Source organism: Bacilli bacterium, assembly GCA_035326105.1.
GTDB lineage: Bacteria > Bacillota_I > Bacilli_A > RFN20 > CAG-826 > UBA7706.
The window spans coordinates 634385-692055 of the sequence record DAOKYO010000002.1 but is presented as its reverse complement, the minus strand read 5'-3'; the positions used below and the strand labels follow the sequence as shown (position 1 = coordinate 692055).

Sequence of the window (57671 nt, the reverse complement as noted above, 5' to 3'; positions counted from 1 at the left end):
ATTAATCCAAAAGTCAAGAATACAATTTCAGCGATAGGAATGATACTATTATTTGGGTTGATTATACTTATTACCGCGCGCGATATTTTGCGCCTATTCTAACTTTCATCCTAAGGAGGGGATAGCGATATGGATAAAACCATGAATCGGTTTTTAAATTCCCTCGGTTTAGATTCGGCCGAAGGCTTTGAGGACTTGAATTTTTTGAAAATAAATAAAGAAGCGGATGATTCATGGGTTTTTGTCATTGAAAAAACGGAGCCCTGGGATTATCTTCCTCTTCAGATTTTTATAAAAGGGTTAGTTAATATAAAATATAACTATCAGTTGGTTTTCAAATATCAAAATGAACCGACGCTGGATGAAGCAATTCAGCTTTTCTATGAGTGGTACGCGAGTATTTACCACGCATCCTGCTCCTTTAAAGTGGACAAGAGTTTTGACGGCATGATTGAATTCGTTTTTAATTCGCCGGCGGAGGAAGAGAACTATCGCTCTATATTAAGCGATTTTAAATCATTCCTCGCTTTCGTAAATTATGATTTTCCGGTTTTTACGCGCCTTTCCCCTGCGGAAAGCGAAGCAACTATAGAAAGCGAATCTGGCCCTGCAGACGCAAATTCACCTGCAGGCGAAGATGAGGAGGAAAAACTGGAAATCGCCGTCGATAATGACGATGCCGTCTTTCCTTCTGATGACGAGGAACCATTAGAGGATAAGTTCACCAGCATCCATAAATTGATTGCCGAAGAGCATGAGGCGGAACAAGCCGAATCCGAAAAAATTCTGCTTGAAGAGGCCAAAGCAAACAAGAAACGGATGGAGGAAGATCGCCGCCACGCCAGAAGTTTTCATCGGGGCGATTACCGGGTGATGAATATCGGCGATTTTGATTCCAATTCGCAGAATGTTGATTTTTCAGCGCATGTTTTCTCAGTTGAAACCCGGCAGATACGCAGCGGAAAAATGATGGCGGTAATCGGTGTCAACGATACCTTGGGCAAAGCCATATATGTCCGTTGCTTTGAAAATAAAGCTTTACTGCCTTTAGATAAAATTATGAGTTTAAAAAAGGGAGACAATGTTCGTATCCGAGGCGCGGTTGACATAGATAAATTTGACGGCTCACTCTATGTAATGGGTCACTTCATAGATCTATTACCTCCCGAAGAACCGCGGGTGGACAATGCCTTAACCAAACGAGTTGAACTTCATCTTCATACCAAATTATCAGCGATGGATGGCGTAAGCACAATCGATGATTACTGCAAGGTCGCGCATGATATGGGACATACCGCTATTTCAATTACTGACCACGGTTGTGTTCAGGGTTTTCCGGATGCCCAGAAAGCGGCTAAAAAGTATGGCTTAAAAATGCTCTATGGCGCTGAACTATACATGATTGATACCAAACTTGATTACATTATGAATCCCGCTCCAATTGAATTGACCGCCGCCACCTATGTGGTTTTTGACTTTGAAACAACGGGTTTATCTCCCCGATATGATCGGGCAATCGAGTTTGGCGCGGTAAAAGTTGAAAAAGGAATGCTTACCAAGCGAATCGATATTCTCATTAATCCGGGAAGCGACCATGCCTTAAGCGATAAAATTTCCAAAATCACCAACATTAAAAATTCCGATCTAGTCGGTAAACCAACTTTTAAGGAAGTGGCCTTAAAAATCATGGACTTTATCGGTGACGCCATTTTAGTGAGCCATAACGCCCAATTTGATATTTCCTTTCTTAACAGTGAATTGGAGCGGATTGGCAAACCTAAAATCACGAATCCGGTCATTGATACCCTACCGCTGTCACGATATCTTTTCCCCGATGCCCGGGCTCACCGCTTAGGAGCGCTGGCTTCCCGTTTAGAAGTTGACTATGACACGGTTCGGGCTCACCGGGCGGATTATGATGCGGAAGTTTTAAATAATGTTTGGCAGGCGATGATTGCCAAATTAACGGCTAATGATCGCTCGTTAGCCCATGAGGATTTAGCCCATCTGGAAACAAGGCCGGAACTTTATAAGCATTTACGGCCGGTACATGTCATTGCTTTAGCGAAAGATGAAATCGGCATGAAGGATCTTTTCAAACTTATTTCGCTATCGAATATCGAATTTTTAGCCGAAGTTCCGAAGATCCCGCGCGAAGTTTTGATGCAATACCGTGAGCATCTTTTGCTGGGCTCGGCTTGTTTTAATGGCGAAGTGTTCGATATGTCACGAACACGGAACGAAGAGGACTTGAAAAAGGCGGTTTCCTTTTACGATTACATTGAAATTCAGCCGCCGGAAAATTATTCCTATCTAATACACATGGGGGAACTCGCAAGCAAAAACGATCTGTTTACCTATCTCCATGACATTATTAAAGCGGCCAAAGAGATGGGGAAGATGGTCGTGGCAACCGGCGATTGCCATTATGCTAATCCAAGCGATAAAATCTATCGCGATGTTTATATTATGGCCAAAGGTGTCGGTGGGGTGAATCATCCTTTGGCGCCATACGATCGGGAGCGGATTCCTCCGTTTGAAAACCCTGATCAGCATTATCGCTCGACGGAGGAGATGCTCACCGAGTTTACAACGGATAATTTCATTTCCGAAGAGGAAGCGATTCAATACGTTGTTACCAATAGCAATCTTATTGCGAACAGCATAAAGAGTTTAAAACCGATTAAAGACAAACTTTATACTCCGACTATCGAACACTCGGAAGAGATGCTAAAGGACATTTGCTATAAGACTGCCCATGAGTGGTATGGGGACCCACTTCCCGAAATTGTTGCCACTCGCCTCAGCGCGGAGTTAAATGGTATTATTTCGAATGGTTATTCGGTTATTTACTATATTGCACATAAGATTATTAAAAAGGCAAATGACGATGGATTCATGGTCGGCAGTCGTGGAAGCGTTGGCTCCTCCTTTGTGGCTACAATGGCGCATATTACTGAAGTTAATCCGTTACCGCCCCACTATCGTTGCCCCCATTGTCAGCACAGTGAATTTGACCCCCAAGAAGCCAAAGGTGTTTTTTCAGGTTATGATCTTCCAAAGAAAAATTGCCCCATTTGCGGCACAAAAATGATCGGCGATGGTCAAAATATTCCTTTTGCTACATTCTTGGGTTTCAACGCCGATAAAGTACCGGATATTGATTTAAATTTTCCGGGTGACTACCAGGCGCAAGCACACGAATATACAAAAGAACTCCTCGGTGCGGATAATGTCTTCAAAGCCGGAACTATTGAAACGGTTGCCGAGAAGACCGCATTTGGTTATGTAAGAGGCTTCTTTGAGCGAATTGGCCGGGATTTGAATTTGGTTCCCAAGGCGGAGATAGCTTTCCTTGCCGCGGGTTGTCAAGATGTAAAAAGAACTACCGGTCAACACCCGGGTGGTATCGTCGTTATTCCTAAGGAATATGAGGTTTATGACTTCACTCCCATCCAATATCCGGCGGATAATATGGATGCCAGTTGGAAGACAACGCACTTCGATTTTCACTCCATCCATGACAATGTTTTGAAACTGGATTTATTGGGCCATGTTGATCCGATGGCTTTAAAAATGATGGGGGATTTAACCGGAATCAATCCGATTGATATCCCGATGAATGATTCAAAAACATTATCGATTTTTTCTTCGCCTGAAGCTTTAAATTTGCATAGCAATTATTTGCAGGTTAGCAACGGAGCTTTGGCCATACCCGAGTTTGGGACAAATTTCGTACGGGGGCTTTTAGACGCCACCAAACCCAAGACCTTTGCCGACTTATTAATTATTTCGGGTTTGTCGCACGGAACGGATGTCTGGGCCGGAAATGCGGAAAAACTTATCGCCGATGGTATCTGCGATCTGCGGGGAGTCATCGGCTGTCGGGATGATATTATGATGTATTTATCGTCAATGGGAGTGGAACCTTTGCTGGCTTTTAAAATTATGGAAGATGTTCGAAAAGGACGTAAAGTCAGCGCCGAGTATGAAAAAGTCATGAAGGAGCACAATGTTCCTCAATACTATATTGATTCTTGCAACAAGATTAAGTACATGTTCCCTAAAGCCCACGCGACGGCTTACGTGATGATGGCCATTCGGGTTGGATGGTACAAGGTTTACCGGCCACTCGAGTTTTATGCCACCTTCTTTACGGTCCGTAGCAAGCAATATGATTTACAGGCGATGATTGACGGCGAAAGTGCCATCATTTCTCGTTTAAAAGAATTTCAAGAACGGAAGGCAGGAAAAGGTGAGCCACTTTCTCCTAAAGAAGGCGAAATTGAAAAAACCTTAACCATCGCCTTAGAAATGGTTGAACGCGGATACCGGTGTGAGAATATCAGCCTATATGATTCTTTGGCCACCTCATTTAAAGTAAATCATGAACATAAGTCAATTATTCCTCCGTTTATTACGATTGACGGACTCGGGGAGGCGGCGGCGGAAACGGTTATTAGTGAAAGAGTGAAAAAACCGTTTTTATCGATAGAAGATTTAGTCAGTCGAACAAAACTCAACAGTCAAAACATTGAACGATTGAAAGAACTTGGCGTTTTAAGCGAATTACCGGAATCAAATCAAATTAATCTCTTTGATTTTTGCTAATGATTGATTATAATAAGTAAGCGTAATTTCCGCTTATCGGGACGTAGCACAGCTTGGTAGTGCGCTTGGTTCGGGACCAAGAGGTCGTGGGTTCGAATCCCATCGTTCCGACCATGTAAATATGAACTGACTCCAAAAAGTTAAAGATTATGGATAATTCTGATTTCCAATCTTAAACCAAGGAGTCTTTTTTATATGATGTTGGCATCCGAAGCTTGATTAAAGTTCTTTTAAGTTTGAAAGATTTTACTTTGAGTAAACACACAAAGTATCGGGCATGCTTAAGGAAGCCAAAAAGTGATGTCCATAGAACGGATCTATATTTAATTCCGGTTATTATATATTGCAATAAATTGCATAATAAGTTGATTTATTTGATATAAAAAGTAATATATTGCACATTACAATATAAAATTATATAATATCTCTAGGTGATAAAATGAAAATAAATGGATTTGAAACGAATGAAGTAATAATTGCAGAAATAGGCAAGAGGGTAAAAAGACGAAGAATAGCATTTTCCATGACGCAAAAAGAGTTAGCCTATGAGGCGGATATCTCTTTGAGGACTCTAAGCGGCTTTGAAAATGGGGAAAACATCTCTTTATCCAATCTGATATCAATCTTAAGAGTTTTAAGGCTTCTTCAAGAAATAAATCAATTGATTCCCGAAAATGAAGTCAGTCCAATTGATATTCTTAAATTAAGTCATAACCGAAAAAGAGTCAGTACCGTCAATAGAAAATCTAAATCCGCATGGAAGTGGGGAGATGAAGAATGATAACGGTGGCTGAGGTAAGACTATGGGGCAAAAGAGTCGGTGCCGTCTCGATAACTGAAGACTCACCCTATGCATATTTTCAATATGATGATGATTTTCTTAATAGCCATATACAACTATCGCCTATTGTTATGCCATTATCGAACATTGTTTTCCAATTCAGCGGCTTACCGTTGGATACTTTTAAAGGATTGCCGGGACTATTATCCGATTCATTGCCGGACAGATATGGAACTAAAATAATTGATGCCTGGTTGGATGCGCAGGGAAGATCAAGACAATCATTTACCGTTGTGGAAAGACTATGCTATGTAGGCACTAGAGGTATGGGAGCTTTAGAGTATTATCCCGCGAAACATAAAGAATACAACCGGGTGGAAGAGATAGAACTAAATGATTTAGTTAATTTAAGCAATGAAATAATCAATCAAAAAGCCAAGATAAAAGTTGATGAAAAAGCCGGCTTTGAGGAAATAATAAAAGTAGGAACTTCAGCCGGGGGAGCCAGGGCTAAAGCAATTATCGCTTATAACGAAAAAACCGGAATAATTAAGTCGGGTCAAATTGATGCAGGAGAAGGATTTACTTATTGGATAATAAAATTAGATGGCGTAAATCAAGGTGATGAAACGGCATTTACGCGTAGAGAGTATGCCTATTACTTGATGGCCAAAGAAGCTAAAATCGAAATGACGGAATCGCGATTATTAGAAAAAGATGGCTATTATCACTTTATGACCAGAAGATTCGATCGATATCTAAATTCAAAAAACAAAATGGAAAAACTGCATATGCAAACATTGGGAGCTCTAACGCATATAGACTACAACCAGCCGGGAAGTATGAGTTATGAAGAAACAGCGAATATAATGTATCGATTAGGAATTCAACCAAGTGCCAATAAGCAGCTTTTTAGGAGAATGGTTTTTAACGTGATGTCAAGAAATCATGACGACCATGTTAAAAATATATCTTTTTTAATGGACAAAGCGGGTAAATGGTCACTAGCACCAGCATATGATATTACTTATTCATATAATCCTGACGGGCAATGGACAAACAAACATCAAATGACTATCAATGCTAAAAGAGAAAATATAACGATAATAGATTTGCTTCAAGCGGCACAAAATATGAAGATAAAATCAGAGGATGCCCTTGCTATTATAAACGAAGTTAGAAGTGCTTTATTAAAATGGGAATCCTTTGCTAAAAAAGCTTTTCTAAAACAAACAGAAATCGATTTTATTAGAAACCAATTTATATTTTATAAATAGCAATATAATGCTTAATAAAGCAATATATCTAATATAATAAGCAATATAATACTTGTTATCTATAAGATAAAATAATGAAAAAATATGCTACAAATATGATTCGTGTTAGTAAAATCGCCGGCTTCGTGCTCAAGTTTTTTTACCTTGGCAGAGACTAAATCTATAATGGGATTACTTTTTATTCCTTTGGCCGGCGTTTTTGATGTCCCTAAATCTAATAATATCTTCTTCATTTTATTAATTATTATTGCTTTGCCATATATGGGTGGAAAACAAGTTTTAAACTAATACTATCTAAAAAAGCACCCAACGATTATTTCTTCATAAAATAAAGCGTTTGATAATTAATATGCTATATTATGAATAAATATGAAAGGATATGAATTAATGGGTGAAATTGAGTTTGATGCGGTTATTTTAGAGTGTAAGAGTCCAAAAACACTGAGTCGGTTTTATGCCGCTTTGCTGGATTACAAGCCCCGATATAACGAGGGTGAAGAATGGAGAGATATTATCTCTGGCGATGGAGTGATAAAACTGGCATTTCAATATAATGAAGACTATATTCCTCCTGTCTGGCCTGATCAAAAGGGAAAACCGCAGATGATGATGCATCTTGATTTTAAAGTTAAAAATCAAGATGCACTCAAACTGGCAGTTACTAAGGCATTATCACTGGGTGCTAAACTTACGGTTGAGCAATTTGGTGGCGATGATTGGGTAACCCTTCTCGATCCGGAGGGTCATCCGTTCTGTTTTGTTATTTGGTGATGACTAATAAAAAATGGTTCGCTATGAACCATTTTTATTTAGTAGACAACAAGTGATCAATCAATTCCTTGATGCCCCCTTCATTAACTGAAGGGACAATAATGTTGGCAACTTTTTTAACCGAAGAATCAGCGTTTTCGGGAGCCACCTTAAAGTAGGCGATATCAAACATCGGTAAATCGGCGACACCATCGCCGATGCACATCGCCCGTTCCAGGCAAATATTATTTTCTTCAGCAACTTCATATAGGGCGCGTCCTTTATTGACAAAGGGCGAAAGTAGTTCAAGAAAGTAAGGCTTTGATATAATAGAACCAAATTCCGGATAATTCTCACCGACATATGATTCAAGTTGTTGAATAGTCTCGGGTTTGGCTAGGAAAAGAAGTTTGATTATTGACTGAGAAGATAGTTCAAAGATATTACTAATTGGCTTGGCCTTTCCCTGGACGATTTCCTGCTCATTTATAACATATATATTATTCGGAGTTAACGTCAACCAGTCAGTACTCGTATAGATAATGAGTCCCACATCGGGATGATTGTAGGTCAACTCCGCCGCGACTTTTAATGCCAAAGCATTAGGCAGTACGGCTTCATGGAGTACATTCCCGTTTTGTTCAACGACGAGGGCTCCGTTAAGGGAAATCAGAGGAGTCGTGAGCTCAAGCTTTTCGCTGATTGGCCTTATCGCTCCGGGATAGCGACCACTGATAAGATAAAAGCGAACGTGATTTTTTATTTCTTTGAGGCGGTCAATTACCTCTAAAGGAATAACACCGTTTCCATCAGCAATCGTTCCATCAATGTCGCAAAAAATAGCGTCAATAGAAGATAAATTAACTGATTTTAAGGAACACGGTTTTCGAATTTTCATTTATATTACCATCCACACTTATTTTTATTATATAGAAAAATATTCGCATTCCAACAATAAAAATTATATTTTGACACATATTTAGACAAAGCGTTATAAATGACAAAAAATATTACTTTACTTTATATTTAGGATAGGAGGAAATAACAATATGGATTACTCAGTTTATGTCGGCAAGGAATTGTCGCAGGATGTCATTGATAATATTTATGATCATATACTTGAAGATGGAGCGGAAAGAATTATAAATGTGGTCGGACGGGATAAGTTTCATGAGGATACATTTCTCGATAATATGCTGCATGCTCTTTATCGTTATGAAAAAGCCCATTTTGATTTGGCCCTTACTTATGATGAATGGCGTGCAAACAATGGTGGTTGTTACAAAAAATAATTTGTCGTGGCATAAAGTGCTATTACGCGCTAGAATATTATCGCTAAGCGCCGATAGCTCAGCGGATAGAGCGACCGCCTCCTAAGCGGTAGGCCGAAGGTTCAATTCCCTCTCGGCGCGCCAATTTGAACGCTAAAAAGTGGCAGTACAAAACCACTTTTTTTCTTTTAAAAAACCCAGATTCTCTTTTAAAATCCTTATTTCAATAGAGTTGGTCAAGAAACAATTTATAAAAATATAAAAAAATAAGAGGCTTTTTATGACAATGCCTATTTCTTCATTTATACTATCAGTAAGTTAAATCAAGCCTATTTTTATTATTTGCAACCATAAGTTGCGGAAATTTCTAACTAAAGTTGGTAGTGCAACCGCCCTAAAACCATTTATTATGAACCTAGATAGAGGAGGCAAGATTATGAATATCGAGATTGCCAATCGCTTAGTAGACTTAAGAAAGAAAAATAACTTATCGCAGGAAGAATTAGCGGCTAAACTCGGCCTTTCCCGGCAAGCAGTAAGCAAATGGGAAAGAGCCGAAGCCTCTCCGGATACGGATAATTTAATTTGTCTAGCAAAAATATATGGAGTCTCACTCGATGAATTATTGAAAACTGATGCTAGTGAAGAAGAAATCGCCCAGGATGTTCGTACTCATCAGGAAGATAAAAGCGATGATGACAATACTGATGAAGAGGAGTCTTCAAGTGCATATGCTTATGCAAGTGTGGGTGGCAAAAGCAAAATGGTTCATGTCGATACATCGGGTAAATCGCTAAAAAGACGTTTGCGTTTTGGCAAAACATTTGCCATCATATCCTCAATCAATGTATTTGTAATTACCATTGCTTACATTGTTCTTGGATTCTTTTTGCCTCATGGAGAAGGCTGGCGCGTTTATTGGACATTATTTATTTTAATTCCAGTAATCGAGTCACTATTGAGCGCGATTAAAATGAAGAATGCCTCACATTTTGCCTACCCGGTTTTAATTGCATTCATCTATCTATTTATCGGTGTTAAATGGGATATTTGGCATCCAACCTGGGCGTTATTTATCACAATACCGATTTATTATTCGGTTGTCGGAATTGCTAGAACTTATAGCATAGATTAAGCCAATAGAAATATTGGCTTTTTCTTTTATTTAACGCGATTTTTAATTGACAAAAAACCATGTTTTGCATATCATAGTAAAGCAAACTTGTTTTGCAAAGAACCATTTTGGGGCTGTAGCTCATCTGGGAGAGCGCTTCCATGGCATGGAAGAGGTAGCGGGTTCGATCCCCGTCAGCTCCACCAAATTTATTCAAAGTTTCACTACGCTTGTTGCAGTATTATTAATCGACAGATGCGTGGCGTTAAAATAACGATTCGTAATTGCTGAAATAGATGACTTCGGTCATCTTTTTTTGTATTTACTTTATTCTTTCGAGCCATTTGCAAATAATGTGGTAATGGGTTTAGATGATTGTGTTGTTGATATTGAAACGACAAGACCATATAAAGATGGTGGCTATGATGGTATCGGTCAGTATCAATTATTTAAATCTTCCGAAAACAAAGTTCTTGTTGATTTCTTTATTCAAGCAAAATGCTATGCAGTTGATTCTGGGTTAGGCGTGCATGACACTTCTAGAGTTATATCAAGAATAAAAGATACGCAATTCGGGATTATTGTTACTACTTCATATATTGGTGAGGCTGCATTTAAAGAAATACTAGAAGATGGACATCCAATTGTAATGATAACTGGCAAAACAATAATTGATTATTTTAAGAAAGAACTGGAAATTTTTGATTCTGCCAAATTATTGGGATGGTTGAAGAAAAAGTATAATTGATTTAACATCAAGAATATTACTTTCAAGTCGCGGTTGTAGAATATCTTGTTGCCTATGATTGCATAGGAAATGCATGAGAAAGACTCTATTGAAAGCGCGATGATTAAATCATGTCATTGCTTGCAAAATACATCTTTAAGTTAATAATTGCGATTTAACCATTTAGAAAAAGTTAAAAATAGATTTTAATAACAATCAATAATTTTTGCATAAATTAAAAACGAAAAACTATTATTTTTTTAGTTTTCAAAAACAATTGAAGTCGGAAAAACTTTATTGATATTTATCTGTTCATTTCGCGACTTATTTGCATAGGAAATAATTTCGTCAACTGTAAATTCGATAATTTCCTCGTAATCAGCGGAAACACTATTGATCTTTTCGATAATTTGATAGTACTTATTTAAATTATCATAGCCAAAAATCATAATTTTTTCGTGATAATTAATTGTTTTTAAAGCTCGTTTAAGAATAATGGCAAGATAGTCACTAAAGCAGAAAACAAAGTCGTACTTATTAAGTTTTATCGTAGCCAATGAACTCTTGATAATCTCATCATCGCTTACGCCGGAAAAAGGGATAATATTAACGTTCTTCTTGTGATGGGCCAGAACATCGCTAAAACCACTATACCGGCGATAGCTGGTTTCACTAAAGGAATTGGTTAGGAAAAGACCTTTTTTGTAATTGTTTTTCACAAAGTACTCTCCAACCTGTTTCCCTCCTTCATAGTCATCGGTATAGATAGAATTAATCTGGGGACTGGGGCTATTGATTCCGACAAGAAAGAAAGGCAAATTCCGTTTCATCGTAAAGTCTGCCACCTCGTCAGTTGGTTCCACGAAAGAAAGAATAGAGATACATTTATTATTTAATATTTCATAAATGTCATCTAAGGCAACCAAGTGTTTATTGGTAAAAAAGAAATTCGCCTGGTAACCTTTAGCGTTAATTTTTTTAATCGCGATATCGCAGAGCGCGGCAAAGTACGGATTACGAAAATCATTGATTACAACCGCGATTGTCTTCGTGGTTCCACGCTTTAAAGACAATGCTAATCTATTAGGAACGTAGCCCAATTCGGCGGCTAATTTTTTAACCGCTTCTTTGGTTGGTTCACTGATATCTTCTGCATCGTTAAGTGCTTTTGATACTGCCGTGACGGATAAGCCGAGTTGCCGAGCTAAATCTTTTAATGAAACATTTGTCATATTGCCTTTATTTTAGCAAATAAATATTAAATAGATATAATTTCTTCAAAAGATTGAAAAAAGTTGCAAAAAAGCGCTTTACTTTAACGTTAAAGCGGTTTATTCTAAAAATGTAAAAGGACCGATCATGAAAACAAGAAAGCACGCTATTTTGGGAATACTATTGCTATTGGTGACCGCTTGTAGCAATAATTCACCCGCTACAACCAGCACGGAAAGCAGTGAATCTATGAGCAATAATTTAAATAAGGTTCAAGTCGTCATTTTAGCCGGACAATCCAATATGGAGGGTCAATCTTGGATTCGTTTTTTATCAAGACATTTTGGGGAAGACGTTGTTCAGCAATACATCAGCGGCTTTGATGGAGTTTTAATTAATTACGATAGCAATCGACATAGCAATCATTCCGGAGGCGAATTTGTTAAGACCAAAGTTGGTCAAGGAACCACAACCGAGCAATTTGGGCCGGAAGTCGGATTGGCGGAGCATTTAAACGGGTTAGCGCTTAATGACGGACCGGTCTATCTCGTGAAGTATGCCGTAGGCGCGACCTCACTGTATAACAACTGGGCTTCGCCTAGTTCCGGAAGAACAGGCGATTGCTACGCCGGCTTAGTAAGCCATGTCAATGCCAGTTTAACTAAACTTGAAAATCTAGATCTCTATCCAGAGATTAAGGCAATTTGCTTTATGCAAGGTGAGGACGACTCCAATAGCTCGCAAGCGGAAAATTATGGCGCAAATCTTCGTCATTTTATTAGTGATTTACGATCGGAATTTGGCTATTATGCTTCTAGCAAGGGAATTGGATTTATTGATGCAGGTATTAGTAATTCGTCAGCGTGGGCTCAATATCAAACAATTAATGCCCAAAAGCAAGAAGTTGCTAATGAAGACGAGAATAACGTTTATGTCGATACCATCGCCAACAAACTTGAATTTATGAATGAACCGACGATTGGTGGCGATATCTATCATTTCGATAGTGCAAGTGAAATAAAATTGGGGCACCTATTTGCTAGCGCATTACTAGATAGCGACTTTGTTCGATAACAAAAATAAGGAGCCATTATGAAATCTTTAAGTAAAATTCTCAGCACACTTTTACTAACTAATTTGCTTATCGGTTGTTCAACACCGACAGGCAGTTCGTCTTCAAGCAGCGAACCATCAAGCGATAGTGAAATAGTCAGCACAAACAATTTTTATGAGAATCCAATTTACCCTCTTTATAATGGTCAAAAAAAGGAAACCTATCTAGCCGATCCATATGTAATCCGAGATGAAAATACGCTTATGTATTATATGTATACCACGCAGTCGGATGTTTTTATCGATGGAACTATAGGGTCGGTTTTTAAACGCGGGCCAATTTATGAAAGCATCGATTTGGTTAATTGGACTTACAAAGCGGATTCGTTTGCCGACTACACACCGAATTGGGGAACAAGCGGAGCTGGAGTTTGGGCTCCGACCGTGGCGAAAATCGGAAATTACTACAACCTATACTATAGTTTATCAACCGGTGGCGATGGCAACCCCGGAATTGGCGTTGCCCGCAGCGAAACTCCTTATGGCCCCTTTACCCATTATGGAAAATTGTTTAACAGCGAAGAAATCGGCGTTACCAACTCGATTGACCCTCATGTGTTAGTTGACGATGGCAAAGTCTATATGGTGTTTGGCAGCTACGGAGGACTTATCTCACTTATAGAATTAACAAGCGATGGACTGGGGCTTCAAAATGGCGTCGAATATCAAAAAGAAAACAAAGTTGCTCTTGCTGGATACGAATTGTTTGAAATGAATAATTACGAAGCTTCATTGATTCTTAAGTACAATGGTTACTATTATTTATTTCTTTCCACGGGTACTTGCTGTAGCGGAGTCAATTCCACCTATAACGTTGTCATAGCAAAAAGTGACAAAATATCAGGACCATACCTTGATTCCAAAGGAAGAAATATGTTTGGCCCGAAAAGGGGAGATACAGTTGTAGCTCCCTCGATACAAGGCGCCATGGGAGTTGGACACAATGGTATCGCTATGGATGATGCCGGTGATTACTGGATGATATACCACGGATATGATACGCAGGGAACAAAACCAGATTGGCGGGTTACTTACCTTGATAAGTTATATATTGATCCGGTCACGGAGATGTTTTACGTCAAAAATCGCCGGGCGAGCAATGAGGAATTGCTCCCGGGACCATTCATCAATCAGCTTGAAGGAGTGAATTAGATATGAAAAAAAACGCTCTTTTACCTTGGACGCTGCTAAGTGTCTTAGTTCTGACCAGCTGTGGACTCGCCTCTTCTTCCCAAAGTGAATCGCAAAGCGAATCAAATACAACTTCGACAACCAGTGGCATCTCAACCAGTATCGATGAGAATATCTACAGCCGGACCCTCTATCAAAATCCTTTAAAAACTATCGATGAAAATGGAAATGAGTATTTTGTGGCGATCGCTGATCCAGATGTCATATATGGTGAAGACGGATATTGGTATTTATATCCAACCAATACTCCAGTCCACGACAACCAGGGCGATCAGTTCTTTGACTTAGGACCGATATTTCAATCCAAGGACTTAATTACTTGGAAATGGGTCGGAAGCGTATTTCGGGATTATCCCGAAGCCACCAATTGGGGAAGTGCCGGCGCCGGTGTTTGGGCTCCGAGTGTCATCAAAGTCAATAACACATACAATTATTTCTATTCTTTGTCGACATGGGGAGATGACAACCCGGGGATTGGGGTTGCGACATCGCCAACTCCCTATGGGCCGTGGACCCATCATGGACGTGTTTTAGATAGCGTCAGTTCCGGGGTTAAAAATTCTATCGATCCGCAGGCGATATATGATGGCGATGAGTTATATCTGCTATGGGGAAGTTTTTTTGGGATAGCGGCAATCCGTTTAACCGATGATGGCATTGAACCATTCTATGGCGCGGACTATAAGGATAATATCCGTTGGCTCATCGAAGATAATACGACCGGATCAATGGACATCAATATTAACTATGAAGGCAGTTATGTCTTTAAATACAACGGAAAATACTACTATACCGGTTCACAGGGCACCTGCTGCAGCGGCTCAAGCAGTACGTATCGAGTGAAAGTAGGCGTGAGCGATTCCCTATTTGGACCGTACAAAGCAAGCGGTGGCGAAGAATTGAGCAAGGAACCCTATGGTGACTTGGTAATTGGTCCCAGCGATGAAGTGGCAGGAACCGGGCACCATACAATCATTCAAGATTTTGCCGGGCAATACTGGATTATCTATCATGGCTTTGACATTAACGGCACGAATCCAAATGAAAGAATCCTTTTTATCGATCAACTGAAGTTCGATGAGAAAACCGGAATGCCATATGTTGAAAACTATACGGCTTCATATAAGACGAATAAATTAGGCCCAGTATTTTTAAAATAAATGGAGGATTTTATGAAAAAATCAAAGAGACTATTCACTGCCTTTTCACTTATCACACTCGCACTTACCAGTTGTGGAAATAACGGCAATTCTGCCCCGAGTCTTCCTTCTTCGCTTGACGACGGCGATATCGTCCGCGACGAACAAGGCAATATAGTATATGACAACGTTGATTTAACAATGTGGTCAGTTACGACAGGTGATGATGCTAAAACGCAAGATGATATTATCGCCGGTTTTAATGACATGTATTCCGGAATGATAAATGTCGAAACAAGGCATATTTCTCGTTATGATTTGGAAACTTTATTGCAATCGACAATGGAGTTTGATCGGACCAATGCCCCAGATATCCTTTTTACCCACGGAGCTCGCGCGGCGGAGTATGAAGATCGTGGCTGGTTGCAACCGCTCAATCCATATTATGAGAAGGCCGGTCTCGTATTGGATTTTGATGATTTTTCCGCGTCGTTAATTGATGCCACAACCGTGGACAACTACGTTTATGGATTACCGATTGATGTTCATTCGGCGATTTTGGAAATCCGCAGCGATATCTTGGAAAAAAACAATCTTCCCCTTCCGACAAATTTCTCGGAACTGATAAACGTTTCCCTTTCGGCGATAGAGTTGGCCAGTCAAGGCAATCTTTGGATTCGCGGCGAAAATCCCAATAATGTCCCGGCGGAAACTTGGCGCAAGGCCAGCAGTCAAAGTCAGTATTATCCCTTCCCATTCTCTTATGGAGATATGTGGGTACATGAGTTTCTAGGTTATACCGCAGCCGCTCAAAACGGCGGTAAAATCGTCGATGAAAATGGTCTTCCGGCTTGGGATGACGAAGGAACAATCACCGGTCTTACGATGCTAAAAAATCTTCTTTTCCCTTCAGAAACCGGAGCCAATAATTATGCCTTATCAAAAGCCTACGGCAGCGATTATGACGTGGGCGATGCTCCCTTCCGCAACGGAGAAGCTATATTCAAACTCAATGGTCCATGGGTATATGAAAATGACATGACGACCTTTGATCGCGACTTAAAAAATGACGGAGGTTCAATAAACATAACCACGCGAAATCTCGGAAATCTCTTTGCCGTTGATCCCAGCAATGACAGCGCCGGAGTTATCAAAGGAGAGGGGCATGCAATTATGCTTCTTGAGCAGGTAAGCAGTATGACAAAGAAAACGGCGGCGATGATATTTGCTGATTACATGGCTAATTATTCAGGTATTGAATGGGCCAAAAGGGGACATATCCCCGCATTACAGTCGGTTGCCGCCAGCAGTGAATATACCTCTGATCCGGCCTATGAACAATATATCAAATACTGGGGAACCAGCACTGACTATATTGTCGTCCCGGCAACCAAAAACTATTCCTACATTGATTCTTACTTCAAACAAGGCTTACAACAGGTTCTCTCCTCGCAATTTGTCGATACAAGTGTTGATTCGATTATTGATTCCATGTATCAAGACTGCGTCGATTACATTCAACTATATTCATAAGTAAAGGTTTCAAAATGAAAAGAAATGCAAGCATGATGTCTATCGCTCACGAAAGAAGAAAGCAATCGTTAAAGAAAGGGCTTGGAATAAGCGTCTTCCTCGGACCCTATCTTATCAGTTTCCTGATGTTTTTCCTTTTTCCTTTCATCTTTGGCATCATTATTTCTCTTTCTAAATTTGATGGAACCTCCTTCATGCCGTCAGGCTTTAATGGCCTCAATAACTTCATTATGCTTTTTACCAATCGGGTTCTGGTGAAAGATTTCTGGGGGAGCGTATGGACGACGATCAAGTTTGCCCTCATCATCGTTCCGTTGAGCATTGTGATTCCTTTTGGACTGGCGATGCTGATAAAAATTCATCCGCCCGGGTATAAGTTCTTCCGCGCGGCCATCTATGTACCCGGAATATTTCCGCTGACAGCGACGGGGCTTATCCTGCTAAAAATGTTCAGTTTTCAAAATGGTTTTATTAACAATTTCTTTAATATTTCGGTCGACTGGTTTGGAGAAACCAATCTCGCTTGGTTTATGGTTGGACTGTTCTGTATTTGGGGAGGCATCGGAGGAAATTTCATTATCCTTAATGCTGGTTTAGAGAACATCGACAATTCACTATATGAAGCCAGTCAAGTAGACGGAAGCAATAAGTGGCAACAATTCCGCTACATTACTCTTCCCGGGGTTCGCTATCAATTGCTTTTAACTTTGTTTACGACCTTCATCGGCTATATGAACCTTTACGGGCAACTCTTTATTCTGGCAAGCAACACCCCAGATCAGAATGCCATGAAAAGTGCAATCTATCGTATTCAGGATTTGTTGATGGGAAGCAGTCGTTCGTTTGGCTACGCCTCGGCGATGGGAATATGCCTAGGAGCGATTATCGGCTTTATCGCCGTTTTGCAGATGATAATGACCAAAGATCGGAAAGGAGGCAATAAGCATGCTAAAGCGTACTTGGATTGGCAGAAACAAAAGTAAGATTTTTGCCTTTGTCATCCTTCTTCTTGTCAGTGTGATCGCCCTTCTACCAATTTTATGGGGCGTGGTGGGAAGTTTTCGTCATTACAGCGATTTTAATCTCTATCCGGAGAAATTCTTCCCCTCAAATTGGAGTGCTTTTACGCTTGATGGCTATAAGGAGTTGTTCTCAAAAACGGAATATGTTCCTTCCAATGCCAACGAGTGGTTTCCAATCTGGAATTGGATTCTCAATTCGTTTGTGGTTAGTATCGGCGGTACACTTATCTACCTAGTTATTGCTTCATTTGCCGCCTACGCGTTTGTTTTTCTGGATTTCAAATACAGCAATCGCCTCTTTCACATTCTCCTTTTATCGATGACGATTCCAGGCATTGTGACGATGACCCCGCAGCTGATAAACATGAATTTGCTGGGGGCATATAAATCGCTTTTGGGATTGATTATTCCTTCATTTGGAGGCATTTATGGGGTTTTTCTTATCCGTCAGTTCTTTCTTGGGATTCCCAAAGATCTTGTGGAAAATGCCAAAATGGACGGAGCCAGCAATTTTCAAATATATCGTAAAGTGGTTCTTCCTTTGGGAAAGAGCGTCATGTATGTTCAGGGTTTATTTGGCTTTATGAATGCCTGGAACGATGTCCAATGGGCTCAGCTTATTATCGGCAATGCCCCCCGTTCAACTTGGACGCTGGCTTATGGGCTTAAGGTTATCAGCGATAACAGTGAGAGTTACCAAGCTATTACACTTGCGCTGGCAAGCGCAGTTATCGCGATGATTCCCATCTTTATTGTTTATCTAATTGCCCAGTCAAAAATAATCGAAGGCGTCGCTTTTACAGGCGTAAAGAGGTAAGAAATTATGAACCAAAGCAAAGATTTAAATTATCCATTGATCAGTGATAATGATAGTTTTATGGAACTGATTGATGTCGAAAAAGTATATCCTAACGGTGTTCAGGCGGTTTATAACTTTAACCTTGAAATTAAGCAAAACGACTTTGTGGCCTTGGTCGGTCCATCCGGCTGTGGCAAATCAACAACGCTAAGAATGATTGCCGGTCTAGAAGAGGTGTCGGCCGGGGCGCTTTATATAAAAAGAAAATTTAGCAATTACACGCCATCAAAAGATAGAAATATCGCAATGGTCTTCCAAAGTTACGCCCTTTATCCTCAACTCACGGTATTTGACAATATTGCCTTTGGATTAAGAATTCTTAAAGTTCCCAAGAAAGAGATTGAGGATCGGGTATTTGCGGCGGCTTCAATCCTTGACTTAGGAAAGTATCTTGATCGGCGACCAAAAGAATTGAGCGGCGGCCAAATGCAACGGGTGGCTTTGGGACGAGCGATAGTTCGCAAAGCGGATATTTTCCTTATGGATGAACCTTTGAGCAATCTTGATGCCAAACTCCGTTTGCAAATGCGCGCGGAAATAGTCCGTATTCATAAAGAGGCGCATGCGACAACCGTTTATGTTACTCATGATCAAACGGAAGCAATGACCATGGCCAATAAGATTGTAGTTATGAATAAGGGTTTTATTCAGCAGATTGATGCTCCGATGACAATCTATAATCACCCGAGCAATCTGTTCGTGGCCAATTTTATCGGAGCACCGGCGATGAACGTTATCGATACAACCTATTTTAACGGGCAATTAAAATTCAAAGATCAATGCACAATTCAATTAAGTGATGAAGTTAACGCGCAGATAAGGGCCTTCTTTATTCATCAAATTGACGAACTTAAACAAGTGATGCAAGACGAAAAGAGTATCGCCACTTTCCTCAGCCAATTAGATTCAAGACTTATAAAAGAAAATGAAAACCAGATAAATAAAGCGCCTAAAAAAGAAGATTTTATCCATAGAATTATTAATAAATTTAAGAAGACGGAAATTTCTAATTACGATTTTGATCGGGGCGATATAAAAGAAAAATTGCAAGATCTGCTCGCTACTTATCAGAATGCCCTTAAGCACCCATATGCTTTAAAATTTGGCATTCGGCCCGAGGACATAAAACTCGTTGATAACGATGAGAAACCCGCGTTTACAATTAAAACCAAAACAACGTTTGTTGAACCATTAGGATCGGAGTATATCGTCCATACCGAATGGAATGAAAGTGATCTTATCATCAAATTGGATGTGACGAGCGTTGTTGATAACGATCAAGAAGTCGTCTTGAAGTTGAACTTAGATAAGATTCATCTATTTGATCCCAATGATGGAAAGGCCATCTTCTAATCATTAGAAAATAACAAATTCCAAAGGAGGAAAAATCATGCGAATTGTTAAAAAGTTACAGGCTGTAGTCGTTGGTTTAGTAGCAATTCTTGCTGTCGCTGGTTGCAGCGGAAACGGAAGTTCCAATACGCTGGGGAACTCGGATAGTTCCATCACATCAACCAGTCCTTATTCATTACAAATCACCGTTATCGGCAGTAGTGAGATTAGCGTTTCTAAAACGGTGCAATTAAGAAGCACGGTTACGGGAACAACTCAGAAAGATGTCACTTGGAGTAGCGATGATGCGAGTATCGCTATAGTCAGTGATCGGGGACTCGTAACCGGAATTAAAGAAGGAAAGACAAATATTACCGCGACACTGTTAGATCCCAGCGTCAAAGCGACTATTGAAATAATTGTCGATGCCGCCGCCGCGCCAACCGCCATTACGATTGGCGGTGCCGTTTCGGGACTCGCTTGGATTGACGAGGATGTGAACCTTTCGGTAAGTGCCACCCCGACTGAAGCCAGCGCTCTAGTGACTTGGGAATCTTCAAATGAGGAGATTGCCACGGTCAGTCAAGAAGGGGCGGTTCATTTTCTTACACCGGGCAATGTCGTAATTATGGCCACCAGCACGGCCGATAACAGTGTCTCTGACTACTTGGAATTTGAAGTTAAATACGGAACTTTCTATAGCAACAAGGGAAGTTCCAATTGGGATATATCGCATCAAAGTGATGCCAGCAATGCCAAAATAACCCTTCCTACAGAAGGCAGTTCAGGCTATAACGCACTATATTTCAATCACTTTAAGGGTCAGCGCTTTTATGCCGAAGGCTTTTTCAAAACCGGCGATTTAACCGCGGATGCTTGGGCATGGCAAGGCATCGGCGTGGGGACAGGTCTTAGCGACAGTGACAGCCGTTTCTTTACCTTCTCGCCGTTTGCTCCGGGACAGGGAAATAATCACAACAAGACGATTGTTCGGGATTGGCCCACAACTTGGGGTGAACTCACGGACCGTTCACAGGTATGGGGCGAGAATGGACTTAATCAATTGGATAGCAAAGATGGCATTAAGATTGCGATGATCCGCGATTATAACGTCTATTACTACCTTATTAACGACAAACTTTTCTGGGTAGATGAAACCACAAAATATGCCGATACGGATACCTATCCGCTTTTCATCGGTTTTGATATTCCGGTCACGGTTACCAACTATGAATTAATCAGTGATGATTCGCAAATCGACTCCATTTTAGCGGGAAGTGCTTTTGATAAATCGTTCTTTACCACGGGGGACGTAACCTACATCGATGATAGTGATTTCACCTTTAATAGCACGACGACATTAAGCAAAGATCACAAAATTAGAAGTTTGGGCGACAAGACCAAACTATATGGCAATTTCGAAGTTTCCTTCGATGTCGACAGTATGACTTTCAATGGCGAAAAGGAATCTATTTTCCGCGGATTGAGCGTGAACTTTGTCCGCTATAACCAGGCGAATGTCAACGAATCGGTTCTGATTGGGCGAAGCGGACTTCAAGGCGGCAGCGATATTAAATCGCGGTATATGAGTTGGGACTACCAGAAGAGCATGGAAGATCCAACCTCAGTCATTAAGGATAATGAAACCACGAGTTCCGTGGCTTCGGGATCATCTATGATCCACGTCAAAATTCAACGTGTAGTCGATGAGGAATTTGCCGAATTTAAGGTCTATGTCAACGAGCAATTGGTGAGTTATGACTATAACAGTAATAAAACCGGCGTCTACTATACCGGAGCCTATCTACTTTGGGTAGGCGGGGAATATAGCGGCAGCCACGTAACTAACTTTGTCTACAATAATTTGGGAAATTAATCCAAACAAAAACGTTTGGTTAATGTAAAAAGATAAGGAGGAAAAATGAAAAAAACGAAGCTTTTTACAAATTTGTTTTCACTGTCGATGGTCTCATTGCTTTTGGCCGCTTGCGGCGGTCAAACGGGCAGCACGTCAAGCGAAGGTCTGACAAGTGAAAATCCGACGACAAGTGAAACCTCGGTTACAAGTGAAGAACCGACATCCACTTCCGTCAGTGAGTCTAGTTCGGAAGATTTAACGACGATTACGGTTACCAATACGGAAGAAGGGGCATGGGTAGGGGATACCCTCCAAATCACCTATGAGTCCAACAAGGCCCTTGGTGATCAGGATTTGTCTTTTGCCAGCAGTGATGAAGAAGTTGCGACTATCAGTGAATCGGGTTTAATAACCTTCTTAAAAGCGGGAAACGTTACTATTTCGGTAACGCTTAAGACGGATATAGCCGTCAGTGATAATTTTAGTTTGGCCGTTAAAGATGAAATGATAGATCAAGCCTATGGTTTTGGGAATCTCGATTTCACAAATATTCGGGCGGAGAATCCCAGTGTTGCGACCACGAAAACGAATGCTGACTGGCCATATGTCGAAGGCGTATTTAAAAATGTCTATGGTCAGAAGTACTATGCTTCAGCGACTTTTGCCATTACCGAAGTAAACTATGGTTGGACGTGGAATCGCGTGGCTATTGGCCATCGGGATCGGCCGGCGGTTGAAGGCGATCACGTTTGGCGGGGATACAACCTGTCCTATGGTGATTCCTCCGGTAATCAGAAAAAATCGGTGATGATGGAGACTCCCAACAATTGGGGAGAAACAACCGATCGTTCCCAAGTATGGGGACTCAATGGTTTGGCTCAATTATCATTCGGAGTTGATGCCGACAGCGTTAAATTGTCGACGATTCGCGACGGAAATGAATATTTCTACTTTGTTAACGATAAACTTGCTTGGCAAGAAAGATATGATCGACGGTTTTTGGATGTCGACACGATGCCGACGTTCGTTGTCGGCGATATGCATGCGACAATCAGTGACTTTGCGGTTGAAACCGACAGTGAAGCTATCGACGCAATGCTAAGCGGCGCCGAAGCCGGCCGTTTGCTATATCCGACTTATGCCAGTAATGTAAGCGTTGATGATGCCGCCAAAACGATAACTTTTGCTAACGCCGCGGCGAGTTGGCCATGGAATAACATTAAGGATAATGCGGCAAAATCGCTGGGTGATGCTTTTTCCCTTCCGGCAGCTGATGCTTCAGTATCATTTGATTTTGCCATCGCCAATTATGTTGATCCCGATAGTGCGGCTTTGACATTGACTCTCAATCAATGGGGAACCAACAGCGCGCAAAATGGGCCGAGTGAGGCGGTAACCTTTATGTTTGGCAAGGATAGCGCGGGTCTTACCGTGTGGAATAGCAACGGCGATTTACCGGTTACTCCTAATATGTCACTAGCCTATCCAACGGCTTTGCAAGCGACAAATTCGGTGACGATTACTAGGACGATTGTAGATGGAAACACCTATTTCACCTTAGAAATCAACGGGGAAACGGTTGACTTAAATTCCTGGTATTTTGGTGGATATGCCCTACCCTATACGATGTCGTTTGGTTCACGTCAGGTTAATGCCACTGTCAGTAACTATCAAGTGTCAATTTTAGATTAAAAAAACGAATTGGTCGCTAGGGGAATCACCCCTAGCGACATCAAAGAAATACGGTAATTATGATAAATTTTGATCCTCAACGCAAAATATTTTGTCTTCAAAATCGCTATTTGTCCTATTGGTTTTATATAAACGAGGCCAATATTCTTCAGCACCTTTTTTTAGGGAATCCGCTTGATGATATCAGCCTATCAGCATTTACGAATTTGGATACGGATTGGTCGCGAACATTTCTCGATAAGAATAGCAATCAGGAAAATAGTTATAAGGATGCTTTTTACGATGGGAAATCAATGCTTGAAATTCCAAGTTTTGGTTATGCGGACAAACGGGGAGCGAGTTTTATAATAGAGGACAGCGATGGGAGTATAGCGACCGATTTTCGTTATGTAAGCCACCGCATTTATCAGGGGAAGCCCCGTCTTAAACAAATGCCTTGCTTTCGCGACGAAGAAAATGTCCAAACGCTCGAGATTACACTGCAAGATTTAAAACGGAACATTACTTTATTGACCTCATACACAATTTATGAAGACTATTCTTTGATTCTTCGTAATAACCAAATAATTAATAACGAAGAACAATCAATTGTCATTAGGCGCGCCTACTCGCTAAATCTCGATTTGCCTTCAAAAGACTATTCACTCATCCATTTTCCCGGCGACTGGTGCAACGAAAGACGGGAAGTAGAAGAAGAAATAAATTATGGCTTTAAGCGACTATATTCAAATTTGGGCCGCAGTAGTCATGAAGAAAATCCCTTTGTATTTATCAAAGGAAAAGATGCGGGCGAATACCATGGGACTTGCTATGCTTTTTCCTTTGTTTATAGTGGCAATTTTGCCATCGATATTAATGTTGATAAGTTAAAGATGACGCGCGTTCAGGTCGGTATAAATGATGAACAGTTCGCCTGGAATTTAGCCGGCGGAAAATCATTTGTGACCCCGGAAGGGCTGATTGTTTATTCAAATAAGGGACTGAACGGCTTAACCCAAACAATTCATAATGTGACCCGCGAAAAGCTTATCAACAAGCATTTTGTCAACGCGGTTCGCCCGATTATGCTCAACAGTTGGGAAGGTTGCTATATGGATTTTGATACCGATAAAATCCTTCGCTATATTGACGATGCAGCCGGTATGGGCGCGGAATTGTTTGTTTTAGACGATGGATGGTTCGGCCAACGCAAGGATGACAGTACGAGCCTTGGTGATTGGACGGTTAATACACAAAAGGTCGATTTGAAGCGCGTTATCGGTCACTGCCACTCAATTGGTCTTAAGTTTGGACTATGGTTTGAGCCGGAGATGATAAACCCTCAAAGTGAATTGTTTCGTCTTCATCCGGAATTTGCCTTGGGAGATCCAAAGACAAATCGATCCTTATCTCGTCACCAGTTAGTTCTCGACACCGCGAACAAAACGGCGGTTGATAATGTTTATTCACAGATAATATCCATTCTCGATAACTACGATATTGACTATGTCAAATGGGATCATAACCGCAATGTGGCTGATTCCTTTAGTTTGGCAGTGGCAAACGATCGACAAGGAGAAGTTTATCACCGACTGATGCTGGGAAGCTATGATTTAATAAACCGCATCGTTACCCGTTATCCGCATATCTTATTTGAAAGTTGCGCTTCCGGCGGGGGGCGATTTGATTTAGGAATGCTCTATTATATGCCGCAAGTTTGGACCAGTGATGAAATGGATCCTTTGCAGCGTTTATTTATCCAATATTCCACCGCCCGTTTATACCCCTTATCGACGATGGGAGCGCATGTTGGTAAACATGATACCGCCGGTTATTCAACCAAAGCAAAAATTAGTAGTCTGGGCATCTTCGGCTACGAATTTGACCCCAAAACCCTCAGCGCAGAGCAAAAAAAAGCCGTTTTTGAAATTGCCTCCATTTATAAGCGTAACCGAAATCTAATATATTCAGGCGATGTCTATCATCTATTAACTCCTTATAAACAGAACTATATGAGCCTTCTAGTCGTCAGCAAGGATAAGAAACGCGGATTATGTCTTTTTAGTAATTTGAAGAAAGAAAACATTGAGTACCGTTTCTTGAAATTAAGAGGCCTTGATCCCCAAAAATGGTATTTTAATTCCTTTGATCAGCAGACTTATTTAGGAAGTTACTATATGGAGGTTGGCATCAATCTTTGCAAAGGACTGACTTTTCTAGAAACATATTTAATTGAAATAACGATAAAAGAATGAGGTAGATATTTATGGAAAAACAATTATTGCTATCAGAAATACATATGCGTGACCCATTTGTCTTTGCCGATCAAAAACGGCATCAATATTGTCTTTTTGGCACCACCGCCGACGGATCGAAAGGTCGATTTGAAATGTATGTTAGTGAAGATTTGGTTAATTTTAAAGGCCCGTATGTCGTTTTTGATTTAAAAAACAATGATGATTTTTGGGGAAAAGAAGACTTATGGGCACCGGAAGTTTATTACGTTGAATCACTTAAAAGTTATTTAATGTTTGCCACTTTTCACTCGCAGGATCATAAACGGAACACAGTTGCTTTAATTACCGACGATCTTTACGAAAAGCCATTTACCCTTTATAGCGATAAGATTACGCCCCCGATGATGACTAACCTTGACGGGACTTTGTTCTATGAAAATAAACAACCCCGAATTATCTTTTGCCATGAATGGTTGGAAATCAACGATGGCTCATATGTATATGGAAAGTTAACCCCGGATTTAAAGGCGATTCAGGAAGATAGTTTAAAAGTTCTATTTCGCGCCAGTGAGATTCCATGGAGTATTTCCCCCTCCTTTTCCAAGGACGGGAATGATTACATTAGCGATGGGCCATATGTAATTCAAAAGGGATCATGCCAATTTTTACTGTATTCAACTTTTGGCGCAAATGGCTACCAAACCGGATACTGCTATACAAAAAACAAATGGAAAAGCATGCATCATAGCCTTGAGCCGCTAATTGAAAAAAATGCCGGCCACTCGATGGTGTTCAAAGGTTTTGATCATAATGACTACATTATTTATCATGCCAAAAATGATTCTCCCGATGTCGTACCGACCATTAAGCGGATCACAATAAAAAAAGGCGGGTTATTTTCTAAACCCCGCCTTATAGTGTCGGCTTGAATGCTTCCCACCATTAAGTGGATTTTCAAAGTCAATTTTATTCGGACATAAGTTGATAACCTCAGTTAAAAGTCTCGCCCAACGGGACTTTTTTTTGTTGCTTAAAACAAAGCCGATCAACTAATTGAAAGTCATTCTTTAATTGCATAATTTAATCGGTAAAATTACTATCAATTGACACTTTTATTTAACAAATAAAGGTATATACTAACTAGGTGAAATGAGGTGCATTTTCTATGAGTTATTATTTATTATACGTAATTTCGGAAAACACTGATAATATGCATGCCATGTTAAAGGAGCTTTCCCAAGCCGGGTTTAATGGAACGATTATTCCCACGGCCAGTCTTCGTCACGCGATAACCTGCGATACCTATGTTGGCGATATGCCAATGTTTGGTAATTTAAACGATGTTGTCCACGACAAGTATCAGTCCAATACCACATTATATATCGTGGTAAAAGGCAATGATCTTGAACGGGCCAAATCAATTGTTCGTGATGTCACCCAAAATTTCACTCTTACCAAGGGTGGAATGTTTGATGTCGAACTTCATGGCTATGAAGGGAGTTTTTAATAGACGATTATGTTTTCAATTGTTAATTCACTTTTAATTTTTGCTGAGGGCGGGACGACAACGCTATCAATTACCGTTCTTCATTTAGCTTTAGCTTTGGGATTGGGACTTCTATCCACTCGTCTGATGAAAGTTGTCAAACTTCCCAATGTCACCGGATATCTTTTGGTCGGAATTCTTCTTGGACCGACTTTATTGGGAAATGTAAAATTTGGAAATTTCTCTTTTGGATTAAGCAGCGCCGACATCGCGAATCTTTCGGTTTTTTCCGATATCGCCCTCGGGTTTATCGCCTTAACTATCGGTACTTCTTTTAAATTGGGTACTCTGAAGAAAACGGGCAAGAACATTATTATGATTACCGTCTTTGAAGGGGTCATCGCAATGTTACTGGTCATGCTGGTTTTGATTATTATTCACCTGATCAATCACGAGATTGTTCCGCTTCCGGTTGCCTTTACCTTAGGGGCTATCGCTTCCGCAACCGCTCCGGCCGCCACTTTGATGGTTGTCCGCCAATATCGGGCTCGGGGACCGGTTGTCAGCACGCTTTTACCGGTGGTGGCTCTCGATGACGCCGTCGCCCTAATTTCTTTTGCGGTTTTCTTTTCTATTTCCAAAGTGTTAGCCAACGGCGGAGCCATTGATATCATCAGTATTCTGATTAAACCGGTAACGGTTATTATCGCTTCTTTGGCGGTGGGATTCTGCTTTGGATACGTCGCCTCGTTCGCCTGTCGCTTTTTTAAAAGCCGGGCCAACCGTTTGATGATATTGATTTTCTTTGTTTTTCTGGGAGTCGGTGTTTCAAGCATTACCTGGTGGGGGACCAACTTTAGTTCCTTGCTTCTTTGCATGATGATTGGCGCTTCATTTGTCAATTTCCGGAAGAATGATGGTGAGCAACTGCTGGAGCAAGTCGATCGTTGGACACCGCCGCTTTTTATGTTCTTCTTTATTTTGAGCGGAGCAAGTTTAAGCTTTAACAAAGGTGGCAACGCTTATCTTTATATTATTTTGGCGGTTTATGTTCTCGCTCGGGTCAGCGGTAAATTCCTGGGAGCTTTCTTGGGGGCTACGATTACGAAGAGCGACCCTTCAATCAAGAAAAATCTCGGCTGGATGCTTATTCCTCAAGCCGGTGTGGCTATTGGTCTGGCGACGCAAGCACAGCGGACTTTCCCGGAATTAATCGGTGCCGGTTTCGGCGATATGACCTATGGCGATATGATTCTGTTTGTTATCTTAGCCGCAACGATCATCTATGAAGTTATCGGCCCGGTCGTAACGAAGATTGCGCTTAAAAGAGCGGGTGAAATTCCTGAAGCCGATAATGTTACGCCTCGGGAAAAGGCTGATGCCGCGGCTAAAGCAGTTCAATAAAAAATAAAACTTGATGCTCAACACATCAAGTTTTTTTATTATCGTTTCCTGGATTTAGTATTCTTCTTCCGTTTTCGTTTGCTTTTCTTTGTAAGAAGAGTGGAGCCGACCGACAATATAATGATTAGAGCGGCACCCAATATCTGATAGAGAGTCGTATTATCAATTCCGGGAATGATTGACTTGGCTTGAACCATAATTGAGTAGGTGGCCGTTTTTAAGATATTATTTTCGCTATATGAAATAGTCACGGTAAATTCTCCGGCCTCGTTTAGCAAGTAACCATCGGTGTAAGACGAAGTATAGTTATCCACTGTATGGCTCGAGCCATCGCCCAATTTGGCGGTGACAATTAAACCCTCGCCACTAAATGCTTCACCGATATAATACTCGGTTTTAACTTGGTCAGTATTCAAAGAGATGCTGGCCAGGTCAAAGGGATTAACTTCTTGACTGGCGCAGTTTCCGATTGTGCAGGCGCTTCCCGTCTCGATTGTGGCTCCAGGGCCGTCGTAAGCCGTATCATAGACAATGTTCACCCATTCCGGATGGTCGATATAGGGGTTGCGATTGTGTTGAAAATTAATGTCGATCAGATTATTACGATGAATCTCGTAATCGCTTACGGGATCAAGTTCATTCCATTGGAGCAGTGTTTTAAGAAACGCCATCTTTCCCGGGCTTGTTGGACTGGAACTAACCGCGGTTGAAGTATAGGTTGGCTCATCCAAGATGACAAGTTTAGGCTCGGCAAGACTCTTCCATTCATAGTAGCGTGTAGCCATGTAGAACAAGGCGCGGGCAACATCCCCTCGGTCCTCTTCTGGAGGAGCAAAAACAACATAATTTGGTGAGTCAAGGCTCGTTCCTCGAAGTGAGGTCGTAGGGTTTCCTCGTTCATCCGACAGGGACTCAACATTTTCGGTGGGCATACCATAATCATAATTGCTGTGAAAATTATTTATTCCCTGATCGGCGGCGATTAAGTGGTGAAGATCGGTTCCAGCTGGGGCGTTCGTATCGAAATTGCCGTGGGACTTTGCCCAAACGTGCTCTTTATTCCATACAGTAGTGTGGTCATCGCTCCACTTGATTGCGGAAGCAGTTCCGTTATAATTTCCGCCATACAAAAGTTTCAAATACGGATCGCCGATACCAGTATCAACCGAAGGATTCCAATTGGCCAGTTGCGTGGGGCTTAACGGCGAAAGCGCCCAATCGCGATCGGTAATTTTCATGATGTCAACATCTTCAGAATATGTGTAGGCAGTGTGATCTTTTATGATGTCGTGTAGACGCGACTTTAACTCTTCACCCTGATAACCGTCTACTCCTTGATAGTAGGAATTCACCTCGCTATCACTCTTGTCAAAAGTAGAAATGCTCATCGTTGAGAGCCCTTCAACTCTTAAGGGTTTAACCGAGCTTTCTAGCCTGAAGGAAGCGGTTAAAGTTATAAGCGATAAAACTGACAGCCATTTAAATCTTTTTTTCATTATTAAGCCTCGTTTTCAATTATAACAAACGAGGAATGAAATATTGATTAATAAGTCTATCTTATTGTTAAAAAGTTTATTTCTAGTAAAATGATATCAGACTTTAGCGATGAGGAGTACTTTCTTATGGATGCCATTATAGCCTTTTTTACCGCGGTTCCTTGGTGGATGTTGTTATTTATTTTTCTGGCTAAATTACTTGAGGTTTCAATCTCGACAGTACGGGTAATTTTAGTGCAAAGAGGGTTTAAGACGCTCGGAGCCATTTTATCCTTTTTTGAGGTTTTAATTTGGGTTTTTGTCGCCGCCAATGTCATCGATGATGTCTCCACTTTTCCATTAAAAGGTATTACCTATGCCCTCGGATTTGCTTCGGGAGTAGCCTTGGGCTCGACCATCGAGAAAAAACTGGCCTTCGGTAAGGTCCTTTTACAAGTAATAGCCATTCCGGAAAAAGCTACTGAAATAGTTCACCTCGTTCATGAGCGAAAGATTGGAGTTACCTCCATCAAGGGGAAAGGTTTTAATACCGACCGTACCATCTTGATGATATTTGTCGAACGCCGTCATGCTCCGGAATTAATTAACGACATTAAGGAAATAGATAATCAGGCGATGGTAGGAGTAAGCGATATTAATAACGTTTACGGAGGATTTTTACCGCGTCGGTATTCTTTGTTGCGCAAGTAGTATGATGAAAAGACATAAAAAAACCATCTATTACTCCGATTTGTTAAATGATGATTTTTCGGGTAGCCGGGTTCCACAAAAAAAGATTAATAGCAAAAACTTTAAATATATTCACAAGGGAAAAATATATCGTTTTTGGAGTTGGTTTCTGTACTATTTTTTTGCGAGTCCAATTGTGGCCATCGTTACATTCTTTGGCTTTAATATTATTGTCAAAGGGCGGAAGAATGTCCGTTCACTAAAGAAAAAAGGCTATTTTATCTATGGGAATCATACGCGCTGGATTGATATGGCTATCCCCTATGTCAATGTTGGACAGGGGAGAAGAGTGGCACTGGTGGCCAATCCGGCCGCGGTGGGGATCAAGGGTTTAGGTTCGTTTGTTAATATGTTGGGAATACTTCCTCTTCCTCAGACCTTTGGCGGGGCGAAAAACTTTTTGAAAGCGATGGAGTACCGTCTCAGTCATCACAATATAATCGCAATTTATCCCGAGGCGCATATTTGGCCTTTTTATACAAAAATAAGGCCTTTCAGTGATGCGTCGTTTGGTTATCCGGTTTCGTTTAATGCTCCGGTAGTGGCCATGTGCACGGTATATAAAAAAGCCTTCTTTTTTCCAAAAATTAGAAAGCCGAGAATGGTCATATATCTCAGTAAACCCTTTTACCCGGATCTAAGCCTTTCCAAAGTGGAGGCAAGTAAAAAACTTCGCGATCAGTGTTACGATTTTATGAGTAAAATCGCAGGCACGGAAAACGAAGTTGAATATTACGATTACGTATTTAAAGAGAAACAAGATCAGTAGTGAATCTTGCTTAATATGGAATAGATTTTATCGGCGTGCATTTTTTCGATCTTCCGGTCGTAAGTAATAAGGCCATTAGTCTCTTCTTCCACATCGCATAATTGCGTGTAGATGACCCCGGCTAATCCGGAAAGAAATAGGGGCATTACCTCTTCGCGATATAATTGAATAAAAGCATTTTCTAAGTCAATCGTGGTTTTGAATTTTCGATAACCATACTCTTTCTCTTCGTTAAAACGATGAAAGTCAAGAGCTAATGAATAGCCGCCAAATTCGGAGATAAAATATGCCCGGGAATCTTTTTTATTCGCCGGCTTAAGTTTTCTAAAGTAGCGATGAACGCTATTGAAATCGCCCGCTTTTTGGTCAAACCAACCCGAGGCGCTGTCGATTAGGCGCGTCGGATCAAGGCTCTTGACAAAGTTGGTTAATTTTACGCTATCAAATTGACCCCAACCTTCGTTAAAGATAGTCCAAATAACGATGGAAGGATGTTTTTGTAAACGGCCGACATTGGTCCTTACCATATCGATAAACTCTTCGCGGTTTCCAGCGTCTTTACGACCAAATGACCGGTACTTGGTGTCTTTACGATGGGTAAAGCCCAAAGAGGGAACAATCGTCATCATTGAGAAGTGATAATCGCCGCCGCTGGGCATATCCTGAATAACGAATACTCCCAAAAGGTCGCAATAGTAATAAAAGTAATTATCTTCGATCTTGATATGCTTACGGATAGCATTAAAGCCAAACTTTTTAGCGAGCAAGATATCCTGTTTCAATGCCGTTTGGGAAGGAGGCGTCAAGCCCGATTCGGGCCAGTAACCCTGATCAAGCAGGCCGTTGATAAAATAAGGCCTGCCATTAAGATGCATGACTGGTTTTCCCCGATGACCGGGGCCAATGCTGACATCGCGGAAACCAAAATAGCCGGTTATGTCGTCACTATCGTTGTAAAGACGGAAAGTGTATATGAAAGGATCATCGGGTGACCACGGATGACCTTCGATAAAATCAATTTCAGTAAGAGGTTGATCAATTTCCTTTACGATGATGGGAGTATTGTTTTCGTAGACAGTAAGAGTATAGTGAAATTTTTCCACACTATTGACAAGATGAAAAACTATTTTTTGATCGCGAACGTTGGCGGTGACATTGTAATCGATAACGTAATTAGGATTGACGGCCTCAAGCCAAACGGCTCCATATATTCCCGAGGTGGGGCTATACCACATGCCGTGTGATTTTAAAGTTTGCTTACCCCTTTCCTGCCGACCACTGTCGGTCGGATCGGAAACTATGACTTCCAGGGTATTTGTTCCCTTTAAATATGAGGCGATATCGATTTCAAAAGGGGTGTAGCCGCCCCGATGAACGAATATATCTTCGCCGTTAAGTTTTATTTTGGCGGCATAGTCGACGGCTTCAAAATGTAAAATAACTTTTGCTTTGACAAAACTTTTGGGAAGGGAAAACTCTTTTGAATAAACGGCGGTTTCCTTTGGTAGGAGTTGGTCTTTGAATCCCCCAAGAGCACTTTCGATGCTAAAGGGAACAAGAATCGTTCCCTCACGGCGACTTTTATTGGCCTGATCAAGAATTTTTATATTCCATTTGCCATTTAAGGAAAAGAAGGAGTTCCGAACAAGAGCGGGACGTGGGTAGCGATTGATATCACCACTGGAGATCATTATTCCTGTTTTGGTATACATTTCATTCATTTCGCAAGCCTCCGCATAACTATTGTATAATTATTATATAATATACATTAGAAAGAAGTAAGTTATGAATAAAAAACAGCATTACCAACTGGTTAAGGAAAGTCTCGATGCTCTACTGACGGATTCGCCGACAATTATTGCCAGTTTGGCTAATACGGCAGCCTTACTGAAGGACGAGTTTTCTTCCTTTTCCTGGGTTGGCTTTTATCTTTTAAACGAAGGTCAGTTGCAATTGGGACCTTTTCAGGGAAAAGTAGCCTGCACGACAATTGAAATGGGAAGAGGGGTATGCGGAACGGCCGCTGCCGCGCAAAAAACAATCTTGGTTGATGATGTCCACCAGTTTCCCGGGCATATTGCTTGCGATGAAGGTAGTCAAAGTGAAATCGTCTTACCAATAGTTTTGCCCAACCAATTTTTTGGGGTATTGGATATTGATTCTTATCGGTCAGCAAATTTTGATCAAGAAGATAAACAAGGACTTGAGGACATAGTGAAGATACTGGTCGAGCATCTTTAGTGCAGTCAGAAAAAGATACTGCTACTATATTCATGAGGTGATAAAAATGAATGTGTATGATTTTATCGTTAAAAATAATAAATTAGAAGATGTGAGTCTAGCTGCCTACAAGGGCAAAGTGCTCTTAATCATTAATTCAGCTACGCATTGCGGATATACCAAGCAATATCCAGCCTTAGAGGAACTTTATAAAAAGTATAAGGATCAGGATTTTGTCATTCTTGATTTTCCATGCAACCAGTTTGGTGGACAGGCCCCGGAAGATATTGATGAGTATGTCGGAATATGCACGTTGAAGCACGGGGTGACATTTCCAATCTTCAATAAGATTAAGGTGAATGGACCCGCGGCCGATCCGTTATACAAGTTTTTAAAAGCAACGGCCGTGGGCGGCGGAAAACGTATACGGTGGAACTTTACCAAGTTTTTGGTTGATCGTAATGGTGAGGTTGTGGGTAGGTTTGACTCCGCGGTGAAACCGGAAGAACTCGATCCAGAAGTTGCCAAATTACTATAATAAGAGCGCGCTATGCGCGTTTTTTTTATAAAACATATTTATCATAAAAAAAATATGATAAAATCTTTCTATAAACCTATAGAGTTAAAAAGGTAAAGGAGTTTTCTCATGAAAACCTTGATTGTACTCACTGCCGTTCCCGGAGCAGGAAAAAGCACTTGGGCCGATAACTATCAAAAAAGTCATCCTCACACCTACATTGTTTCTGCCGATTCAATCCGAGAAGAATTTTTTGGGAGTCGAAAGAATTTTTCTAACGAATCATTTGTTTGGGCGACATTTCGCAAACGAATTCATGACTATGCGCGTATTCATGATGACGTGACCGTCATTCTCGATGCGATAAATGCTAAAAACGAGTATCGCCAAGAATTTGTCGAAAAGACACCCGAATTTGATATTCACCATCTGGTCTATTTGAAAAAACCATTAGCCGTGGCATTAGCCCAAAACTCTTTACGAGCCAAGGAACTGATTGTGCCTCCAGAAATCGTCGCTAATTATTTTGCCCATATCGAAGAGCCGAATCCTTTAATTCACGATTTGTATACCAAGGTAGAAATTATCAATTAGGAGCTACAGATGAAAAGAAAGCATTTATTGGCGGTTCTCCCCTTCCTGCTGACCGGTTGTACCTTTGGCGGTTCCTCATCTTCTTTAGAGGACTCAAGTGATACAAATACCAGTTCATCACTTTCCTCGGAGGACAACTCTTTAGGCTCAACTTCCAGCAGCAGTGTTGACTCATCCAGTATTACGGATCCGTTAGAGGATTTTACCGACATACCGCAACCGAGTGATGCCTATATCGTCAATAGCGAGGAATACCTTTCTTTTTGGAATCCCAACACTAAACTTAGTTTTAGTTTTGCAATGTCAGCGCAAAATATTCAAAAAATGTCTGACTTTGGAGCCCAAAAGGATGACCCTTTAAACGAACTTTATCTTCCGGCAGACCTGGTTTTAACGATGAATGACCACGAGTACTCAATTGATGAAGTGGGACTGCGGGTCAAAGGGAATACTTCGCGTCATAATTTTGCCAGTGCGGGAACCATCTCTTCCCCGATTAGTTTTAAAATATCCTTTAATGAGACCTGGCAGGAAGATTTTTATGAAACGCACGGTCTAAAAAAAACATGGACGGATGAAGAGATGCTTTGACAGAACGTGATGATCGGACGCTTTTTGGAATGAAAAAAATCGACATTAAGTGGAACAACACCAACGATCAGAGCTTAATTAATCAACCATTTGTTTATCGTTTATTTCGTAAATATAACGCTTTCTCTCCCCATTCCACTTTGGGAACCTTTACTTTTGACAACGGCAGCACGATAGTCAATATGGGAATTATGACTGTCAATGAGCCGATTGATAAGACTTTTATGCGGCGATATCTTACTAAAAAGAATGCCGCCGGTGATTTATATAAGGCGCTATATAATTCGCAGGGAATGGCGGATTTAACTCCCAACAATGCTTTTTATGAGAGCAATGGTGAATATTTCATCAACCCCAATGGTGTCGGCGTGGAAGACACATTCAATTACTATCATCCGAAATATGATTTGAAAACGAATGAAGACGAGTCGACCCATACCGCCTTACTTAATCTTCTTGTCACTCTTAACACCAACCAATATGCCTCCGCCGATGTGATGAAAGATGAGTTAGAAGCCGCGGTTGATATGGATGCTTTTTTACGCTACGCGGCGCTTAGTTATTTGACCGGAAACGAAGATGACTTAAGAAATAACGGAAATAACTATTATATATATTTTTCGCCGGCAAGTAGTCAGGCTTACTTTATTCCATATGATTATGATTGGTCGCTTGGAGTCGGATATGACGGTAATGGAGGCCAGGCCATGGCCACCATATCGCCCTACCATTCAAAAATGCAGGGGTCTAATCGCGACTGGCAGCATAATCCCTTATATTGGTATACAATTATTGACAACCAAGAGAGCGATAATTCTAGTAAGTACCATCTTATTAGCGAGTATCAAAATCAATATGCTGCGTATGTAAAGTCCTTTGCTAATAGTGAATATTTCTCTTTGGAGGCGTTTAACAAACTGTATCAAGCTTATTACCGAAACTATTCGTCATTTTCAAGCGATGTTGAATCTAATTCGACCTTCAATGGTGTTGACACTTTTGTTAATTACTACAATGCAATGATGACCACGATTGCCAACTATATTGATTAAAGCGCAATTATTTGTTTCTTTTGGCGGCGCTTCGTAGTATATTGATTTTGCTGCAGCTGTGGCGAAATTGGTAGACGCGCTAGATTCAGGTTCTAGTGCCGAAAGGCATGCAGGTTCGAGTCCCGTCAGCTGCACCATATTTGTCTTGCTTAACTCCCTTTTTAGGGAGTTTTATTTTACAATGATTTATTAATGTGTATCAAATGTGATACAAAACTTATGAGGTGATTGATCAATGAAAAACGATGTCATACATGTTAGGGTGAGTAGCGATTTAAAGGAAAATGTGGAATCTATATTAAGTGATTTAGGTATAAATTTATCCTATGCTATTAATATATATTTGAAGCAAATTGAATCAAAAAGAGGTATTCCTTTTGATGTTGTATTACCAAGTAAAGAAAAAATATTAGAAATAAATACTCTGGCAGAAGCTTTAAACTTGACCGGTGGTAAAGAAGTATCAAATTATGCAAATAAAATCATCAGTCTATATGCTCAGGATTTTATTGATTATGAAACGGCAGTGTTTGCATTAGGAAGAAATCTCTAATGAAAGATCCATATTTATATGAAAATAGTGATTGCTTAATCAATAAAGCCAATCTTAAAGATAAAGTGAAACTGGAAGAATTTGAAAATAGAATGACTAAGGTTGCACTTGTTTCAATTTTTAAAAGTGAAATTAAAATTAATAATTCTCAGGATATATTCATTATTCACAAAACACTATTTCAAAATGTTTTTGAATGGGCGGGAAAACCACGTACGATAGATATTTACAAGAATGAACCTGTCTTAGGTGGAATGAGTGGGGAGTATAGTCCTTACTACAAAATAATTAATGACTTAGAGTCCATTGACAAAAAGTATTTTAATCAAGAATGGAAGGCATTAAAAAAAGAAGACTTTATTCATCTATTTACAAAAATGATTGCAAGTATCTGGCAAGTTCATGCTTTTAGAGAAGGTAACACCAGAACTATTTCAGCATTTGCTTTTCTATTTCTAAAACAACAAGGATATTCATACAATGCAGAATTTATTAAAGATAAAGCTAGATATTTTAGAACTGCATCAGTGATGGCATCGTTAAATAAGCATTCAGAATATAACTACTTACAAAATATACTAAGCGATGCTGTAAACATCAATTTGGTTGAGAACACCAATAAATATTCAAAGATTAAAGAATACAATGTTGATTCGTATAAGTATCAATATCATAAGGTAAAAGATGAACAATAAATGGCATATTCTATGTTATAGCTTGATTCGTTTAGGTGATACGGAAGGATTTCTTTCAGGCGTAATACCAATGGTGAAGTGCAGGGCTCACGACGAATAGCAAGAAAAGTGGCATCACGATAGATACGACTGCGTAACGGAAAGTTAACCTTTTTTTATTAAATGACATAATATCTTCAATCATCGACGATATGATATTGGAAATCGCCTTTTTAGAATAATGTTGACCACGCATTTTCTCGATGAGTTGAGCGATTTCAGCGGTGGCCAATCCGGTGGCTTAAAGTTTGTAATGGTTGATTCAAGCGTGTCGTTACGACGTTTATAAGGTGCAATGGTTTGATCGGAAAACCCACCATTGCAATCACGATGAGCGTAGGCGTTGAGTTCACTACACTCGGTTTTGATAATTCGGTCATAAGTATCATAGTTGAGAAATTCAGTTGGCTCAATTTTAAGCAGTTTGGAAACAGTTTCTTCATCGTGCGAACAAAATAATCAGGTAATATCTTTTTTGTCTATTAACGTTGTGATAAGTTTTATTGTAAAATCAAACATAAAGAGTCTCCTGTAAGTTAATTTTTTGTTTCAAACTCGATTATACCTGAGGTAAGATATCTTTTTCTCTAACTTTTCCTATTTACACAAAATATTTTATACTGTGATTGATTAATTTTGATATCAAATAAAAAAACAGTAGTGTTTTTCCGCAAAATCGAAATTATTCTTCCGCAAAAAAAGCAGGTGAGCAAGATGATAATTCAAATTTATTCGCTAAATAGGAATATAGAGAAATTTATCGATAAAATAATGCTTGATGGTAGTTTTTCTGATCCAATGCTCTCAAGCCCTGAGCAGTTAAAACGCAATCTTATTAAGCCAATGAATAGTAAGGATTACAAAGTATTTTGCGTTAATTATGACTCTAAAATAGCGGGATTATTTTCTTTTTTAATTCTTCCGAACGAAAAGTATATTGAAATGCTAGTTGGATTATCAAAAAATAAAGAAGTTTATAAAGATGTATTAGAATACTTAAAACAAAATTATTTTGGTTATAATGTCGATTTTGTTTTTAATCCCGGCAACAGATATTTAAAAGAAATACTTATCGAAAACAAAGCAAAATTTGAAAAAGAACAAATTAAAATGAAATATAAGAGTGAATGTGCAATAGATTATAATAATGAAAAGATAGTTGCTTATGATAATAAATACTTCAAACAGTATAATGACATTCATAGTAAAGATATGTATTGGACAGCCGATAGAGTCGTATTGGCGAAAAATAAATTTAAGACCTTGCTAGCTATAAATAACGAAAATGTTATCGGATATATCGATTTTACATATTGCTTTGATGAAAATGAGCCGTATGACTTATTTGTTATAGAGGAGCAGCGAGGTAAGGGATACGGAGAAGCTTTACTTAGAAAAGCATTAGAAGTTAATAAAAATAAAGAAATGATGTTGCTAGTAGATTTCGATAATGATGTAGTTATAAATTTATGTAAAAAGGTTGGGTTTGTTGTTTTAGAAAATTGCGGTTCCTTAACAGCACAATTAAATTTGCTAAATGGATAATCTAGCCGAGCATAATTCGATTCTAAAGGGTGAGTAAATGTATCAAAATACGTGATCTTTGATATGTAAGAACTATAAGATTTTCAATAGATTTGCTTTTTTATATGTTTAAACTTAATGTTTAGACTAGGATATTACATTTTTAACTATGGATGCGACTTTTTATTTTTTAAGGCCGATTTCAAAAATGAAAAAAAATTAAAGTTTCGAAAGTGGGGATACTTATGAAGATAATTGCCCGTGAAAATTATCTAAAGCAATTGATAAGTGTTAAAGATACGCCTGAAATAAAAATAATTACCGGAATTAGGCGCTCAGGAAAGTCACAATGAATGCTATCGTATATTGAGCATCTTAAAAATAATGCAACTGATATCAACATTATTTATATTGATGTTAATGACATAGCTAATGAAAAGCTAAAGAAATACCATGCTCTTAATGAATACAATACATAGAAGCCAAATTTGTAAATGGAAAGAACAATTTCTTATTTATTGATGAAGTTCAAATGTGTGATAAATTCGAACTAGTTATTAATAGTCTTCATTCAAAGCATAAATACGATATTTATTTAACTGGGTCAAACGCTTTTTTGCTAAGTTCAGATTTAGCAACTCTTTTTACGGGAAGATATATTCAAATTCATATTTTCCCTTTTAGTTTTAAAGAATATTTAGCGTATTTTGAAAAAAAAGAAGATTTCGACATATTGTTTGATGACTATGTTATTAAAGGTGGTATGCCAGGCTCTTACCTATACAGTGATGAAAAAAATAGAGTTAATTATTTAAAGGATGTTTATGAAACGATAATCAAAAGGGATTTAGTTGAAAGATATAATTTGGAAAATAAGTTTTTGTTCGATCATATCTGTGGTTTTTTAATGGACAATGTTAGCAATTTAACTTCGCCAAATAAAATTAGCAATATTTTATTACAGGATAAAATTATTACCAATCACGTAACTGTTAATAACTATATAAAATATTTATGTGATGCTTTTCTCTTCTATGACATTAAAAGATATGACATTAAGGGAAAGATGTATTTGGCAACAAATGATAAATTTTACCTTTGTGATACAAGTTTTAGATATGCTCTGTTAGGCCTAAAAAATTTTGATTTTGGAATAATGTATGAAAACATTGTTTGTATAGAATTATTACGTAGAGGCTAAGAAGTTCATGTTGGCAAACTTTACTCTACGGAAATTGATTTTGTTGCTACGAAAGGAAGCCGGCAAATATATATACAAGTTAGTAGTTATATACAAAATGAAGACACATTTAAAAGAGAATATGAGCCATTGTTAAAAATTAAGGATGCATATCCAAAAATTATTATTGCAAGAACTAGAATGCCTCAATACACTTATGAAGGCATTAAAATTTTTGATATAACAAGATGGTTAATGGAAGAAGACAAAAACTTATAATTGTAATGTGAAGAAAAGTAGAAATAAATGATTTATGTTCCTAATAATATAGAGTAATTTAATTATAAGTTATAGAAAAAAATACTAAAATCAATTAAGTTATATTAAGGATATGGTTTTCCTGAGCCGGGTGATAAAAAATTAGAAGATGGAGCACAAGAATTTTTGTTAAAATTAGTTAGATATTAAACTCGCATAAAAACTACATTTTGTTTTTAATAAATTGTTTAATATATTTACCATAATATTTATGCAGCAAAATAGCGATGGCTGGTTTTGTCGTCTTCCTACATTTTCAATCATCATAAAACGACATAATTTAATTGATAATTACGAAATTATTACTTCGATTTTAAAGTTAAAAGAACTTTATTTTGGTGCGACTTAATTGCTTAGTAAATAAAATATGATATACAATAAATAAAACGGAATTAACAAAGGGAGAGTGAAATTATGTTTTTGGCGATTAAAGAAATCATGCATAATAAGAAGAAATTCAGCATTGTAGTTATTTTGATTGTTCTGATAACCTACATGGTTTTTTTCTTGACTTCGCTTGCCTATGGTCTAGCTTCAAGTTACACGAATGGTTTGAATAAGATTCAAGCCGATTACGTTGTCATGGATAAAGATGCTAATGACAATATCATGATGTCGATGTTGAATGACGACGATATAGTCATAACCACTGGCCAAGAGGAGCGTTTAGGCTTATATCCAGCCGTAGCCACAAAAAATGGCGTCGCGGTTGATGAGGAAGATAAATACCGGGAGGAAATATATGTCTTTGGGGTTAACGATCTTTCATTTTATCTTCCGGGAGAATATGTTGATCTTTCACTTCAAAACAATGAGATTATCATTGATCAGTCGCTAGCTAAACTCGGATATATCGTCGGAGATCAAATCCGTTTGTCGGGATATGATACAACTTGGGAAATTAAAGGCATTACCACCAAGGCTACTTTCCAAACGGCCCCTATTGTTTATACAAACATGAGTACCTGGCAAAATTATCGGTTTTATAATCAGGGAATTCAGCCATTTTATAATGCGATTTTTGTGAAGGGCGATATTCAGTCAATGAGCGCTAATTTAAAAGCCTACACAATCAGCGACTTTGCTTATACTTTGCCTGGATATACCGCTCAAGTATTAACATTCTCGATAATGATTGGCTTTTTAATCGTAATGGCGGCGTTTATTCTCGGTATATTCATCTACGTAATAACTTTGCAAAAAGTCAGTATGTTTGGCGTGATGAAGGCACAAGGAATATCAAGTGGTTACATTGCTAAATCGGTACTCGCACAAACTTTCCTTTTGATGTTGAGCGGCTCTATTGTCGGTATTATCTTAACGCTTGTTTCTGGGTTCTTCCTTGGGGGGATGGTTCCCTTTGCTGTCAACATCTTATTCTACGCAGTAATACTACTTAGTTTCTTTGTGTTTTCTTTCCTTGGAGGACTATTTTCCGTCGGTGCAATCGTAAAAGTCGATCCGATAAAGGCGATAGGATAGAGGGATAAATTATGAAACCATTAATTGAAATGCGGAATATCTCCAAAGAATTCCATAATACTCAAGAGACCATCTATGCTCTCAAACCGACAAATTTTGTGGCTTACGAGGGTGAATTAGTCGGTATTGTTGGGCCATCGGGCTCGGGAAAATCAACTTTTCTTACCATTCTTGGGGGACTACAGACACCAACGACGGGAGAAGTTATTATCAACGGAGAACCTTTCAGTTCACTCGATGAAAAGCTGCGCTCAAAAATTCGCTTGAAGAAGATTGGTTTTATTCTTCAAACGTCGAATTTGATTCCGTTTTTGAAAGTTAAGGAGCAAATGTCTCTTTATAACCGCATCAGCCATAGCAAGGTTCAAAATGACTGGCTACGGGAACTATTTACCAAACTGGGAATTTCCAAATTAAGCGATAAATATCCAAGCGAATTATCGGGAGGCGAACGCCAACGGGTAGCGATTGTTAAAGCCTTATATCATCGGCCTAATGTTATCTTTGCCGATGAGCCCACGGCAAGTTTGGACACGAAACATGCTTTTGAGGTCATCGAACTTTTAAAACGTGAAACCAAAGAGCAAAAGAAAGCAACCATTATGGTGACACATGATGAACGCCTAACCGAATTTTGTGATCGAGTGTATCAGATGATTGATGGAACAATCACGCAGATAAGATAAAGTTTTAGCGTATAATAAATGTAAAGATGCTCAGTCAATTATGATGAATATATTCAACCATCAGTAGGGAGGGCTATTAAGTGGCAAAAATTAAAGTAAGTATTGTTGATCCTTCGACTTTAAGATTAGAAGAGAAAGGTGAAGTTGGCGACATAATTGATCTTCAAGAATTACAAAAAGTTGATAATAGTGCCATTATTGAAGCGATTAAAGCAAACAAAGAGAGTACCTATCGCACCTTTTTAGAGACCGAAAAGCGTCAGCAAGAAGCAGATAAGAAAATTGCTTTGAATGAACTGGAAAATCGGCTGAAGAAGGAATTTGAACAGGAACGACTTGAAAAAGAAAAACTTGCTATGCAGGTTAACGATTTTACCAACCAGCTTTCCAAAGAAAAAAAGACCACAGCCAGTGAATTAAAAGCGGAATTTTCTATAGAAAAGGCCCGTCTTGAGAACCAAGTTGCCGAATTGGAACGTTCAATTGAACAACAGAAGAAGTTGATTGCGCTTCAAACCGAGCAAAAGAAAGATGCGGAGTTAGCCAAGACGGTTAACGATTATAAAAATGAGCTTTTGGATCAAGAAAGAAAGATCGCGCAGTTGACCAATGATTTAAAAAAGACCACTGATCAATCAAAAGTGGAACTTGATTTGGTTAAAGCTCAAGCTGAAAAGTCAGCGATGGAAAATCTCGCGCGGATTGAAAAGGAAAATGAGCAGTTAAAAATCCGTTTAGAAGGCGAACCCGACCGGAAATCGGTGGCCATTAATGAAGTGGTAACTAAGAGTGCCAAAGAACTTGAGGAAAAGAATCAGAGAATTATTAAACTTCAAGCTGATTTAGAGCAGGCTGAGAATTTAAAGAAAATCAATGAGCAAAATCTAAAAGAAGAATTTGAACGGCGAATAAAAGATAAACAGACGGAAGTAGATTACTATAAGGACCTTAAAGCGCGGGCTTCGACTAAGATGGTGGGTGAAACGCTTGAGCAACATTGCGATATTGAATTTAATAAGTTACGGGCCACCGCCTTTAAAAATGCTTATTTTGAAAAAGATAACGATGCCAAATCGGGAAGTAAAGGCGACTTTATCTTTAAGGATTACGAGGATGATGGCTCGGAGATTGTTTCCATCATGTTTGAAATGAAAAATGAAATGGATGAAACCTCGACTAAGCATAAGAATGAAGATTTTCTTAAGGAACTTGATCGCGATCGAAATGAAAAGGGATGTGAATATGCGATTCTTGTTTCACTTTTAGAAGCCGACAACGAACTTTATAATCAAGGAATTGTCGATGTATCTTATCGCTATCCTAAGATGTATGTTATCCGTCCCCAATTTTTTATTCCGATCATTACTCTCCTTCGTGATGCTTCACTAAAGTCTTCACAAGTGAAGCGCCAGTTGATGGAAATTAAGAATCAGAATGTAGACATTACACATTTTGAAGATGAGTTAAATGACTTTAAGAGTAAGTTTTCCAATAACTACCGACTGGCCAGCGAAAGATTTACGCGGGCGATTGAAGAGATTGATAAGACGATAGATCATTTGACAAAAACGAAAGAAGCCCTTTTATCGTCCGAAAATAACTTGCGTTTAGCCAATAATAAAGCCGAGGATCTGACGATAAAAAAACTCACGCGGAACAATCCTACAATGAAGCAAGCGTTTGATGATCAAAAAAAGGATAAGTGATTTCTTATCCTTTTTTGTTTGTTTCATATAATTAATCCATAATTTTATTCCGATAGTTATATTTTTGCAGAGCCTTTATTTTTCGCTTGCCAGTTACTTCTGTATATATTTCGGTAGTGGAAATACTTGAATGTCCGAGCAATTCTTGGACAACTCGAATGTCCGCTCCATTGGCTAAGAGGTTGGTAGCAAAAGTATGGCGAAGGTAATGCGGAGTTGAGCGGGGATTAATTTTCGCCAATTTTTTGTATTTGTTAAAAATATCTTCAATAGCAAAAATTGATATTGGCTTTTTGTAGCGATTAACAAATAGGTACTCATGTTTTATCTCGGGATCTTCCTTACGGAGTTTAATCCAATTTTTTAGTCTTTGCCAAGTCGGAAGAGCCGAAATATAAATAAGTCTCTGCTTTCTCCCTTTGCCATGAATAAGAATGATCCGTTCATTATAAAAAATATCATCCGTTTTTAAGGATGCGATTTCACATATTCTTACGCCGGTTGAAATTAGCAAATCCAAAATCGCGGCATCTCTTATATTTTGTGCTGTTGAGAAATTACTTTGATCGATAGTCAGTTTTTTATCTATTTCTTTTAGCATATTTGTAACTTCCCTTATGGAAAGCGTTTTTGGTAATCTTTTTTCTTTTTTAAAATGAAAATTCAAACTGCTTATTGGATTATCCTTTATTTTGTTTTCTTCACATAAAAAAGTAAAAAAAAGATTTAAAGTGATAATCTTTCTTTTTATTGAAGTGTCCTTTAACTGACGCTCCGTTCTCAACGATTCAATATAGTTTATTACCGCCGGTTTTGATACTTTTAGGTCCTTATAAAACCGAAGATAATCATTTAAATCTGCTTTATAGGCTTTTACAGTTAAATTTGATAAGTTATTTGCCACCTCCTTTTTCTCAATAAATTTTTGCATCATACTTTTATCTATTTTCATTATAGATCTCCATTCACCCCCAGATACTATAGTCATATCTTATAAAAATAGTGAGAACAAATAATACTGAGCTATTAAAAGTTAATTTATTTAGGGTTGAATGAGTGTTGTAATTATTTACTTTATTCAGCAATTTGACGCTTATTTATGATAAGGCTATAATTAAATGACAAAATAATTTTTTTGATTCATTAAAAAATTTAAGTACAGGTATCTATGAAAAAGAAAAAAGACCTCTTATTTGTTACTAGTTTACTGGTTGTTTCCTCACTTTTAACTATCAGCTCACAGATTAATGCCCAAAGACAAGATACTACCGCTTATGGGGTGGCTACTCCGGATGCTTTGGTTCAATTAAATATGTGTGACGCCGCTAACACATTTGGCTCATCGCTAAATGATACTTTGTTAAAAGCAAAGTTTGACGCAACGGGGAATCTACCGTCTTATACTTTATCATCGCTTGCGAGTGTATACTCCAAAAATACAGTATCCGGCGATTCAAATGCAATCAGAATTGGAACAAGCAGTGCTAGTGGAGCCTTTACGATTGCCTTTTCATCGGCGATTTTTTCTCGCGTATTGGTCACAGCGCATGCTTGGAATACCGACGGAGGCAAACTGCAAGTCAATGGAGTTACGCAGGCAGATGATTTTATCTATCAGACAGCAAATTATTCAACTAGTTCGGAATATCAATTACTGACCTTTGATAATTTAAATACATCAACTTTTACTTTTTCAACTACGGTCAAACGCGTTTGGATATCGCGAATTGAATTTTATGTTGGCGACGGAGGAAGTACGAGCAGTTCCGAAGAACCATCAAGTTCCGAAGTTTCAAGCAGCAGCACTACATCAATTACATCTTCCGGTTCATCGACTCCAAGCAGCATTGATTGGTCAACTGTAACCTTCTACTCTTCTTTGACTAGCAGCAGTAATGAGATTTACGACTTAGCACACCTATTAAGGAATACAATAAATTATGTCAGTTATGGTGATGCTCGTTATGTATATTCAAAATATGACAACGACAGCCAAGTTGTCATGTATGATATCCCAGGATCAACCAGTTACCGTAAAGTGACAGCCACCGGACTTGATGGCTGGGGCGATGGCGGAGTTGTCACCGGCGATGGATTTTCCATTACTTTAAATCGTGAGCACGTATGGGCATGCAGTGATATGCGCATTATGCCCAGCAACGCTGATCGTACTTTAGATGGATATGTAAATTTTGTGGAAAATGATGGCTCATTTGATTATCGTCCAGATAATACTAACCGGGGACATTTTAGCGATTTACACAATTTGTGGAATGCTCTTGCAAGCCCCAACGGCTCGCATTCCGACCATTTCTTTGGTGATGAAAACGGCAGTTCAGTAGGGCCATATCTCGCTAATTCAATTTTTTATCCGGGAGACGAATATCGGGGGGATGTAGCAAGAATCCTCTTTTACATGACACTGATGTATCCATATCTCACGTTAGTAAATCGGGATAGTTTAGAAACCGAAGGTTCAATTTATTATGGGTATTTGGATATTCTATTAAGATGGAATGCAGAGGACCCCGTCAGTTACTATGAAACAGAACGCAATAATACAATTTATTCGCAGCAAGGAAATCGGAATCCCTTTGTCGATTTTTATTCACAGGATATCGCTTCCTATATTTTTGCATCAGGGGATCCGAATGTCTTATAATTTGAATTTTTCTTCTAGTCTTCCGATGGATTTTGCCCGGGCTTGTTTTCTACGAACGGAAAATGAAAATTAGCCCGATAGAAGAGATCGTTTTCGAATTTAAAATTATCATAAGCGACGAACCCGGAGTATCTATTCATTATATGATCAAATATCTTCACCCCTAAACCATGGTTGTCTTTATCCGTTTTGGTGGAGTGACGGTTATTTATCTTATGACCTACGCTATTTATGACAGAAATAACAAACCAACCATTTACGTATTTTGATTCTATAATAATTTTTCTTGTAATTAACTCATGAGAATGAAAATATTCATAGGCATTATCGAGTGCGTTATAAAAAAGACGAATCAGGTCAATGTCGCTGATTTTTATTTCTAGAGGAATCATCAGCAAGCAATCAATACTGACATTAATTGCTTTTAATCGTTTTTTATAGTCTCTGATTATGGCATTGACTAAATAAGAATTGGAGTATTGTCCTTCTAATTCAGTAAGATTTGAAAAATCTTCGTCCAATTTATTTAAAATACTTATAGCGGCGTCATTCTTATTTTCCAAAATCAGTTGGCGGATCGCTTTATGAATTTTAATGTGGTCATGTTTAAAGTGACTGATGCCTTCGCGATATTGTTCAAAATCCTGATAGTGCTTTAATTGGAGACTTAATTGCTGTTCGTAGTACTTGGCGTTGCTTTTTAGTTCAATGGCGTTGTTGATATCGGTGAGTTTTATTCTCAAAATGAATTCTAAAATTTCGATGGCAACGGCAAAAAAAATCAAGACACCATTAAACCAACTGATGGATAAACTGTGACGATTGCCATCACCGAGAAAAAATAAGAAAACTACGGAAATTGTTTGAAAAATTGACATTGCTTGCATCATATGAGGATTTTCAAAAAAAAGCTTTATTTTTTTTGTGCGAACTAGGTTTGTAAAAATCACAAATAGCAGGATGGAGATAATCATAGCCATACCATAGGCTAAGTAATGGATCTCTAAATTATCTAACATCGCCAGCGAATCATTTGATTTTTTTATCAAGGAAATAATTGCGGTAGTAAACACCAGTGAGGTATAGATCTTAAATACATAGCGGATACTTACAAAAAAGGAAGTGTTTAAATTAGTTTTAAATAGTAAATAAAACTGAATATAGAAAAAAAAGACCAGCAGGATTTCTCGAAGATAAAAAATCGAGGAAAAGAACTCCCAACGTGATATATAGACTAGGACCGACAATGCTAAAGTTATAATTACGATAATGTAATGCTTAAAGCGAAATGAAAGATATTTTCGGTAAAATTTTATTATCCAAAAAAGATAGGCAAGAGTGGGTAAACTTGCCAAGAAAAAGTACAATATTTCCATTGTTGATTACTCCCCGAGAAGAAAATGGCTGAAGGCCTTTTCAAATGCCTCCCGAAAGTGGACGGACATTTTTAAAACTTCACCTGTTCGCAAAAACACTTTACTGGCCGAAACTCTATAAATGTATGAAAAATTAATGATTTGATTCCGGCTTATACGGGCAAAATGGGTGGGTGATAACCTTTTTTCCAAGGAATTAAACCCGCCATAAAAACTTATGTTTTCAGCATTATCCATAATAATCAGCACTTCACGCCCGAAATTTTCAAAATACTTTATGATCTTTATCGGAATGGAAAAAGTAGTATTTACCTTTTGATATACAAATAATTCATCCGAATTACTTTCAATATGTTTAAATGCACTATTTAATACTTGTTCAAATTTTTCTTCATCTTGGTTCTTAATCAAGTAATAAAAAGGATGAGCATCAAAGGCTGAAAGAGCAAAGTCCTTAGAAGTCGTAAGAAAAATTATTTGGACCACGTCATTTTTTTCCCGTACAAGTTTTGCCACATCCACTCCGTTAGCGGCTCCGAGTAAAATATCAAATATTATCAAATCGAAAGAAAAAGGGTTTTTGTCGAGAAAAAGAATTAAATTGTTTTCATTAGAAAACACTTTTATATCAATCTGCCAGCCATTTTTCTTTGCCAACAAATTGATTAAATCCCGATAAAAGTTCAAAGCACTGTTCTCATCGTCGCATAGGGCAATGTGATACATAAGGTAATCCCTCCCATATTTTTATTTTCACATAACTTTACAAAAAGTAAATAACGAAAATTTCATTTCAATGCAAAAAAAATCTATTTCATTACAAGATGTCCCCCAAAAATAGCTAATAAATATATCCTAATAATCGAACTCGCTTCTAAGGAGGAAACCATATGAAAAAAGCGACAGGGAAGATTTCAATTTTATCACTATTGGCCTGTTTGAGTTTAGCCGGGACTGGATTGGCGGCGTGGATTTTTGGCGTTGAAAGCATATATGATTATTCCGCTAACGTTGGAGTAAACGTAACCCCGGGAGAGGAAATATCGAATGATATTACTTTTGAAGTTCGGGAAGACTTGCTAAAAGTGTATCTTGAACTAGATCAATCGGCGATTACGTTCAAATCCCGAGCCGGAAGTGGATTCGCTGAAACCGACGAAGTTTTTCCATCAATAACCATAGATGTAAATGGTGAAGCTGAAGCAGGCTCGCACTTGGTACTTAGCTACGAATGGACCATATCAAGTGGACTAGCTACGTATGTCTCATTGACTGAAGGTGTTAGTGGATCTTGGGAAGATGGAATTGCTATTTCAGTTCCAGCATTAGAGTACACACCATTAAAACCATCAAATATATTAGAGCATCAAGAAATGATCGATGCGCTTATTGGTGAAGCAATTACTTTAACACTTCATGCTGATGTTGAGGCCGATTAATTAAATAGGGCTTGTGGGAAAATTAAAGAAAGAGAGAAAAATATGAAAAAAACTAATTTAAAAGTTTCGTTAATTACAGCCGTTTCTTGCCTATCACTGATTTCAGTGGGCTACGCGGCCTGGATTTTTGGCGGGGCAGAGGATGCTGGTGATGGCGAGTTTATTAGCGTGGTCGTCACGCAAACTAGCGATAGCGTTGGAGCGGTTACAGTTTTGGATGATTTATCAGATTGGTATTTGCAATTAGATCAAGGTGCTATTTCTTTTAAAGAAAAAAGTGGCGAAGTCCCGGCAGAAACGGATTTGGCGCCCGACCCTTATAGTATTACGGTTGGATATAACCACACCGGAGTTACAGAAACAGAAATTAGCGAGTTAACATTTACATATACTTGGGCACTAACTGACGATTTAGAAGGGGCGGCTAATGCTTTAGCGGACTATATTGAATTTTCTCTTGAAAGCGAAAGTGGAACATGGGATCCAACAGAAACTGGAGAAGGTGTAATTCCTTTACCTACGCTTAGTTATACGAATGAGCCAGGTACCGCCGCAGAATTAGCAGCAATGCTTGAGGCTGTTAGCGAATGCAAGATTTACTTGCTCGTATCAGCAGCAAAAAGTTCAGAGTAATAGAAAAAGTTTTTATTTGTCTTGCAACTTTGATGGCGAGGAGAAAAAATTATGAGTGCTTTAGAAATAGCCACTATCATTAGTATGATAGTGGCTTCTGTTAGTGTTATTTGCTTTTATATATTGGCGTTAAAAGCTCTTTATATAAAAGAAAAGTTTTTGATTGACGTTGGTAGTTATGATCAAGACCTGGTTAATTCATCTAAAAAGATTAAAAAAGGAAATACCTTTTTGGATGGTTTAATAAGTTCACTGATTATTTTGCTATGTGTGGCGGTTATCGGTACTATGGCATACACAAAATTTAGCGGTGAATTATTTCCATATAATGATTCCACCACTTTGGTCGTGGCTTCGAAATCGATGAGCTATACCAGTACAACAAATAAGAATAAGGGATATATAACCGCTGAAATGGAAGCTCAACAATTTGATTTTGGCGACATTATTATCATTAATGATAAACCGGTAGAAGAAGACATAGTTCTTTACCAAATTTATGCTTACAAAAAAGATGGAAAAACAATTATCCATCGCTTGTATGATATTAAAAAAGGCGATACGGACACTTATTTGTTTCGGGGCGATGCCAATATTGGATCGGATGATAAATATGTTAATTACGAAGATATTATAGGAGTGTATAGTCGTATTCTTATTTCTGATATTGGAATTGTGGTCTTGTTTTCGCAAAGTTACTACGGATTTTATATTTTGCTTACTATAGTTACGATCTTGACTGCATCATCAATATTTGAAAGAAAAATATATCTTCTTTTGAAAAAAAGACGGGCTTCAAAAAGTAGAAGTATTTTAATTGGACCAATAACTGAAAATAATGTAGTTAGAGAAGAAAATTTACGAAATGCATCAATAGAGAATACTGAAGAAATTGAAGGTTCTTCTTTAGAGCGAAGAGCAAAGAAACGTTTTATCGGGAAGATTGTATGGAACAGCAAAAAACACAAATCAAAAGAGCCGGAGCCGGGGCAATATGATAAAGAATAAGCGTTCGCTTTTTCCGCGCTCAAAGAGGAAGCAAATTCAGGCATTAAAAGACGAAAAAACGATTCTAAATGAGCGGATAACTCTTCTTATGGAAATAATTATTCTAAATAGAAATACCTTAACAGAAGAATCAAAGTTTAAACTCCTAACTATTCCCGAAATTCGCGAGTCCATAAAATCTTTGAAAACGACAGAACCATTTGGCGAGTTGCAAGGTAAAACAAGAAAAAAGAGATTAACCTTTATTGAGCGCATAAACCAATTGAGTCCCGAAATAATAAGCAACTATCAAATTTTACGAGAAAAGCTTATCACTGATGGCTATAAGCCGCGAATCAGCAAAAATAAGGAAAGTTTCTATACCCATAGTGACATAGTCTGCTCATTAGTCGCCTTTAAGTCACACATTCGTGTTTTTCTTGCCCTTGATCCGCGAAGATATATTGATTCCGGCATTCCGTTCGGCAATGCCTCGACCATAGAAAAGTATGCTAAAACGCCTCTGGTCATTAAAATAACTAAAAGTAAACTATCATTAAAACGAGCATTGACATTGGTTAGCAATCTCGGGGAGTCAATTAACCAGTAGAATAATTTTATATTATGGCGACTGATACCTCATTACTAGAAATTGCCGTTTCATTACAATTCTAATTTTATTTGCAAAAAGTTTTTGTTAAATATGTACATACCATTTACTTTAATAAAGGAGAAGTAATAAACATGAAAAAAACAAAGTCCGGATTAGTCTATTTGATTTCACTCTTTGCCCTATCGAGTACAGTATTTGCTGCTTGGTCATTCGCCGGAGCCGGAACGACTAGTGCTGAAGGCGAAATCAGCATTGATTTTTCTAGTTCTTCGACAGCAGTTGGGACGGTAGCAATAACATCTACTTTAACCAATTATAAGTTAGTTTTAGGCGGGCCAGCCAATGGCGACATCGCGATAAATCCGAGCACTGCCATTGCTTATACGTGGACAGCCCCGGGAGTTATGACTGGTTTCACTGTCGCCGCTGCTTGCGTATGGACATTAGATACGGCACTTGATAGTTATATTAGTATCGCTTCTAATGGGACAACTAATGCTTTAAACCTTCAAGCCTCTCTTAGTGACTTCGTTTATACCGGGTCAATAGTATTACCAACATTTTCTTGGGAATCGGGTAAAGCCCCGAAAACTCAAGCAGAATATAATACAATGAAATCTGCAATTGGCGACGCAAACCTTAATCTAGAAATTACTGTTACGGTGAGTGCAGTCTAAGGCAAGAGTTGACTGGGAAAACAAATTTTTTAAAAAAGGGCATCTTTAAAGAAAGGTGCCCTTTAGCCAATGTTGGTTTTATAGCGCTACGAGGAACATCATGGATCAGAAGAGCAAAATCTTTTTTATATTATTGACCATTATCGGTGCGGCAATTTTAATTGGCACGACACTCGTTTATTATTCACTTTTCAAAAAAGAGCAAAGGAAGATTAATGAGGGCTTTTTTGATAAAGAAATAAACGAAAGGTCAATAGCCAAAAGGAAAAAGTCAAAAAAAACTTTTATTTTTGAAGTGAGTTTTTTTATTTTACTCGCCACAAGTTTGGGCCTGGCAATCTTTTCAAAATTTACTAATGAATACTTTATTTTTGGCAATAACAGTGTACTGGTTGTCGGATCGGATTCGATGAGTAAAACAAGTGTGGCTAATGCCGAAATCGGTTATATAACTCCAGAAATGGAGAAAGAGCAGTTTTCTAAAGGGGACTTTATTAAGATAAAAAGGAAACCGCAAGCGGAAGAAATGACCATCTACAATATTTATCTCTATAAAAACGAAAAAGGAATGGTCATCATTCACCGCCTTTATAATATAAGCGGTGATTTTGAAAATCAAAATTATGTATTTCGGGGTGATGCTAACGAATCAAGCGATCTGCCCAATGTTTATTATGAGCAAATTATCGGCGAATATGCCGGTGTATTTGTTCCTAAAATTGGTCATTTTGCTTTGTTCTTACAGAGTAATTTTGGTTCTTTATATGTTTTCTTATTGCTGTCCTTACTTTCAATTTCCACTTTCTTTGACAATGCCAATAATGCTTTGTATAAAAAACGTCAAAAATATATTGAAGCAAATAATGAACAGCCAAAATAAGGCTCCCTTTTTATTTGCCATAACGCCCGATTGATATCCGGTTGAAGGAAAAAACGTATGAGAAAACCTAATTCGGTGAGAAATGATTTTAAGACCTTTCAAAACAGCATAAGCCATCATATCAGTAAAGGTATTCCGTCATTTAAAATCATTCATGCAAAAATTTTGAATTATATCAATCTCGAGTTGATGATTGGTCATCAGCAAATTCGGGAATTAAGCAATATGCTTATAGAATACTTGAAAAGAATATATGAAAGCGAGATAGAAATATACGAATTAGAACGACATTCGCTAACGATTATTCTTTTAAAAAATGAAGAATGGATCCATACACAAGATAATTTTAACTTCTTCTTTAAAAGTGCCTTCCATAGAAATTCGTTTCCCCTGTTATTGAAATATGGATGGGCCACATATCCGGATGACGATCCAAAAGGAGATCTTCTTTTGGCAAAGGCCAATCTTGCCGTGGATTCAATATGCGCTGATCCGGGCCAATTCTGGTGTGCATACCACCCGCGTTTTTTAAAAAAGACAGGTGTTGAAACCGATGTTCATCTATCACTATGCCCGGCATTAAAAGAGAAAGAGATCAGCGTTTGCTATCAACCTCAAGTGGATATTAGAAGTAAACAGATTGTCGGTTTTGAAGTTCTCTGTCGATGGTATAGTCCAACCCTTGGCACAATAAGCCCGACTACTTTTATTCCCATTGCTCAAAGATATGGATATATGCCGGAGTTAGACGCCTACATAATCAAACTGGTTTTTGCCGATTATGATAAAATCCAAATGCGTTTTCCTGCAGCTTCAATTTCGATTAACGTAAGTTACTATGCCATGCAAGCGGAAGCTTTTTTTACTTTAGTCATCCAAGCAATAAAAACGTATCGAGTAGTTCCTCAGCACATTACATTTGAACTAACCGAAGATCAACCCATTTTTAATAAATACAGATTAATCAAACAAATTAAGAAGTTTAAAAAATTAGGTTTCAAAATATCGCTTGATGACTTTGGAACGGGGCATAATAATTTGTCACGTCTTTTTGAACTTCCGGTTGAAGAAGTTAAAATCGACAGCCGGTTTTTTAGAACCGATTTCGGGGAAAAGAGTAAAGCGATAATTATTTCAATAATTACTCTAGCAAAGAACTTGAATCTAAAGGTAATAGCTGAGGGCGTGGAGGAGCATAGTCAAAAAGAATTTCTATTGGAAAACAATTGCTTCATTATACAAGGATACTTATATTATCGACCGATGGGTATTAGTGAAATACTGAAAATATAATTTCAATTAACTGAGGTTACTTTTGTTCATCAACATATTTTAAACCCGTTAGACGTTCAATGATAGACAGTTCATAAGGTGGAAAGTATAAGACATATATTTCTTCTTCATGCTCAAGTTCCAACCGAAAGTAAGATTTAATAAAAATCATACCATAATTATTTACGGTCATATGGTAAAGCAAATACTTAGAACTCTGAATGCCTTCTTCTTTATTCCAGCTAGGGAGGGAAGTTTTTTTATTAATCTTAACAATTGTTTTCATCTCGTCTTTAGCCAAACCGATGACTCTGGCGGCATCGGCCAAATAAAACTTTTTGTCATCCGCATAGACTTGTTTTTCAAAATTAACAAAAGTCGTGAATCCCTTATTGATTGGTTTTAAATCCTCATTGTCCTTTTTGTAGAAAAAAGAAAGAATGTCGATTCTTTCGGCATCGTTTGGAATCTGGAGTTGCGCTTCTGATTCCGCTAGAACTTGATTACAATAGTCCTCGGCATTTTTATAGTCTTCACTATTCTCCGTCGATTTTTTTCTGCTCTTGCCATAAAAATATAGAAATAACCAGGCGATAAAAGCGATGGGTGCAAGATAAAAAAGAAAAGGGGCGTTGCTATACATTGTGGATAAGGGAATCTCATCAATTAGGGCTTTAACTATAGATCCGATGACAATAATCCAGGTAAGAAGCAAAACCAGTTGAACGATTTTTAGCCACAAAGGAAAATCAGTACGCCGTGTCTGCTCGGTGGCCAACTGCATGCAGTGATCTAACTTTTCCTTTTGAAATTGATCGACTTCAGCTGTCACAAAAGCATCTTCATCCCCAGTCAGATTGTTTTTGCTATCAGTTTGATTAACACCAAATATTGCTTTCATACTCTCTACCCCATATATTATTTATTATAAACAATTTGATGCTAAAAGACGAATAAATATGGCAATTAATCATCTAAAATTCGGATGTTTGTAAGATATTCATTATTTATTTTTTTAATCTCTTTAATCACCCGGGCATTATATTTTATTTTTAAAATTCCAACGTCAGTTTGAGATTCGTTTTCGAAATGATACCGGATAAGAATCTTTCGATTAATTACTTCCAGTGAGTAAATATTATCCCAGGGAATAAAAAAGCTTTTCCTTCCCCAAGCGTAACCGATTCCTATTTTGCTAATAAAATAATTGTTTTTTATTCCTCGAGCAAAAAACCAAGGGTACACACCGACAATAAGAATGACGCTTAAGCCGGTACTAAAAACAGTACCCAACGTTTCCAGTTTAAACTTTAAGGAAATGATTAAGCCCATAAGCAACGGAATAAGGAAGGATAAAGTAATAAAAACAATCCGTTCCCAAAACAGCAATCTGTTTTTCCCCCAGACTATTTCGGATTTCACTACTTTTGTTTGTTCCGCTTCCGTCTGCCTAAATTGAGTTTCATCGATGGGAACTAGATAGTGCTCAACAATTTTAATTGCTTCCGGAACCGATAAAAGTAAAATGCCATTCCAATGGTCGCCGCGATATTTTTCTTTGCCAAGGCTGATGAACCAAAGACCATTAAACATTACATACTCAGGCGAAGCGATCATTGACCATGGTAAAACCAAATTTTCAAATGTTATCTCCGCCTCATTTATTTCTAGTTGACTGCCATTTTTAAAGCCCGTCGAATCGTTAACAATAACATAGAATATATTGAGATGATGAGATCCTTTCAAATATGAATCAAGGATAGCTTGATTTTTTTCCTGTTTACGTCGATCGATAATGGCGATATATCTTTTTCGACCAGTGAAAATAATTGTCAAACAGAAGCCAAATGCAATAAGAGAAACAATTGCCAAAATCACGCCTGTAGTTTTGGCCGTTAAAAAAGGAAGTTCACTCAGCAGATAGGCGCTGGTGCCCAAGCAAACTATGAAAATAAATAAAGAAGAAAACGTTAGCCACAAGTAAATCCGGGAGAATACGCGGTCATTTTTGTTTTTAAACACTTATAATTCCTCTTTTTTAATATTTAGGCGATAGATGCAATACGGGGGAATATCTTTAAAGTAAAAAACGTAATCCGAAGGCGGAGTTACGCTTTTCAAAAAAACAGCTCCCGTTTTTTCAATTGTTTTTTTGGAAGGAATATTGTCGGCGGCACAAGTTAAAATCAAATAATCCATATCGTGAAATATCGCCAGAGGAACAATCGTTTTTATAGCCTCAAAAGCGTAGTTGTGTCCCCGATAACCTTCATATACTTCATAACCGATATTGCCATTGAAGAAAGAATGATGATTATGGCCAATCCGTAAACTAATTTTACCCACTTCACAAACAGTATCGTGAAGAACAATCGAAAAATAGTAAAAAGGGA

General features: G+C 38.5%; 53 protein-coding genes, 4 tRNA genes and 1 pseudogene (2 of these 58 running past the window's edge). 47 read left to right on the top strand and 11 right to left on the bottom strand.

The window, feature by feature from the left end; genetic code table 11:
* The 6 genes from PKC96_07805 to PKC96_07780 form a co-directional block, all read left to right on the top strand.
* Positions 1-102, top strand: partial view of a site-2 protease family protein gene (locus PKC96_07805; GenBank protein ID HMM01205.1) — the final stretch only. 1140 nt of this gene lie to the left of the window's left edge; 102 of the gene's 1242 nt are visible here — the last part of the coding sequence; its start codon lies off the left edge, out of view; it ends in the stop codon at positions 100-102.
* Between the two features lie 27 nt (positions 103-129).
* Positions 130-4611, top strand: a complete 4482-nt coding sequence (locus PKC96_07800; GenBank protein ID HMM01204.1) for a PolC-type DNA polymerase III — start codon at positions 130-132, stop codon at positions 4609-4611.
* A 37-nt stretch (positions 4612-4648) separates the two neighbouring features.
* Positions 4649-4725 (top strand) — tRNA-Pro (locus PKC96_07795).
* Between the two features lie 325 nt (positions 4726-5050).
* A complete protein-coding gene (locus PKC96_07790) occupies positions 5051-5392 on the top strand; it encodes a helix-turn-helix transcriptional regulator (protein HMM01203.1) in 342 nt (113 codons plus the stop codon).
* A complete protein-coding gene (locus tag PKC96_07785) occupies positions 5389-6669 on the top strand; it encodes a type II toxin-antitoxin system HipA family toxin (GenBank protein HMM01202.1) in 1281 nt (426 codons plus the stop codon). Before PKC96_07790 ends, PKC96_07785 begins: the two co-directional genes overlap by 4 nt.
* 387 nt (positions 6670-7056) lie before the next feature.
* On the top strand, positions 7057-7440 hold the full coding sequence (locus PKC96_07780) for a VOC family protein (protein ID HMM01201.1): 384 nt from the start codon (positions 7057-7059) through the stop codon (positions 7438-7440).
* 34 nt (positions 7441-7474) lie between these two features.
* Here the strand turns inward: PKC96_07780 and PKC96_07775 are convergent, their stop codons facing one another.
* Complete coding sequence (locus tag PKC96_07775) at positions 7475-8317, bottom strand: HAD family hydrolase (protein ID HMM01200.1); 843 nt, start codon at positions 8315-8317, stop codon at positions 7475-7477.
* Positions 8318-8468: 151 nt separating this feature from the next.
* Between PKC96_07775 and PKC96_07770 the strand changes: the two genes are divergently transcribed.
* The 5 genes from PKC96_07770 (at position 8469) to PKC96_07750 (ending at position 10552) form a co-directional block, all read left to right on the top strand.
* Positions 8469-8711 carry a hypothetical protein gene (locus PKC96_07770; protein ID HMM01199.1) on the top strand — a complete coding sequence of 81 codons (243 nt, stop codon included), beginning with the start codon at positions 8469-8471 and terminating at the stop codon, positions 8709-8711.
* A 47-nt stretch (positions 8712-8758) separates the two neighbouring features.
* Positions 8759-8834: transfer RNA gene (locus tag PKC96_07765), tRNA-Arg, on the top strand.
* A 292-nt stretch (positions 8835-9126) separates the two neighbouring features.
* Positions 9127-9825 carry a helix-turn-helix transcriptional regulator gene (locus PKC96_07760; protein ID HMM01198.1) on the top strand — a complete coding sequence of 233 codons (699 nt, stop codon included), beginning with the start codon at positions 9127-9129 and terminating at the stop codon, positions 9823-9825.
* A gap of 109 nt (positions 9826-9934) precedes the next feature.
* Positions 9935-10010, top strand: a tRNA-Ala gene (locus tag PKC96_07755).
* A gap of 155 nt (positions 10011-10165) precedes the next feature.
* Positions 10166-10552 (top strand): restriction endonuclease, encoded by a 387-nt coding sequence (locus PKC96_07750; protein HMM01197.1) that lies wholly within the window; start codon positions 10166-10168, stop codon positions 10550-10552.
* A gap of 239 nt (positions 10553-10791) precedes the next feature.
* On the opposite strand, the gene PKC96_07745 is transcribed toward PKC96_07750, so the two are convergent.
* The gene (locus PKC96_07745; GenBank protein HMM01196.1) at positions 10792-11763 is read right to left on the bottom strand and encodes a LacI family DNA-binding transcriptional regulator; all 972 of its coding nucleotides are present in this window, start codon (positions 11761-11763) and stop codon (positions 10792-10794) included.
* Between the two features lie 127 nt (positions 11764-11890).
* Here PKC96_07745 and PKC96_07740 point away from each other — a divergent pair, with 127 nt between their 5' ends.
* The 13 genes from PKC96_07740 to PKC96_07680 all read left to right on the top strand — a co-directional run bounded on the left by PKC96_07740 (position 11891) and on the right by PKC96_07680 (position 28588).
* Complete coding sequence (locus PKC96_07740; GenBank protein ID HMM01195.1) at positions 11891-12817, top strand: sialate O-acetylesterase; 927 nt, start codon at positions 11891-11893, stop codon at positions 12815-12817.
* An 18-nt stretch (positions 12818-12835) separates the two neighbouring features.
* Positions 12836-14008: a family 43 glycosylhydrolase gene (locus PKC96_07735; protein ID HMM01194.1), complete on the top strand. Its 1173-nt coding sequence runs from the start codon at positions 12836-12838 to the stop codon at positions 14006-14008.
* Positions 14009-14010: 2 nt separating this feature from the next.
* A complete protein-coding gene (locus tag PKC96_07730) occupies positions 14011-15207 on the top strand; it encodes a family 43 glycosylhydrolase (protein ID HMM01193.1) in 1197 nt (398 codons plus the stop codon).
* Positions 15208-15219: 12 nt separating this feature from the next.
* Positions 15220-16719, top strand: a complete 1500-nt coding sequence (locus PKC96_07725; protein HMM01192.1) for an extracellular solute-binding protein — start codon at positions 15220-15222, stop codon at positions 16717-16719.
* 14 nt (positions 16720-16733) lie between these two features.
* Positions 16734-17702: a sugar ABC transporter permease gene (locus PKC96_07720; protein HMM01191.1), complete on the top strand. Its 969-nt coding sequence runs from the start codon at positions 16734-16736 to the stop codon at positions 17700-17702.
* Positions 17665-18558: a carbohydrate ABC transporter permease gene (locus PKC96_07715; protein HMM01190.1), complete on the top strand. Its 894-nt coding sequence runs from the start codon at positions 17665-17667 to the stop codon at positions 18556-18558. The genes PKC96_07720 and PKC96_07715 overlap by 38 nt, the downstream gene beginning before the upstream one ends.
* Before the next feature lie 60 nt (positions 18559-18618).
* Positions 18619-19953, top strand: coding sequence for an ATP-binding cassette domain-containing protein (locus PKC96_07710; GenBank protein ID HMM01189.1), 1335 nt, complete (start codon positions 18619-18621; stop codon positions 19951-19953).
* 37 nt (positions 19954-19990) lie between these two features.
* Positions 19991-21808, top strand: a complete 1818-nt coding sequence (locus PKC96_07705) for an Ig-like domain-containing protein (protein HMM01188.1) — start codon at positions 19991-19993, stop codon at positions 21806-21808.
* 45 nt (positions 21809-21853) lie between these two features.
* The gene (locus PKC96_07700) at positions 21854-23482 is read left to right on the top strand and encodes an Ig-like domain-containing protein (GenBank protein HMM01187.1); all 1629 of its coding nucleotides are present in this window, start codon (positions 21854-21856) and stop codon (positions 23480-23482) included.
* A gap of 59 nt (positions 23483-23541) precedes the next feature.
* Complete coding sequence (locus tag PKC96_07695) at positions 23542-25716, top strand: alpha-galactosidase (protein HMM01186.1); 2175 nt, start codon at positions 23542-23544, stop codon at positions 25714-25716.
* A gap of 11 nt (positions 25717-25727) precedes the next feature.
* Positions 25728-26627 (top strand): family 43 glycosylhydrolase, encoded by a 900-nt coding sequence (locus tag PKC96_07690; GenBank protein ID HMM01185.1) that lies wholly within the window; start codon positions 25728-25730, stop codon positions 26625-26627.
* Between the two features lie 236 nt (positions 26628-26863).
* Positions 26864-27205 carry a hypothetical protein gene (locus PKC96_07685; protein HMM01184.1) on the top strand — a complete coding sequence of 114 codons (342 nt, stop codon included), beginning with the start codon at positions 26864-26866 and terminating at the stop codon, positions 27203-27205.
* A gap of 9 nt (positions 27206-27214) precedes the next feature.
* Positions 27215-28588 (top strand): cation:proton antiporter, encoded by a 1374-nt coding sequence (locus tag PKC96_07680; protein ID HMM01183.1) that lies wholly within the window; start codon positions 27215-27217, stop codon positions 28586-28588.
* A 38-nt stretch (positions 28589-28626) separates the two neighbouring features.
* Here PKC96_07680 and PKC96_07675 read toward each other — a convergent pair whose 3' ends face one another.
* Positions 28627-30084: an endonuclease gene (locus PKC96_07675; GenBank protein ID HMM01182.1), complete on the bottom strand. Its 1458-nt coding sequence runs from the start codon at positions 30082-30084 to the stop codon at positions 28627-28629.
* A gap of 126 nt (positions 30085-30210) precedes the next feature.
* Between PKC96_07675 and PKC96_07670 the strand changes: the two genes are divergently transcribed.
* Together PKC96_07670 and PKC96_07665 are read left to right on the top strand one after the other, a co-directional pair.
* Entirely contained in the window at positions 30211-30774 is a 564-nt protein-coding gene (locus tag PKC96_07670) for a DUF5698 domain-containing protein (protein HMM01181.1), read from the top strand.
* Between the two features lies 1 nt (position 30775).
* The gene (locus PKC96_07665; GenBank protein ID HMM01180.1) at positions 30776-31582 is read left to right on the top strand and encodes a 1-acyl-sn-glycerol-3-phosphate acyltransferase; all 807 of its coding nucleotides are present in this window, start codon (positions 30776-30778) and stop codon (positions 31580-31582) included.
* On the opposite strand, the gene PKC96_07660 is transcribed toward PKC96_07665, so the two are convergent.
* Positions 31576-33303, bottom strand: coding sequence for a glycoside hydrolase family 2 TIM barrel-domain containing protein (locus PKC96_07660; protein HMM01179.1), 1728 nt, complete (start codon positions 33301-33303; stop codon positions 31576-31578). The genes PKC96_07665 and PKC96_07660 overlap by 7 nt on opposite strands.
* A 64-nt stretch (positions 33304-33367) precedes the next feature.
* Between PKC96_07660 and PKC96_07655 the strand changes: the two genes are divergently transcribed.
* The 8 genes from PKC96_07655 to PKC96_07620 all read left to right on the top strand — a co-directional run bounded on the left by PKC96_07655 (position 33368) and on the right by PKC96_07620 (position 37804).
* A complete protein-coding gene (locus PKC96_07655) occupies positions 33368-33823 on the top strand; it encodes a GAF domain-containing protein (protein ID HMM01178.1) in 456 nt (151 codons plus the stop codon).
* 46 nt (positions 33824-33869) lie between these two features.
* Positions 33870-34340 carry a glutathione peroxidase gene (locus tag PKC96_07650; GenBank protein HMM01177.1) on the top strand — a complete coding sequence of 157 codons (471 nt, stop codon included), beginning with the start codon at positions 33870-33872 and terminating at the stop codon, positions 34338-34340.
* A gap of 108 nt (positions 34341-34448) precedes the next feature.
* Positions 34449-34913 carry an ATP-binding protein gene (locus PKC96_07645; GenBank protein ID HMM01176.1) on the top strand — a complete coding sequence of 155 codons (465 nt, stop codon included), beginning with the start codon at positions 34449-34451 and terminating at the stop codon, positions 34911-34913.
* Between the two features lie 9 nt (positions 34914-34922).
* On the top strand, positions 34923-35504 hold the full coding sequence (locus PKC96_07640) for a hypothetical protein (protein ID HMM01175.1): 582 nt from the start codon (positions 34923-34925) through the stop codon (positions 35502-35504).
* Entirely contained in the window at positions 35501-36556 is a 1056-nt protein-coding gene (locus tag PKC96_07635; GenBank protein ID HMM01174.1) for a CotH kinase family protein, read from the top strand. The genes PKC96_07640 and PKC96_07635 overlap by 4 nt, the downstream gene beginning before the upstream one ends.
* A gap of 52 nt (positions 36557-36608) precedes the next feature.
* Positions 36609-36693: transfer RNA gene (locus PKC96_07630), tRNA-Leu, on the top strand.
* A 98-nt stretch (positions 36694-36791) separates the two neighbouring features.
* Entirely contained in the window at positions 36792-37109 is a 318-nt protein-coding gene (locus tag PKC96_07625; protein HMM01173.1) for a type II toxin-antitoxin system RelB/DinJ family antitoxin, read from the top strand.
* Positions 37109-37804 carry a Fic family protein gene (locus PKC96_07620; protein ID HMM01172.1) on the top strand — a complete coding sequence of 232 codons (696 nt, stop codon included), beginning with the start codon at positions 37109-37111 and terminating at the stop codon, positions 37802-37804. Before PKC96_07625 ends, PKC96_07620 begins: the two co-directional genes overlap by 1 nt.
* Before the next feature lie 55 nt (positions 37805-37859).
* On the opposite strand, the gene PKC96_07615 is transcribed toward PKC96_07620, so the two are convergent.
* Complete coding sequence (locus PKC96_07615; protein ID HMM01171.1) at positions 37860-38075, bottom strand: transposase; 216 nt, start codon at positions 38073-38075, stop codon at positions 37860-37862.
* Between the two features lie 482 nt (positions 38076-38557).
* On the opposite strand from PKC96_07615, the gene PKC96_07610 reads away from it, so the two are divergent.
* From PKC96_07610 to PKC96_07590, 5 genes and pseudogenes are all read left to right on the top strand, one after another.
* Positions 38558-39388: a GNAT family N-acetyltransferase gene (locus tag PKC96_07610; protein ID HMM01170.1), complete on the top strand. Its 831-nt coding sequence runs from the start codon at positions 38558-38560 to the stop codon at positions 39386-39388.
* Positions 39389-39612: 224 nt separating this feature from the next.
* Positions 39613-40826: pseudogene (locus tag PKC96_07605) on the top strand (ATP-binding protein).
* Positions 40827-41279: 453 nt separating this feature from the next.
* Positions 41280-42347, top strand: coding sequence for an ABC transporter permease (locus PKC96_07600; GenBank protein HMM01169.1), 1068 nt, complete (start codon positions 41280-41282; stop codon positions 42345-42347).
* Between the two features lie 11 nt (positions 42348-42358).
* Entirely contained in the window at positions 42359-43033 is a 675-nt protein-coding gene (locus PKC96_07595) for an ABC transporter ATP-binding protein (protein ID HMM01168.1), read from the top strand.
* A gap of 80 nt (positions 43034-43113) precedes the next feature.
* The gene (locus PKC96_07590) at positions 43114-44739 is read left to right on the top strand and encodes a DUF2130 domain-containing protein (protein ID HMM01167.1); all 1626 of its coding nucleotides are present in this window, start codon (positions 43114-43116) and stop codon (positions 44737-44739) included.
* A 31-nt stretch (positions 44740-44770) separates the two neighbouring features.
* Here PKC96_07590 and PKC96_07585 read toward each other — a convergent pair whose 3' ends face one another.
* The gene (locus tag PKC96_07585; GenBank protein ID HMM01166.1) at positions 44771-45691 is read right to left on the bottom strand and encodes a tyrosine-type recombinase/integrase; all 921 of its coding nucleotides are present in this window, start codon (positions 45689-45691) and stop codon (positions 44771-44773) included.
* A gap of 216 nt (positions 45692-45907) precedes the next feature.
* On the opposite strand from PKC96_07585, the gene PKC96_07580 reads away from it, so the two are divergent.
* A complete protein-coding gene (locus PKC96_07580; protein ID HMM01165.1) occupies positions 45908-47401 on the top strand; it encodes an endonuclease in 1494 nt (497 codons plus the stop codon).
* Between the two features lie 14 nt (positions 47402-47415).
* On the opposite strand, the gene PKC96_07575 is transcribed toward PKC96_07580, so the two are convergent.
* Together PKC96_07575 and PKC96_07570 are read right to left on the bottom strand one after the other, a co-directional pair.
* Entirely contained in the window at positions 47416-48777 is a 1362-nt protein-coding gene (locus tag PKC96_07575; GenBank protein HMM01164.1) for a GHKL domain-containing protein, read from the bottom strand.
* 6 nt (positions 48778-48783) lie between these two features.
* Positions 48784-49503 carry a LytTR family DNA-binding domain-containing protein gene (locus PKC96_07570; GenBank protein ID HMM01163.1) on the bottom strand — a complete coding sequence of 240 codons (720 nt, stop codon included), beginning with the start codon at positions 49501-49503 and terminating at the stop codon, positions 48784-48786.
* A gap of 164 nt (positions 49504-49667) precedes the next feature.
* Here PKC96_07570 and PKC96_07565 point away from each other — a divergent pair, with 164 nt between their 5' ends.
* The 7 genes from PKC96_07565 to PKC96_07535 all read left to right on the top strand — a co-directional run bounded on the left by PKC96_07565 (position 49668) and on the right by PKC96_07535 (position 55299).
* Complete coding sequence (locus tag PKC96_07565; protein ID HMM01162.1) at positions 49668-50216, top strand: hypothetical protein; 549 nt, start codon at positions 49668-49670, stop codon at positions 50214-50216.
* Between the two features lie 42 nt (positions 50217-50258).
* Positions 50259-50849 carry a hypothetical protein gene (locus PKC96_07560; GenBank protein ID HMM01161.1) on the top strand — a complete coding sequence of 197 codons (591 nt, stop codon included), beginning with the start codon at positions 50259-50261 and terminating at the stop codon, positions 50847-50849.
* A 51-nt stretch (positions 50850-50900) separates the two neighbouring features.
* Positions 50901-51857: a hypothetical protein gene (locus PKC96_07555; protein HMM01160.1), complete on the top strand. Its 957-nt coding sequence runs from the start codon at positions 50901-50903 to the stop codon at positions 51855-51857.
* Entirely contained in the window at positions 51844-52446 is a 603-nt protein-coding gene (locus PKC96_07550; protein HMM01159.1) for a hypothetical protein, read from the top strand. Before PKC96_07555 ends, PKC96_07550 begins: the two co-directional genes overlap by 14 nt.
* Positions 52447-52580: 134 nt before the next feature.
* The gene (locus PKC96_07545) at positions 52581-53126 is read left to right on the top strand and encodes a hypothetical protein (protein ID HMM01158.1); all 546 of its coding nucleotides are present in this window, start codon (positions 52581-52583) and stop codon (positions 53124-53126) included.
* A gap of 100 nt (positions 53127-53226) precedes the next feature.
* The gene (locus PKC96_07540; protein HMM01157.1) at positions 53227-54006 is read left to right on the top strand and encodes a hypothetical protein; all 780 of its coding nucleotides are present in this window, start codon (positions 53227-53229) and stop codon (positions 54004-54006) included.
* A 57-nt stretch (positions 54007-54063) separates the two neighbouring features.
* Positions 54064-55299, top strand: a complete 1236-nt coding sequence (locus PKC96_07535) for an EAL domain-containing protein (GenBank protein ID HMM01156.1) — start codon at positions 54064-54066, stop codon at positions 55297-55299.
* 16 nt (positions 55300-55315) lie between these two features.
* On the opposite strand, the gene PKC96_07530 is transcribed toward PKC96_07535, so the two are convergent.
* The 3 genes from PKC96_07530 to PKC96_07520 form a co-directional block, all read right to left on the bottom strand.
* Positions 55316-56179, bottom strand: coding sequence for a hypothetical protein (locus PKC96_07530; GenBank protein HMM01155.1), 864 nt, complete (start codon positions 56177-56179; stop codon positions 55316-55318).
* Between the two features lie 65 nt (positions 56180-56244).
* Complete coding sequence (locus tag PKC96_07525; GenBank protein ID HMM01154.1) at positions 56245-57300, bottom strand: hypothetical protein; 1056 nt, start codon at positions 57298-57300, stop codon at positions 56245-56247.
* Positions 57301-57671 carry the 3' portion of a GNAT family N-acetyltransferase gene (locus PKC96_07520; GenBank protein HMM01153.1) on the bottom strand. 223 nt of this gene lie beyond the right edge of the window, so the window shows 371 of its 594 coding nt (coding positions 224-594); its start codon lies beyond the right edge, outside the window; it ends in the stop codon at positions 57301-57303.

Bases quoted from the DNA above. Each gene is read 5' to 3' on its own strand.
- PKC96_07545 (HMM01158.1), top strand. From the start codon at position 52,581: ATGAAAAAAACAAAGTCCGGATTAGTCTATTTGATTTCACTCTTTGCC.
- PKC96_07540 (HMM01157.1), top strand. From the start codon at position 53,227: ATGGATCAGAAGAGCAAAATCTTTTTTATATTATTGACCATTATCGGT.
- PKC96_07705 (HMM01188.1), top strand. From the start codon at position 19,991: ATGCGAATTGTTAAAAAGTTACAGGCTGTAGTCGTTGGTTTAGTAGCA.
- PKC96_07580 (HMM01165.1), top strand. From the start codon at position 45,908: ATGAAAAAGAAAAAAGACCTCTTATTTGTTACTAGTTTACTGGTTGTT.
- PKC96_07710 (HMM01189.1), top strand. From the start codon at position 18,619: ATGGAACTGATTGATGTCGAAAAAGTATATCCTAACGGTGTTCAGGCG.
- PKC96_07555 (HMM01160.1), top strand. From the start codon at position 50,901: ATGAGTGCTTTAGAAATAGCCACTATCATTAGTATGATAGTGGCTTCT.
- PKC96_07530 (HMM01155.1), bottom strand. From the start codon at position 56,179: ATGAAAGCAATATTTGGTGTTAATCAAACTGATAGCAAAAACAATCTG.
- PKC96_07700 (HMM01187.1), top strand. From the start codon at position 21,854: ATGAAAAAAACGAAGCTTTTTACAAATTTGTTTTCACTGTCGATGGTC.
- PKC96_07785 (HMM01202.1), top strand. From the start codon at position 5,389: ATGATAACGGTGGCTGAGGTAAGACTATGGGGCAAAAGAGTCGGTGCC.
- PKC96_07645 (HMM01176.1), top strand. From the start codon at position 34,449: ATGAAAACCTTGATTGTACTCACTGCCGTTCCCGGAGCAGGAAAAAGC.
- PKC96_07730 (HMM01193.1), top strand. From the start codon at position 14,011: ATGAAAAAAAACGCTCTTTTACCTTGGACGCTGCTAAGTGTCTTAGTT.
- PKC96_07610 (HMM01170.1), top strand. From the start codon at position 38,558: ATGATAATTCAAATTTATTCGCTAAATAGGAATATAGAGAAATTTATC.
- PKC96_07790 (HMM01203.1), top strand. From the start codon at position 5,051: ATGAAAATAAATGGATTTGAAACGAATGAAGTAATAATTGCAGAAATA.
- PKC96_07550 (HMM01159.1), top strand. From the start codon at position 51,844: ATGATAAAGAATAAGCGTTCGCTTTTTCCGCGCTCAAAGAGGAAGCAA.
- PKC96_07720 (HMM01191.1), top strand. From the start codon at position 16,734: ATGAAAAGAAATGCAAGCATGATGTCTATCGCTCACGAAAGAAGAAAG.
- PKC96_07715 (HMM01190.1), top strand. From the start codon at position 17,665: ATGCTAAAGCGTACTTGGATTGGCAGAAACAAAAGTAAGATTTTTGCC.
- PKC96_07650 (HMM01177.1), top strand. From the start codon at position 33,870: ATGAATGTGTATGATTTTATCGTTAAAAATAATAAATTAGAAGATGTG.
- PKC96_07690 (HMM01185.1), top strand. From the start codon at position 25,728: ATGGAAAAACAATTATTGCTATCAGAAATACATATGCGTGACCCATTT.
- PKC96_07665 (HMM01180.1), top strand. From the start codon at position 30,776: ATGATGAAAAGACATAAAAAAACCATCTATTACTCCGATTTGTTAAAT.
- PKC96_07760 (HMM01198.1), top strand. From the start codon at position 9,127: ATGAATATCGAGATTGCCAATCGCTTAGTAGACTTAAGAAAGAAAAAT.
- PKC96_07565 (HMM01162.1), top strand. From the start codon at position 49,668: ATGAAAAAAGCGACAGGGAAGATTTCAATTTTATCACTATTGGCCTGT.
- PKC96_07740 (HMM01195.1), top strand. From the start codon at position 11,891: ATGAAAACAAGAAAGCACGCTATTTTGGGAATACTATTGCTATTGGTG.
- PKC96_07585 (HMM01166.1), bottom strand. From the start codon at position 45,691: ATGAAAATAGATAAAAGTATGATGCAAAAATTTATTGAGAAAAAGGAG.
- PKC96_07745 (HMM01196.1), bottom strand. From the start codon at position 11,763: ATGACAAATGTTTCATTAAAAGATTTAGCTCGGCAACTCGGCTTATCC.
- PKC96_07600 (HMM01169.1), top strand. From the start codon at position 41,280: ATGTTTTTGGCGATTAAAGAAATCATGCATAATAAGAAGAAATTCAGC.
- PKC96_07560 (HMM01161.1), top strand. From the start codon at position 50,259: ATGAAAAAAACTAATTTAAAAGTTTCGTTAATTACAGCCGTTTCTTGC.
- PKC96_07775 (HMM01200.1), bottom strand. From the start codon at position 8,317: ATGAAAATTCGAAAACCGTGTTCCTTAAAATCAGTTAATTTATCTTCT.
- PKC96_07620 (HMM01172.1), top strand. From the start codon at position 37,109: ATGAAAGATCCATATTTATATGAAAATAGTGATTGCTTAATCAATAAA.
- PKC96_07640 (HMM01175.1), top strand. From the start codon at position 34,923: ATGAAAAGAAAGCATTTATTGGCGGTTCTCCCCTTCCTGCTGACCGGT.
- PKC96_07735 (HMM01194.1), top strand. From the start codon at position 12,836: ATGAAATCTTTAAGTAAAATTCTCAGCACACTTTTACTAACTAATTTG.
- PKC96_07535 (HMM01156.1), top strand. From the start codon at position 54,064: ATGAGAAAACCTAATTCGGTGAGAAATGATTTTAAGACCTTTCAAAAC.
- PKC96_07570 (HMM01163.1), bottom strand. From the start codon at position 49,503: ATGTATCACATTGCCCTATGCGACGATGAGAACAGTGCTTTGAACTTT.
- PKC96_07750 (HMM01197.1), top strand. From the start codon at position 10,166: ATGGGTTTAGATGATTGTGTTGTTGATATTGAAACGACAAGACCATAT.
- PKC96_07670 (HMM01181.1), top strand. From the start codon at position 30,211: ATGGATGCCATTATAGCCTTTTTTACCGCGGTTCCTTGGTGGATGTTG.
- PKC96_07800 (HMM01204.1), top strand. From the start codon at position 130: ATGGATAAAACCATGAATCGGTTTTTAAATTCCCTCGGTTTAGATTCG.
- PKC96_07770 (HMM01199.1), top strand. From the start codon at position 8,469: ATGGATTACTCAGTTTATGTCGGCAAGGAATTGTCGCAGGATGTCATT.
- PKC96_07685 (HMM01184.1), top strand. From the start codon at position 26,864: ATGAGTTATTATTTATTATACGTAATTTCGGAAAACACTGATAATATG.
- PKC96_07595 (HMM01168.1), top strand. From the start codon at position 42,359: ATGAAACCATTAATTGAAATGCGGAATATCTCCAAAGAATTCCATAAT.
- PKC96_07695 (HMM01186.1), top strand. From the start codon at position 23,542: ATGATAAATTTTGATCCTCAACGCAAAATATTTTGTCTTCAAAATCGC.
- PKC96_07780 (HMM01201.1), top strand. From the start codon at position 7,057: ATGGGTGAAATTGAGTTTGATGCGGTTATTTTAGAGTGTAAGAGTCCA.
- PKC96_07680 (HMM01183.1), top strand. From the start codon at position 27,215: ATGTTTTCAATTGTTAATTCACTTTTAATTTTTGCTGAGGGCGGGACG.
- PKC96_07660 (HMM01179.1), bottom strand. From the start codon at position 33,303: ATGAATGAAATGTATACCAAAACAGGAATAATGATCTCCAGTGGTGAT.
- PKC96_07575 (HMM01164.1), bottom strand. From the start codon at position 48,777: ATGGAAATATTGTACTTTTTCTTGGCAAGTTTACCCACTCTTGCCTAT.
- PKC96_07655 (HMM01178.1), top strand. From the start codon at position 33,368: ATGAATAAAAAACAGCATTACCAACTGGTTAAGGAAAGTCTCGATGCT.
- PKC96_07725 (HMM01192.1), top strand. From the start codon at position 15,220: ATGAAAAAATCAAAGAGACTATTCACTGCCTTTTCACTTATCACACTC.
- PKC96_07625 (HMM01173.1), top strand. From the start codon at position 36,792: ATGAAAAACGATGTCATACATGTTAGGGTGAGTAGCGATTTAAAGGAA.
- PKC96_07675 (HMM01182.1), bottom strand. From the start codon at position 30,084: ATGAAAAAAAGATTTAAATGGCTGTCAGTTTTATCGCTTATAACTTTA.